A 54,256-nucleotide genomic window follows, 5' to 3' on the forward strand; every position below is an offset into this window, starting at 1 on the left:
CAATGCGCTGAAAGCCTGCGCTAATGCGCTCAACGCGGCGCACCGTCAGCTCGCGAAAGCGCAGGTCATTACGCACGCGCTGTGGGTAACGGGTAGATGCCATTTTTAGCCTCTTCTCTGGTGAATACGATATATCGGAATTGATTTTCAAATGATAATGATTACTAATCAGTAAAAAAGCAAGATTTTTTAGATTGCATCTGAATATATCTTAGATATAGTTTAGATATATCAAATTAAGAGACATAACATGCGACATGAACACGACGGCGGTGGACGCCGACCGCGCTTTTTCGGCCACGGCGACCTGCGACTGGTGATTCTGGATATCCTGACCCGCAGCGCCAGCCACGGCTATGAGCTGATCAAAGAGATCGAGAACCTGACCCAGGGGAACTACACGCCGAGCCCCGGTGTGATCTACCCGACGCTGGATTATCTGCAAGATCAAACCTTTATCACCATTACGGAAGAAGAGAGCGGTCGTAAGAAGATTGCGATTACCGCTGAAGGACAACGCTGGCTGGACGAAAACCGGGAACAGCTGGAACAGATCCAGGTGCGTATTAAGGCGCGCAGCGTCGGCTTTGAGCTGCGCAAAAACCCGCAGATGAAGCGGGCGCTGGATAACTTTAAAGCGGTGTTAGACCTGAAGGTAAATCAGGGAGAGTTCAGCGACGCGCAGCTCAAGCAGATTATCGGCATAATCGACCGCGCGGCGCTGGAGATCTCCCAGCTGGATTAAGCCGGCGCGTGCTCGCTCACTCGGAATACGCGAACCAGCTCTTTCAGGTGCATCGCCTGCTCGTTAAGGGATGCCGCCGCCGCGACGGACTCCTCCACCAGCGCAGAGTTCTGCTGGGTGGTGGCATCAATCAGGCCAATCGCGCTGTTGATCTGCGAGATCCCCTCCGTCTGCTCGTGGCTGGCCTGGCGGATCTCGCGCAGGATCGTGTCCATCTCCTCCACGTTGCCGACCATGCCGTTGATCAACGCGCTCGCTTTTTCCACCAGATTCATCCCGTCCTGGGTCTGGCTGGTGGAGCTCTCGATCAGCTCGCGAATTTCACTGGCAGACGACGCGCTCTTCTGGGCAAGCTGGCGCACTTCCCCCGCCACGACCGCGAAGCCGCGACCATGTTCACCGGCACGGGCGGCTTCCACCGCTGCGTTCAGCGCCAGAATGTTGGTCTGGAATGCAATGGCGTCGATCAGGTCGATAATGTCGGACATCCGGTTCGACGTCTCGTTAATCAGGCGCATTTTGCTGGTCACCTGCTTCATCATCTCCCCGTTGTTTTTGACCACCGTGGCGGCATCTGCCGAGAGATTAGTCGCTTCCCCGGTGTGCGAGGCGGTGTTTTTCACCGTCGCGGTGATCTGCTCCATCGAGGCGGCGGTCTGTTCAACGGAACTTGCCTGCTCCTCGGTGCGCGCGGCAAGATCCTGGTTACCAGCGACAATCTGCGCGGCTGCGCTGGAGATATTCTCCGAGCCCGTTTGCACCTGCTGCACAATATCCAGCAGGCGGTTTTTCATCTCCATCAGCGCGTGCAGCAATAGGCCCGTTTCGTCTTTGCCGTGCGGCGTGATGCTGCCCGTCAGGTCGCCCTCTGAAATGGCATTGGCAAAATTCACCGCCTCGCCGAGTGGGCGGGTAATAGCGCGCACGATAAACCAGCCAATCAGGCTGCCAGCGGCGACGCTAAAGAGGGTGATCAGGATCAGCAGCAGTCGGCTGGACCTGAAGTCTCCTTCCACCTGCGCCCCCGCACTCTGCATCTCATGGTTCTGAATCGCAATCAGCTCCTGCACTTTAGCTTTATAGGCCTGCTGCACGGTGAGGGTATGGGTCATCATCTCCTGGATAGCACCCGCACGGTCATTATTCTGCACCGCCTGCAAAATGCGATAGCGCGAGTCCAGATACTGCTGACGAACGTCGCGGATCTCGGCAAGGACCTGCTGCGATTTCGGGTCCTGCAACACCGTATTCAGCTCGCCCAAAATCACCGTGATATGCTCGCTGATCTCTTTAAGATGCTGCTGCGACTGTGCCGTGTACGTTCCCTGTTCATCCAGCAGCATGAGCTGCTGAGTGCTAATAAATTCCTGGAAGTTGTCGATTAACTGGTTCGCTTTTACCGTGGTGGGATAATCATGGGTAATGATGGATTGCATCCCGTTGTTAGCCCGGTTCAGGCTCAGTAAGGACATACTGGCGCTGATCACCATCAGGACAATAAAGAATCCAAACGCCAGAAATAATTTCGTGCCGATCTTTACGTCATGTAAGAACATATTTACTCCATCGATGTGATTATTTCTCAGACGATCGCTGTTATCGGTAACGAATCCGCTAACTTTATGACTTTGATCGTTTTTTTATTTCATAACCATCACAATGGATAGGTAGAGACTATTGATTCCGCCCCATCGATCGTTACCAGACCACCAGAACAGGGTTTTGCAAAATAGCATCGGGAAAAACTGACTTAGGCAGGGATAAATAACTGAGACATTTTCTTTAGTTATTTAATATCTCATTAACAATAAAAAACATTAATAGTCACAACCACAAATAAAAAAGCCGTTTATTCCTTACGGTACAAACGACTTTTCCGGAACATTACTGGCTCAATGGAGCACCGTCACCGCATCCTTAAGACGCCCGGCGCGGTGTTTCACCATGGCAGAGATATGCGCGCTCTCCTCGACCAGGTCGGCATTTTTTTGCGTAATGCTGTCCAGTTCCGCCACCGCGCGGGTTAGCTCTGACAGCCCGGTCGCCTGTTCGGACGTCGAGTGGCTGATCTGCGCGATGAGCTGCGTGACGTTTTTCACCTGCTCGACAATGTCATCCATCGTGCGGCCTGCGGCGTGCACCTGCTCCGAGCCGGACTGTACCCTGCTGGCGCTGGCATCAATCAGCTTGCGGATATCGTTAGCCGCATTCGCGCTGCGGCTGGCAAGGTGGCGCACTTCCCCCGCGACCACGGCAAAGCCTTTCCCCTGCTCGCCGGCTCTTGCCGCTTCAACGGCCGCATTTAGCGCCAGGATATTGGTCTGGAAAGCGATGTCGTTAATCAGGGAGGTAATCGAGCCGATGCGCTGCGTGCTATCGGCGATGTCATCCATCGTTTTAACCACGGTCTGCATCGCGTTGCCGCCTTTCGTCGCCGCGCTGCTCGCGGCGACGGAGAGTTTGTCCACTTCGGCGGCGGTTTCTGAGTTGCTCTGAACGGAAGCGGCCATCTGGTTCATCGTTGCGACGGTCTGCTGCACGTTCGCCACGGTCTGACGCGTACGATCGTTCAGCGCTTCGTTCCCCTGCGCCAGCCTGTCGCTGCCGTCACGGACGCTCATCACCTGGCTTGAGACGTCATTGATGAGCCAGCGGCACATCAGCCCCAGTTGTCCTACCGCGCGCAGGGTCAGCCCCAGCTCGTCGCTGCGGTTCAGATGCTGCACGCTGTTGCGCTCGCCGGTCGCCACCTTCAGCGCCTGATGCGCGACGTTTTCGATCGGGCGGACAATTTGCTGCTCAAACAGCAGCGTTCCCAGCAGCGTTATCACGGCGGCCGCTGCGAGCGGCACCCAGCCTGCGGAGGTGGTCACCAGGGTAGCAGCAAGCGCGGCAAAGAGCGCCGCCATCACGCTGCGTACGCGCCAGCGTAGCGGCATGGAAGGAAGTTTACCCAACCAGCCCTTGCGCACCACCAGTCCTTTATGGATGCGTTTTTTACAGCTCCCGTTATTCAGCGCCCGGTAGAGCGGCTCTACGGCAGCGATCTCTTTCTCCGTGGCTTTGGTGCGGATCGACATATACCCCGTCACCTGCCCATTCCGCACCATCGGTACCGCATTCGCGCGCACCCAGTAATGATCGCCATTTTTACGCCGGTTTTTGACAATGCCGCTCCACGGCTCACCCTGCTGCAGGGTGTACCACATATCGGCAAACGCCGCTTTTGGCATGTCGGGATGGCGCACCAGATTGTGCGGCTGGCCCATCAGCTCATCAAGCTGATAGCCGCTCACCTGCACAAAGGTGTCGTTTGCATGGGTCATATAGCTGTGGACGTCGGTGGTCGACATTAAGGTGGTGTCATCGTCCAGAGGATAATTATTCTGGGTGACACAGGAAGGAGAAGACATGACGGGCATTCCTTGCAGGTTATTCGAATGTTAATTTTGTGGTTTATTGTTTTTTCGGCGGTAAACAATTTATCTTTAGTTGTTAAACTTGATGGAGATCGCAGATTTCACTTAAACCGCACTTTTTGTGAGATTTTATAATTCATTGATTCCAAATACTTTCGCAAAGAAATTACCTATAAAGCATGACCTGTTAACGCCCACTTAAGCCGCAAGCCATGCACTCCTTTAGTGCAATTGCCTTTTTGTGCACCTGAGAATGCGGGTTGCCCTGTACCCCTAAATCCCGTTTCGATTGCTCCGGCATGATTAAATATTGCGCAACATAATTTTAACCTGGCGTTTATCCCGATTTTCGTTAAGTCATCTGAAGTGGCGTAATCCCTGCAATACTTAACTCAGTATCATGTGATACGCGATCCCCGGGAGCATATTTTGAACAGGTTACCTTCCAGCGCCTCGGCTCTTGCCTGTACCGCGCACGCACTGAATCTCATTGAGAAGCGAACGCTCGATCATGAGGAGATGAAACAACTTAACCGAGAGGTCATCGATTATTTTAAAGAGCATGTGAATCCTGGTTTTCTGGAGTATCGCAAATCTGTTACCGCCGGCGGGGATTACGGAGCCGTAGAGTGGCAAGCGGGAAGTCTCAACACGCTTGTCGACACCCAGGGACAGGAGTTTATAGATTGCCTGGGTGGTTTCGGTATCTTTAACGTGGGGCACCGTAATCCAGTAGTGGTTTCCGCCGTACAGAATCAACTTGCGAAACAACCTCTCCATAGTCAGGAACTGCTCGACCCGCTTCGCGCCATGCTCGCGAAAACGCTGGCGGCCTTAACGCCCGGCAAGCTGAAATACAGCTTCTTCAGCAACAGCGGCACCGAGTCGGTCGAGGCGGCGATCAAGCTCGCCAAGGCGTACCAGTCGCCACGCGGGAAATTCACCTTTATCGCCACCAGCGGCGCGTTCCACGGGAAATCCCTGGGGGCACTGTCTGCGACCGCCAAATCCACCTTCCGCAAACCGTTTATGCCGCTGCTGCCGGGCTTCCGCCACGTGCCGTTCGGCGACATTAACGCCATGCGCACCGTGCTGAGCGAATGCCGTAAAACCGGCGATGACGTGGCGGCGGTGATCCTCGAGCCGATTCAGGGTGAAGGCGGCGTGATTTTGCCTCCACAGGGCTACCTGCCCGCCGTGCGTCAGCTGTGCGATGAGTTTGGCGCGCTGCTGATCCTCGACGAAGTGCAGACCGGGATGGGGCGCACCGGCAGGATGTTTGCCTGCGAGCACGAGAACGTTCAGCCGGACATACTGTGTCTTGCGAAGGCGCTCGGCGGCGGCGTGATGCCGATTGGTGCAACGGTTGCCACCGAGGAGGTGTTCTCGGTGCTGTTCGACAATCCGTTCCTGCACACCACCACCTTTGGCGGTAACCCGCTGGCCTGTGCGGCGGCGCTGGCCACCATCAACGTGCTGCTGGAGCAAAACCTGCCAGCGCAGGCGGAGCAGAAAGGCGACATGCTGCTGGATGGCTTCCGCCAGCTGGGACGTGAGTACCCGGATCTGGTGCAGGAGGCGCGCGGCAAAGGGATGCTGATGGCAATCGAGTTTGTCGACAATGAAATCGGCTACAGCTTCGCCAGCGAGATGTTCCGCCAGCGGGTGCTGGTAGCTGGCACGCTCAATAACTCGAAAACCATCCGCATTGAGCCACCGCTGACGCTGACCATTGAGCAGTGTGAGCAGGTGCTGAAGGCGGCGCGCAAGGCGCTGGCAGCGCTGCGGGTAAGAGTAGAAGAAGTATGATTTAATCCCTCCTCTTATGGAGGAGGGCGTTATATCCACTCTAATTTTATTTCAATTTGTAATTAAACATGGCATATTGAAAATCACTCTTACATTGACCTAAAGAACAATTCCCGTTTTAAATTAATATTTAATTTTAATAAAAGGATAGCGTTCAATAACAATGCAGAAATATCACTCTCGGCGATTACACCTTACTGAATCAGGCTAAATAGCGCATCAAACATACCCTCCCATTCTAAAAACTAATAAATTTTTAATTAAAACCCATTTAAGAATTTCTAAGCAAAAATCAACCAGCAATAGATTGATATAATATGTCTCGCCTCATAAAATACGCTTTCGGAACATCACGAGAATGTGCAAAACACAGCGTACTGTATGATTCTGTATATTCATGATTTTTAATCTGAATAGTCTTGTATTAAGTCACCTTTAATTTTGTTTCAACTTGACAGAAAACTGTTTATTTAAAAGGATTTGTATGAAAAAGCATGTTTTAGCAATGGTTGTTGCTGCATCTATGGCAAGCGGCGTGATGATGAACGCACAGGCAGACACCACCACAGTAAGCGGCGGTACCGTTAATTTCGTCGGTCAGGTTGTTAACGCTGCCTGTTCAGTTGCTGCCGATTCTGTTGACCAGACCGTTATCCTGAGCCAGGTTCGTACCGTGAAGCTGACTCAAAGCGGAATGCTGGCGAATCAGAAAGAAGATTTCAACATTAAACTGGAAGATTGCGACACCACTGTCAGCCAGAACGCAGCGGTTATTTTCAACGCGCAGCAGGATGCTACTCAGCCGGGCGCTATGGCGAATACCGCGGGTGCAGGTTCCGCACAGAACGTGGCTCTGCAGCTGTTTGGACCGGACGGTAAAAACCTGGATCTGGGTACCACCTCTTCTGCAATCGGCCTGATCAACGGTGAAAACATTATCCCACTGAGCGTTGACTACATCGCTACAGGCGCAGCAACACCAGGTAACGTAGCATCCACCGCTACCTTCCAGATGGTTTATTCCTAATCGAATTAGGATGCTGTCATCCCTCCTTCGTACGCCTGTACGAAGGAGGGATTTTTAATATAACCGACCGTTTTATATAGATTAAATACATAGGCTTAAACGGCATGTTTTATTCTATGTATTTGATTATGTATTCAATGAAGTGATATATAAATGAAACGAATTAATACTGTATCTTTGATAACGAAGCTGATTACGCATTCTTTTTTATTCGCAGCTACGGTGCTGACTACGGCTCATGCTGGGGGGATAGGCCTGGGCGCAACGCGTATTATTTACCCTCAGGGTGATAAACAGATTTCGTTACCTATTACGAACTCGTCTCAAAGCAATGCTTTCCTGGTGCAATCGTGGGTTGCGAACGCCGATCAATCGAAGTCCACGGACTTTATTGTTACGCCTCCACTTTTTGTTATGCATCCTAAAAAAGAAAACACCATCAGGATTATGTACGCTGGCCCAGATTTGCCGAAAGACAGAGAAAGCGTTTTTTATTTCAACAGCAAAGCTATCCCGGCCGTGGATAAAAGTAAGTTGCAGGGAAATACATTGCAGATTGCGACGCAGAGCGTCATTAAGCTTTTTATTCGCCCCAAAAAATTGCCTACCCCGTCAATTGACGCGCCAAAGGCGCTGCGCTGCACGGTCAGTAACGGCAAGTTGACCATCAAAAACGCGTCGCCTTATTACGTGTCGCTGGTGCAATTCAAAGCGGGAAACGCAAAGTTAACCAATAACATGGTTCCGCCAATGAACAGCCTGGTCGTTGATCTACCTGCCGGTAGCGGGAGCCAGGTGACGTTCCAGACCGTTAACGATTTCGGTGCTACCACCCCTGTTCAGACATGCCCTGGAGCATAATTTCCCCGGAAAAATACCGAACATAGCGCGTTGAAGCAGGCAGAGAAAAATGAAGTTTCGCAAGTATCAGACAAGGATAGTCAATCATCGTTTGGCCCCTCTCACGCTGGCCATGCTCGGCGCATTCGCATCCGTTAATGCGGATGCGGGCTATTATTTCAACCCTGCCTTTCTTTCAAGCGATCCTGCGGCGGTTGCTGATTTATCACGTTTTAGTAATGCTGGTCAGGCGCCAGGGGTCTATCGCGTGGATGTATGGCTGAATGACAATTTTTTAGCCACGCGCGACGTCACGTTTAACGTGCGCAAAAATTCAACACCTACGGATGACGATACAGGGCTGACGCCCTGCCTCTCGCGTAAGTCACTTGATGCGATGGGGGTAAATGTCGATGTCTTACCCGGTCTTAAGGACGAAAAAGCGGGCAACTGTGTCAATTTGCCGGCAGCCATTCCCGCTGCCACTACATTTTTTGATTTTGAACACCAGCGCCTGAATATCAGTATTCCGCAAGCGGCGCTGCGTAATAACGCGCGCGGGTACATTCCCCCTGAGCAATGGGACGAAGGCATTAACGCCCTGATGCTGAATTATGACTTTTCGGGTTCGCATAGTCACAATAGCGGTGATTACGGTTCGACGACAGACAACTATTTCCTGGGACTTAACAGTGGATTAAACCTGGGGCCGTGGCGGCTCCGGGATTTCTCTACATGGAGCTACAACAGCAGCGGCTCAGAGACCTACACCAACTGGGAACACATTAAAACCTATGTTGAACGTGCCGTTATCCCGCTAAAAAGCAAGCTAACAATCGGCGAGAACTATACCACTTCGGATGTCTTCGACAGCCTGCCATTCCGCGGGGTGCAGATCAATTCTGATGACAACATGCTGCCTGATAGTATGAAAGGTTTTGCGCCAACCATTCATGGGATCGCTAAATCTAACGCCCAGGTCACCATCAAACAAAACGGTTACACCATTTATCAAAGCTATGTGCCGCCCGGGGCGTTTGCCATTAACGATCTGTACCCCACCTCCTCCAGCGGTGACCTGAATGTAGAGGTCAAAGAATCTGACGGAACGATCAGCAGCTACTCTGTGCCCTATTCCGCGGTTCCGGTTTTACAGCGTGAAGGCACCGTAAAATATGCCGCCACCGCGGCCCGCTATCGCAGTAACAGCGACCAGCAGGAGGACACAAACTTTGTCCAGGGAACGCTTATCTGGGGGTTACCAAAAGGATTTACCGTCTACGGTGGTACGCAGCTGACGGAAAAATACTCTGCCTTTGCGTTGGGTACCGGGGTGAACCTGGGGAATTTTGGCGCCGTATCGGCCGATCTCACCTCCGCACAAAGCGAACTGAGCGACGGTAGCTCACATAACGGGCAGTCAATACGTTTCTTATATGCAAAATCGTTGAACGGCATGGGCACCAATTTCCAGCTGTTAGGCTATCGCTATTCCACATCCGGTTTTTATACCCTGGATGAAACCACCTATAAGCAAATGAAAGGTTATGTCGGCCAGGACGATCCCAACGACCACACCGACGACAATCAGCCCGTGTGGACCGATTATTACAATCTGTACTACACCAAACGCGGCAAGCTGCAGGCCAATATTTCCCAACAGCTGGGCACTGCCGGGTCGATTTTCCTCAACGGCAGCCAGCAAACGTACTGGCATACCGACGAAAAAAATACGCTTATTCAGCTGGGTTATAGCGGAACGGTTGCGGGCGTAACCTATAACCTGACCTACAACTACAATAAATCCCCTGGCATGAGTGAAAGCGATCGTATTTATTCTTTAACGCTCTCCTTCCCGCTCAATCTGTGGCTTCATCCAGGTGGAGATGTGACCAAACGTTTAAACAGCATTTACGCCACATACGGCATGAGCACCGATAACGACGGCAGGGTCAATAATACTGCCGGCATCAACGGAACGCTGCTTGAAGACAATAACCTCAGCTACAGCGTTCAGCAGGGATACCAGAACCAACATACCGGTGCCAGTGGAAGCATCAGCACGGAATATGATAGCGCCTACGGTAATGCGAGCCTGGGGTACAACTACAGTAACAATGGCGATTATCAACAGATCAACTACGGCCTCAGCGGCGGTATCGTCGCGCATCGCAACGGCATCACCTTAAGCCAGCCATTAGGGGATACCAATGTCCTGATCGCCGCGCCGGGCGCAAGCAACGTCAAGGTCGAAGACGGTCCCGGGATCCACACCGACTGGCGAGGTTATGCAGTTGTGCCGTATGCCAGCGCATACCATCGTAACCGCATGGCGCTGAATACCAACTCGCTCAGCGACGATCTGGACATTGACGAGGCCGTTACCCACGTTGTTCCAACCCAGGGCGCCCTGGTTCGCGCCACCTTTAAGGCGCGCTCAGGAACGCGCGCGATGATTGCACTCATGCATAACGGGCGCCCTGTGCCCTTTGGCGCGGTTGTTACGCGCAGCGATGAAGGTGGGGACACCATCGTAGGCGATAACGGCGAAGCGTATCTGTCTGGGCTGGGCGAGACAGGGAGTCTGACAGCGCAATGGGGCGACACAGATGATAAAAAATGTGTTGCCGTTTACAAGCTAAGTGAAACAAAGCAGTCCCTCGTGCATTTAAAAGCGGAGTGCCGATAAGTGAAAGTACGCATTATTTTTTTATTACTCAGCCTTACGGCTTCTACGCAAAGTCTGGCAGCGGTCTGCCATAACTTTACACACAGCATTACTAATGTTAATTACGATCTGACGGCCTCGCTGACAAAAGAACAAAACCAGCTGGGGCAGGCAGTTGAACTGGTTAAATCACAGGATGTGGGCGTCAACGCCATATGTGACTATCATCCGGACGGCGATTCTCGTACCTATCGCTCATACAGGAATACCTACCCGGTGATTTTCACGGAAGACCAGTGGCAGTATATGAATCTTGACCCGATCTATATTGCAGGGGCGATGCGGATAACCGATTCCGAAATTGGTGAATATTTTCCGCCTGGAGACTATATCCATATGGGTAAAGATTACAGGGTGGATAAAGAGGATATGAACATACCTTTCCCGGTATATGACTCCAACCTGGTATTCCGGTTAAAAATTATCAAACCTTTTATCGGCACGGTCATTATCCCCAGTAAAGTGATGTTTAATGTTTATATCACCACCGAAAATACCGACCCGTTGAATGATATTGTTTATCAAATAACATACAGCGGCGCGGTCACGGTGCCGCAAAACTGCATCATTAATGCGGGGCAAATCATTACGGTTGACCTGGGAAAACTCAACAGTTCTTCATTCACGAAAGCGGGTGAGAAACCTTCTAATGCGCCGGTAAAAACCTTTAATGTTCCCATCGAGTGTAATGCGGACGTGATTTCGCCTGCGCATCTTACGCTTCGACTGGTCGCCAACGCAGACAGCAACGTCGGCCAGGCGATCGCTACGGATAATAAAGATGTCGGCGTGGTGGTAACCAACGAAAATGGCACCGTCATGATACCTAACGACGCCTCCAGCACCGCTGATTTTATTACTGATAGTTCGGGCCATGCTGATGTCACGTTAAAAACCTACCCCATCAGCACGACAGGGAAGGCCCCGGCAGAAGGTCTGTTTACTGCGTTGGCCTGTTTACGTATCGATTTTGCGTAAGGGTGAAAAATGAGAGTCTTGTATTTTGTCGCCCTGGCGACACTGTTCTCTGGCATAGCAACAACGTACGCCGATGAGGGTTTTACAGTTAACCTCCAGATATACGGCACAATTATCGGCGAATCGTGTGAAGTTGATGTGAACAGTAAAGAACAAACGGTTGATTTAGGCGCATTCGATATATCTGAATTTCCCGCAACCGGAACAACGACACCGGAAAAAGCGTTCACGATCGATCTTAAAAATTGTTCACGCGCCATTCAGGGGACAAAAATCTGGTTCAGCGGTATGCCGGATACCAATAACTCGGACCTGCTGGCGCTCAGCGACACGGGTAAAGGAACGGCTGGCGAAATGGCGACGGGCGTTGGCGTAGAGCTTCTCAATGCCGGAATGAATCCGATTAAAATAAATAATACGGAATCCGAAATTTATCCCTTAAAGCAGGGAGATAATAGCCTGACGTTTAATTTACGGTACAAATCGACCCTGCCCGAGGTTACGACAGGGAATGCTACGGCCATCATGTATTTTGATCTGCTCTATCAGTAGGATGCGGAAATGAAAAAGTTTTTCACAATAATATTCACCGCGCTTTTTCTGGTGCCATTTTTTTCAGCGCGTACACTGGCGCACGACGGTACAATTTATATCACTGGCGTGATCCATAAAAAGACGTGCAGTATCGCGCCTGATTCTCAGAACCTGACCGTCACAATGGACAGCGTGCAGAGTAAATATTTCACCCAGTCAGGTATGGGCGCTGATTATCATCCGTTTGCTATTAATGTGGAAAACTGTGCCGGAACAGAAGGCTCAGTAAGTATTACCTTTGACGGCACACCCGATACAGCAAACCCGGATTTACTGACGCTCATCGGCGGTGAAGGCTACGCAACCGGTATCGGCGTAGGAATTTACAACCAGGACAAGTCGCTCATCTCTATGGGAAGTAAAAGCCAGAAGACAATGATTATTCCTAATCAAAGCGACGCGACTCTCCAGTTTTACGCCCGCTATGTTGCCACCGCAAACAAGGTCACCACGGGAACGGCAAATGCGACGACAACCTTTATTCTCAATTATGCGTAAGTGTGTTTATCCGGCGAAGATCCTGCTTCTCTTTTTTCTCTCCACCATCATGCTTCAGGCGCAAGCTGGCGTGGTGATCGGCGGAACGCGGTTTGTCTATCCGGAACGTGAAAAATCGATCAGCTTTTCCGTGCGTAACCCTTCTGACGAATCGTATCTGATCTACACCAAAGTCGAGCCGGGTGGCCTGTGGACTGGGGCGGATGCCCCACACGGGGTTCAATCCGCATTTGTGGCCACGCCGCAGCTGTTCTCATTGCGTCCGCAACGCGAAAACACGATTCGGCTGATATTTACGGGAGGAAAGTTACCCGAGAACCGGGAAACGCTGTTCACGTTAAACGTTGCGGCGATCCCTTCCGCTAATCCGCACACCACGGGTGTGCAAACGGCGGTACGTTCACGCTTTAAACTTTTTTATCGGCCCACCGGGCTCACCGGCAATCCTGATGATGCTTATCAGGCCTTACGCTGGTCACGAAACAAAAATAACGTCGTTGTGAATAATCCGACGCCTTACTACATCACGCTTTATCAGCTTAGCCTCGGCGGTAAGCGCATCGCTGATGGCGGCCTTGTCGCCCCTTTTAGCGAGCGAGAGCTCGAGGGTTGTCCAGACCCAGGGGTATGCCAGGTGCGCTGGCAAGCGATTAATGACTATGGACGCATTATGCCTGTTCGTACACAGGCTCTGGCGTCCTAGTCCCGTCTCTCTCTTTTACGGAATAACATCAATGGAAGTTTCAACCTCCCTTCGTCGCCTTTCGCTTCTGCTGGCTGCGACCCTGACTTTCTCAGCCGCAGCGCTGGCAGAGCAAGCGACGCCACAGCAGATTGAACAAACAGGAAAAGCCGCCGAAGCGTATTTCGCCGCCCATCCTGAAAAAATGGGTGAAATTGTCTCTACCTATCTCGCTGAACATCCTGAATTTTTAGTTGCGGCAGGGGAAAGCCTTCGCCAGCGTCAGGAGATAGCGCAGCAACAGGCCATGGTGCAAAATGTCATCCTCCATCGCGAGCAGCTGCTTGCTGGCGGCGATCCTGTTGTCGGGCCCGCCAACGCAAAAGTCGCCGTGGTGTCTTTTGTGGATGAGCAATGCGTGAACTGCAACGTCACAGAAACGCTTATCCATGCCAACCCGGATATCCGTTTTATCTTTAAAAAATTGCCTTCGGCCGGGTCGGCAAACAAAGTGTTACAGGACAATGTGAAGCTCGTGAAGCAGATCGGTTTTGCCAACGCGCCGGCGTTTGTGGTTTTACCTCAGGAAAAAGATCCGGTCATTCAGCGCATTAGCGTGATGTCAGGAAACGTCTCTTCCGATGCATTAATCATGGCGATCCAGAAAGCCAAAGGATAAGCCAGGATGCCCGATGACGCGCATGAGTGCGTCATCGGGCATCGAATTACTCCGGCAACAGCCCCACAAAACTGCGTTTCTTACGCGGCTCCGACATCAGCTCCTCAAGCTTGTCCACGCACGCCAGATAGTGCGGGGTTTGCTTATGCGCCAGCACCGCCGCTTCGTCTTTGTAGGCCTCGTAGATAAAGAACCGGGTTTTCACCCTCGGGTCCTGCAACACGTCAAAGCGCAGGTTTCCCGGCTCCCTGATGGACCCCTCGTGGTTGGCGCGAAACACCTCCAGAAACTCGTCCACCCGCTCGGGCTTGATGTTAATCTCAACCAGCGTCACGTTCATTTTGCTTCTCCCTGTTTCTCTTCCTGCCAGAACTGGAACGCCTCCCGGGCGCTCACGTTCTCGTGAACCACTTTTTTCACCGCTTTCAGCATGGCGAGCGGCGCGCTGGACTGGAAGATATTGCGTCCCATGTCCACGCCGGACGCCCCCTGATCAATCGCCCGCCAGCACATCTCCAGCGCCTCGAGCTCCGGCAGCTTTTTGCCCCCGGCGATCACAATAGGCACCGGGCAGCTGGCGGTCACTTTTTCAAAGCCCTCGTCCACGTAGTAGGTTTTGACGAACTGCGCCCCCATTTCGGCGGCGATGCGGCTGGCGAGCGAGAAGTAGCGCGCGTCGCGGGCCATCTCCTTGCCGACGCCCGTTACCGCCAGCGTTGGCATGCCGTAGCGTGCCCCTGCATCGACAAGCTTGATGATGTTGTTGATAGACTGATGCTCAAACTCGCTTCCGATATACACCTGCGCCGCCACCGCGCAGACGTTCAGGCGCAGGGCATCCTCCATCGCCACCGCCACGCACTCGTTCGAGAGTTCCCCCAGAATGGAGTTACCGCCGGAGGCGCGCAGCACCACCGGTTTGTTTGTCGCGGCGGGCACCTGGCTCCTGAGAATGCCGCGGGTACACATCAGCACGTCGGTTTCACCGAACAGCGGCGCAATGGAGAGATCGATACGCTCAAGGCCGGTGGTCGGCCCCTGAAAGTAGCCGTGGTCAAAGGCCAGCATCACCGTGCGGTTGCTCTGCGGGTTAAAGATGCGCGCCAGGCGGGACTGCATGCCCCAGTCCAGCGAGCCGCAGCCCTTCAGCGTGAACGGCACATTCTGCTGCGGCGTGCCGATGCCAAAATCCTTGCCGTCTTTGATGTCGTCTAAATCAGCCATTTGCTCCCCCGTCAGAAATCGTATTTGCTGATGTTCTCTTTGGTGAACACCACCCGCTCCGGCAGCAGCACGATGCCGTTGCCCTTCGCCTCATACTGGTAGCCCTGCACGCTGTTCGGCTCCACCTTCAGCGCGCCGATACCTTTTACGTCCACGCTGTCGCCAGGATTAAGATCGCCTTTTTTCAGCAGACGATCGGCGACATTGACCGCAATTTTGCCCTGTTGTACGACATCCCACAGGCCGAAGGCTTTCACCGTCCCGCGCTCAACGTACGGACGCATGACGTTCGGCGTGCTGAAGCCGACAATCGCCACCCCTTCCCGCTTCAGGTTTTCCGCCGCCTGCGCCGCCGCCGGCAGGGCGTTGGCGTCCGGCGCGATGATCGCATCCAGATCCGGATACGCTTTTAAGATCCCCTCTGCGGTTTGCAGAGATTTGGTGGCGTCGTTATAGCCAAACTGGGTGGTGACGATCTGCCACTGGGGGTGATCTTTCTCGATTTTGGCCTTCGCCTCTTTCACCCACTGGTTCTGGTCGGTGACGGTTGGGCTGGAGTAGAAGAACGCCACTTTGGCATTCGGCTTGGTGACCTGTTTGCCCGCCATCTCCACCAGCAGGCCGCCGAGCTGTTCCGGCGTCCCCTGGTTGATATAAATGCTGCGGCACTCCGGTTTGGTGTCGGAATCCCAGGTCAGTACCTTCACGCCGCGCTGCATCGCACGCTTCAGCGCCGGGCAGAGGCCGTCCGGCGACACGGCGGAGACGATAATGGCGTTATAGCCCTGGTTGACGAAGTTATTGATGAGCTGCACCTGGCCGGAAACGCTCGGCTCCGTCGGGCCGTCGTAGGTCACGTCCACGCCAAGATCTTTCCCCGCCTCTTTCGCGCCGTTGCCGCCGCTGGTGAAGAAACCCACGCCCACCAGCTTGGGGATAAAGGCAATGCGGTCCGCCGCCTGCGCCGAAGCGAAGCTGAGGGCCATTGCCAGGACGAGCAGTTTTGTTTTCATCTTACGCTCCGGATAGTTTTCTGAAGAGAGATCGCACCCATTCGCGGTGCAGACTTAGCGAACGTCCCATCACCACCACAACCAGCAGTGCCCCAGACAGCGCGCTCGACACCTGGTTGGGGATGCCGACCATCTGTAATCCCTGCTGGAGATACCCCACCAGCAGCGCCGCCAGCGCCGTACCCAGCACCGACCCTGAACCCCCGTAAATATTTGCCCCGCCGAGTACGGCGGCGGTGAGCGCGGGCATCAGCAAATCGCGCCCCAGATCCGAACGCGCAGAGCCGAAATAGGAGACCATCACCAGCGCGGCCACCGCCGACGCCACGCCGACCAGACCGTACAGCGCGTAGGGCATGCCGTTCACCGACAGCGCCGCATAGCGCGCCGCGCGCGGATTCTGGCCGATTAAAAACAGATGGCGGCCAAAGCGCCCGCGATGGGTAATCAGCCAGAAAAAGGCTGTAATCACCGCGAACAGCACCAGCGGGATTGGCAGCCCCAGCACCGTGAGGTTAGCGAACGCGGTAAAGCTGTCCGGGAAGCCGCCGATGCCCTCGTAGCCCGTCGCCCCCGCCATGCCGGAGAGCAGCAGCGCGCCGCCGCCGTAGAGGTAGAGCGTGCCGAGGGTAATGACTAAAGGGCTAATGCCGGTGTAGTGGATCAGCGCCGCATTCACCAGCCCACACAGCAGGCCAAGCAGCAGCGTCAGCGGAACGGCGATCGTCATGGGCCACCCCGCCTGCATCATCACCCCCAGCGCGATGGCGCACAGGCCGATGGTAGAGCCCAGCGAAATGTCGATCCCGCCGCTGATAATCACCAGCGTCAGCGGCAGCGCCACGATGCCGATGCAGATGAAATCGCTGGTGCTGAACAGCAGCATGTTAACGTCGAGCATGCGCGGGTTAATGGCGCCGAAGAGCAGGATCTCCAGCACCAGCAATATCAGCAGCGCGCTTTCCCAGTTGAGCCTCATTTACGCCACCTCTTTGTTGCGTTTGGGAAAGGGGGTGACGTGCTTTCCCCCTCTGTTGCCAGGCTGGAACCGGCCGTACTTCAGCGCCCGCTGATGGCGTGACAGCGCCTGGCGCAGCCGCCCGTCGAGCACCAGCACGCCCAGCAGCATCAGCCCGGCGATAAAGTCGTTCCACCACGCCGGTAGCCTGAACAGCACCAGCACGGTGTCGATTTGGGTAAGGAAGAACGCGCCGAGGAACGCACCGACCAGCGTGCCGGTGCCGCCCAGCAGCGAAATGCCGCCGAGCACACAGGCGGCAATGGCCTTCATCTCCAGCCCGCTGCCGGTCTGGTTGGGCACAAAGCCGATCTGCGCGGCGAAGACGATCCCGGCGCAGGCCGCCAGCATACCGTTAAGGGTGAAGGCGATCATGCGCGTGCGGTTCACCGCCACGCCCAGCTGGCGCGCGGCGGCGAGGTTATCCCCCACCGCGTAAAAATCACGCCCGAACGCGGTGCGCGATAGCCCCCACGCGCCAACGACAACGAGAATCAACACTCCCACGCCGAGCGGCGAAATGCCGATGGCGGCAGGCTCGGAGAGAGATTTCAGCCCCGGCGGTAGCCCTTCAATCCACTTTCCGCCCGTCCAGAGCAGCATCGCGCCGCGGTACAGCCCCAGCGTGCCGAGGGTGGCGACAATCGCCGGAATGCGCAGCCCCACCACCAGAAAACCGTTGAACGCCCCCGCCAGCGCGCCAATCGACAGCGCAAAAAGTATCGATACCGGCAGGCTGTAGCCACCGTTGAGCGCCACGCCGACGGCAATCGCGGACAGCCCGACGGTCGAGCCCACGGAGACGTCGATATTGCGGGTCAGCATCACCAGCGCCGCACCGATGGCCAGCAGGATCAGGATCTGCGCGCTGGCGAAGATCATCCCCAGCGTTTGCAGGCTGAAGTAGGACGGATTCAGCGCCACCAGCACGGCGAACAGCGCCAGAATGGCAAGAAACGCGCTCAGCTCGCGGTTTTTGAGTAAGATCTTCATGATTGTCCTCCAAACGCCAGCGCCATCATCCGATCGAGACTGACGGCGTGGCGCGGCAGCTCGCCGCTGAGTACGCCCTGATGCATCACCAGCACGCGGTCCGCGAGGCCGGGAAATTCATCGAGATCGCTTGAGATCATCAGCACCGCAACATTCTGCGCCGCCACGCTTTTGATGAGCTGGTAGATATCGGCACGCGCCGACACGTCCACGCCGCGCGTCGGCTCATCGACGATCAGCAACAAAGGATTGGCCTCCAGACAGCGCGCCAGCAGCACCTTCTGCTGGTTGCCGCCGGAGAGCGTGCGCACGGTTTGATCCGCATGATTGAGCTTGATCCCCAGCGCCCGGTGATAGCGCTCCACCACCGCAGACTCCCGCTTTCGCTGCTGCCAGAGCGACGGCTCGTTCAGCGCCACCGTGTTCCAGCGGACAGGCGCGTCGAGAAACAGGCCGGACACCTGCCTGTCTTCCGGCAGATAAACCAGCCCTTTTTCCAGACGTAAACCCACCGGATCGGAGGTGATCTCCCGGCTCTCCAGCCACACCCGCCCGCCGCGTACGGGACGCAGGCCGTAGAGCGTTTCGGCAAACTCGGTGCGTCCGGATCCGACCAGTCCGGCAAGGCCGACGATCTCCCCGGCGTAAATCTCAAGGCTGAGATCGATAAAGCCCTCTCCGGTGAGATCTTCCACGCGCAGCACCGGAAAATCCTGCGGCTGGGTGCGGCGATTGCCCGGCCGCGCCAGCCACAGCTTTTGCGCATCGCTTAAGCCTTTCTCGCGGCTGACCGGCGTCATGGCGGCGATCAGGGCGCTGTCGTCAAACTGGGCTGTTTCGCCGCTGAGCACCACCGCGCCGTCGCGCATCACCGAAACGTGGCTCGACAGCGTGCGGATTTCCGGCAGCTTATGCGAGATAAAGACAATCCCGACGCCGAGCGCCTGTAAGGCGCGGATCTGGCGAAACAGCCGTTCGGTTTCGCCGGGCGTCAGCGAGGCCGTGGGCTCGTCGAGGATCAGAATTCTGGCGTTGCGCATCAGCCCGCGCAGGATCTCAACCATCTGCTGGTCCGCCACTTCCAGGGTGCTGGCCGTTGCATCAAGGTTAAGCTGACATTGCAGCTGCTGGAGTTTCTCCGCCAGCCGCTTTTCCCGATCGCGCTCGCGCGGCAGGCGGAACAGGATGTTTTCCCTCACGGTCAGATTGGGGAAAAGCAGAGGCTCCTGCGGCACCAGATAAATCCCTAACCGGTGCGCCTGCGCCGGGGTAAGCCGTGCAAAATACTCGCCCGCAACCGAAAGTTCACCGCTATCCGGCGTTTCCACCCCAGCGATGATCTTCATTAGCGTCGATTTTCCCGCGCCGTTACCGCCCATCAGCGCGTGCACCTGCCCCGCAAGCAGCGTGAAATCAATGCCTTTTAAGACCGGCACGCCTGAGAACTGCTTGCTGATATTTCGCGCGTTGAGAAGTGGTGTCATCATCGCTCCGCTATTGAACAAATGATTTTTAGATTTAATAATGTTCAAAAGCGTAGACGGTGAACTATATTTACAACCGTGCAGGGATCACAGTTTTATCGATTGAGATTCAGATTAACCAGAAACGATCTAAAAGATCCGTTTTGTCGCGTGGCTCACATTTTCACGCCGCGCCATTACGAACATATGATCTAAATTTTTATAAGAGTTCAATTATGAGCGATAAACGCACTGCGGAAGAAGGACGGTTTGCCGGGCTGGCACTGGCGGAAGAGGAGCTGGTGGCGCGCGTGGCCTGGTGCTACTACCACGACGGGCTGACCCAGAACGATATCGGCGAACGCCTCGGGCTGCCGCGCCTGAAGATCTCCCGCCTGCTGGAGAAAGGCCGCCAGTCGGGGGTGATCCGCGTGCAGATCAACTCCCGCTACGAGGGCTGCCTGTCGCTGGAAACCGAGCTTCAGCAGCGCTTTGGGCTGAAGCTCGTGCGCGTGATGCCTGCCCTAAATACCCCGCCGATGAACGTGCGGCTGGGCATTGGCGCGGCGCAGTCGCTGATGGGCGTGCTGGAGCCCGGCCAGCTGCTGGCGGTGGGGTTCGGTGAAACCACCATGAGCAGCCTGCAACACTTAAGCGGCTTTATCAGCTCGCAGCAGATCCGCCTGGTGACGCTTTCCGGCGGCGTGGGGCCGTATATGACCGGTATCGGCCAGCTGGATGCGGCCTGTAGCGTCAGCATGATCCCCGCCCCGCTTCGCGTCTCATCTGCGGAAGTCGCCGGGATCTTAAAGCGCGAAACCAGCGTGCGGGACGTGATCCTCGCCGCGACCGCCGCTGACGTGGCGGTGGTCGGCATTGGTTCCGTGAACCAGCGCCGTGACGCGACGATACTGCGCTCCGGCTATATCAGCGAAGGTGAACAGTTGATGTACGCCCGTAAAGGGGCGGTGGGCGATATCCTCGGCTATTTCCTTAACGCCGAAGGGGAATGCGTCGAGGAGCTGGAGATCCACAAAGAATTACTCGGCGTCTCGCTTGATGAGCTGGCGCAGCTGCCCACCATCGTCGGCGTGGCCGGAGGGGAAGAGAAAGCCGATGCGATTTATGCCGCACTGAAAGGTCGCCGTATTAATGGCCTGGTGACGGAAGAGACGACAGCCCGCGCGGTGCTGGCTCTGGCCGAATAAGAGTCGCCCTGCGCTAACAGCGAGGCAAGCTCATGAGTTACCTTTTAGCGTTAGATGCAGGGACAGGCAGCGTTCGCGCCGTGATTTTCGATTTACAGGGCAACCAGATTGCCGTCGGCCAGGCCGAGTGGAAGCACCTGAGCGTGGAGAACGTGCCGGGCTCAATGGAGTTTGACCTCGACACCAACTGGCAGCTGGCCTGCCGGTGCATTTATCAGGCGCTGGCGCGCGCGAATCTGACCGCGGCGGATATTCAGTCCGTCGCCTGCTGCTCGATGCGCGAAGGGATCGTGCTGTACGACCGCAGCGGCGAGGCCATCTGGGCCTGCGCCAACGTTGACGCCCGCGCCAGCCGCGAGGTGGCTGAACTCAAAGAGATCCACGACTACCGTTTTGAATCCGAAGTGTATGACGTTTCCGGCCAGACGCTTGCCCTTAGCGCCATGCCACGCCTGCTCTGGCTGGCGCATCACCGTCCGGACATCTACCGCAAGGCCGCGACCATCACCATGATCAGCGACTGGCTGGCGGCAAAGCTCTCCGGCGAGCTGGCGGTCGATCCGTCTAACGCGGGCACCACCGGCATGCTGGATCTCTTTTCACGCGACTGGCGTCCGGCGCTGCTCGACATGGCCGGGCTGCGCGCCGATATTCTCTCGCCGGTGAAAGAGACCGGCACCGTGCTGGGGGCCATCACGAAAGAAGCCGCACAGCAGAGCGGTTTACGCGAGGGCACGCCGGTAGTGATGGGCGGCGGCGACGTGCAGCTGGGCTGCCTGGGGCTGGGCGTTGTCCGCGCCGGACAAACGGCGGTGCTGGGCGGCACCTTCTGGCAGCAGGTGGTTAACCTGCCGCAGGTGCGCACCGACCCTGAGATGAACATCCGCGTAAACCCGCACGTTATCCCCGGCATGGCGCAGGCGGAGTCGATCAGCTTCTTTACCGGGCTGACCATGCGCTGGTTCCGCGACGCCTTCTGCGCCGAAGAGAAGCTGATTGCCGAGCGGATGGGGATGGACACCTATTCCCTGCTGGAAGAGATGGCGGGCCGCGTACCCGCTGGCTCCCACGGCGTAATGCCAATCTTCTCCGACGCGATGCATTTCAAGCAGTGGTACCACGCCGCGCCGTCGTTTATTAACCTCTCTATCGACCCGGAAAAGTGCAACAAAGCGACGCTGTTCCGCGCCCTGGAGGAGAACGCGGCAATCGTCTCGGCCTGTAACCTGACGCAGATTTCGCGCTTCTCCGGCGTGACGTTTGATAGCCTGGTGTTTGCGGGCGGCGGCGCAAAGGGCGCCCTGTGGAGCCAGATTTTAAGCGACGTCACCGGCCTGCCGGTGCGCGTGCCGGAAGTCAAAGAGGCAACGGCGCTCGGCTGCGCCATTGCCGCCGGAACGGGCGCGGGGCTGTTTGCGGATATGGCCTCGACGGGCGAGCGGCTGGTGAAGTGGAGCCGCGAGTTTACGCCAAACCCGCAGCACCGGGAGCTGTACGACGGCATGATGGAGAAGTGGCAGGCGGTGTACGCGGATCAGCTCGGGCTGGTGGACAGCGGGCTGACCACGTCGATGTGGCAGGCGCCGGGGTTAGCGCGGGCAGCGACGCCGTAAATAACGCCGGATGGCGCTGCGCTTATCCGTCCGGGGGTTTTGTAGCCCCGGTAAGCGTAGCGCCACCGGGGAAGTTCTTTGAGATCTATCACAATCATTCGATCCCGCTTTTACCTTTCTGCTGCCGCTGGCTAAATTAGTGACTCATCCGACCACATAACAATAATTTTACACTGGAAGAGACTATGAGCCGCTACCCGTCGCTATTCGCCCCCCTCGATCTGGGGTTTACCACCCTTAAAAACCGCGTGTTAATGGGCTCGATGCACACCGGGCTGGAAGAGCGTCCGGACGGGGCCGAGCGCCTGGCGGCCTTCTACGCCGAGCGCGCGCGCCACGGGGTGGCGCTGATTGTCACCGGCGGCGTAGCCCCTGCCCCTTCAGGCGTGACGATGGAGGGCGGCGCAGTCCTGAATGATGCGACACAGCTGCCGCATCACCGCATTGTCACGGACGCGGTGCATAACGAAGGCGGCAAAATCGCCCTGCAAATTCTGCATACCGGGCGCTACAGCTATCAGCCAAAGCTGGTTGCGCCATCGGCTATTCAGGCGCCGATTAACCGCTTTACCCCTCACGCCCTCAGCCACGACGAGATCCTGGCGCTGATCGACGATTTTGCCCGCTGCGCCGCGCTGGCGCGTGAGGCGGGCTACGACGGCGTGGAGGTGATGGGCTCTGAAGGCTATCTGATTAACGAATTCCTCGCCGCACGCACCAACCAGCGCGACGATGAATGGGGCGGTGACTATGCCCGCCGGATGCGCTTTGCCGTGGAGGTGGTGCGCGCGGTGCGCGAACGTGCGGGCGCGGACTTTATTATTATCTTCCGCCTGTCGATGCTCGACCTGGTGGAGGGCGGCGGCACGTTCGACGAAACCGTGCAGCTGGCGCAGGCGATTGAAGCCGCAGGTGCCACCATCATCAACACCGGGATTGGCTGGCACGAAGCGCGCATCCCGACCATCGCCACGCCGGTGCCGCGCGCGGCGTTCAGCTGGGTAACGCGCAAGCTGAAGGGCAAAGTCTCCGTTCCGCTGGTAACGACGAATCGCATTAACGACCCGCAGGTGGCGGACGATGTGATCTCACGCGGCGACGCCGATATGGTATCGATGGCGCGTCCGTTCCTCGCGGACTCCGAACTGCTCTCCAAAGCGCAAAGCGGCCGTGCGGATGAGATCAACACCTGCATCGGCTGTAACCAGGCCTGTCTGGATCAGATCTTCGCCGGCAAAGTCACCTCATGCCTGGTGAACCCCCGCGCCTGCCATGAAACGAAAATGCCGGTCGTCCCCGCGGTCAGTCAAAAACGCCTGGCCGTCGTGGGAGCCGGCCCCGCTGGGCTGGCGTTTGCGATGAATGCCGCCTCACGCGGGCACAGCGTGACGCTGTTTGATGCCGCCGGTGAAATTGGCGGGCAGTTTAATATCGCCAAACAGATCCCCGGCAAAGAGGAGTTCTATGAAACCCTGCGCTACTACCGCCGGATGATCGATCTGACGGGTGTTGATCTGCGGCTTAACCAGCTTGTCAGCGCGGCGGATCTGATCGGTTTCGACGAGGTGATCCTCGCGAGCGGGATCGCACCGCGCACGCCTGCAATCGAGGGTATCGATCATCCGAAGGTGTTGAGCTATCTGGACGTATTGCGTGACAAAGCGCCCGTTGGCGAGAAGGTGGCGATTATCGGCTGCGGCGGGATCGGCTTTGATACCGCGATGTATTTAAGCCAGCCGGGCGAGGCCACCAGCCAGAATATCGCCGAGTTTTGCGTAGAATGGGGCATTGATACCAGCCTGAGCCAGTCCGGCGGATTACGGCCGGAAGGGCCGCAGCTGCCGAAAAGCCCGCGCCAGATCGTGATGCTCCAGCGTAAGGCCAGCAAGCCGGGTGAAGGGCTGGGCAAAACCACGGGCTGGATCCACCGCGCCACCCTGCTCTCGCGCGGGGTGAAGATGATCCCGGCGGTGAGCTACCAGAAGATCGACGACGATGGGCTGCATGTGCTGATCGGTGGTGAACCGCAGCTGCTGCGCGTGGATCATGTGATTTTGTGCGCCGGACAGGAGCCAAAGCGCGATCTGGCCGATCCGCTGCGCGAAGCGGGTAAAACGGTGCATTTGATCGGCGGGTGCGACGTGGCGATGGAGCTGGATGCGCGGCGGGCGATTGCGCAGGGCACCCAGCTTGCACTGGTTATTTAGCGACGGCGACCCAGCTTCACCGCTTTCAGCACCACAAACTTGTTATTGGTCGCAATGGTGACGCAGTTGCCGAAAATCTTTTTCAGCTTGTGGAAGTAGTCCAGGTGGCGGTTCGCCACGATATACAGCTCGCCGTTGATTTTCAGGCAGCGGCGCGCGTGGTGGAACATCTCCCACGCGACGTTATCCGTCAGGGCGTGCTTCTGGTGGAACGGCGGGTTGCAGAACACGGCGTTGAAGCGGAAAGGCTCAACGCCGGAGAGCGCGTTGTTGATCATAAATTCGCAGCGATCCACCGCTTCCGGCATGTTGGTTTCTACGTTCAGACGGCTGGAGGCCACCGCCATCGGCGACTCGTCGCTGAACACCACGCTGGCTTCCGGATTCTTCGCCAGCAGCGTCAGGCCAATCACGCCGTTGCCGCAGCCCAGATCGACAATCTCCCCTTCCAGGTTTTCCGGCAGATGCTCCATAAAGAAACGCGCCCCAATATCCAGCCCGGTGCGGGAGAAAACGTTCGCATGGTTATGGATGGTCCAGTCGGTGCCTTCCAGTTTCCAGCTCAGCGTCTCCGGCGCGTCGGCCAGCTCCGGTGCGCTGAAGGTGCAGTTGATCAGGCGCGCTTTTTTCCAGGCAAGCGTGGTAGTGGTCGGGCCGAGGACCTTCTCGAACAGCTCCAGCGTCGACGTGTGAATATCGCGCGCTTTGGCACCCGCAATGATGCGGGTTTCCGGCGTGACGACTTTACGCAGCGCGCGCAGCTGCTGCTCCAGCAGCGCCATGGTTTTGGGCACTTTGATCAGCACCACGCCCGGCGCCTGCGGGTAGTCCGCGGTGCTGTCGAGGAACTTCACGCTGGACTCGTCGATGTCGTTATGGCGCAGGTTTTCACGCGTCGCCAGCTCGCTTAAGTAGGAATCGCCAATGCTGTACGGCGTGTGCTCTGCCAGGGCGCAGCCCAGGGCACCAAACGCGTCATTCAGGATCAGAACCGGGCCGCGGATTTCAGTCTCATCCAACTGCTGCAGCAGATATTCATCCGCCGCTTCCCACGCCTGAAGCGGGTTTACGTCGTCCGTTTCCGGGAAACGTTTAAGGTTGAGTGAACGGAAACCGTTGTCTAAGTGGCTCATCGGCCCTCCTGAATGGTAAAATTTGGCGTATCCCTGAAAAGGGTGCGTGAGTATACCCGTTTTCGCATTAATTTGGGCTTTTGATGAACCAACTTACTTATCTCCAGGGCTACCCGGAGCATTTACTGACTCAGGTTCGCAGCCTGATTGCCGAGCAGAAGCTCGGCGCGGTGCTGGAAAAACGCTATCCCGGCACGCACGATTTCGCGACCGATAAGGCGCTCTGGCAGTATACGCAGGATCTGAAAAGCCGATATCTGAAGAGCGCGCCGCCGATCAACAAGGTGATGTACGACAACAAGATCCACGTGCTGAAAAATGCGCTCGGCCTGCACACCGCCATCTCCCGCGTACAGGGCGGCAAGCTGAAGGCTAAGGCGGAGATCCGCGTGGCGACGGTTTTCCGTAACGCGCCGGAAGCCTTTCTGCGGATGATCGTGGTGCATGAGCTGGCGCACCTGAAAGAGAAAGAGCACGACAAAGCGTTCTATTCCCTGTGCTGCCACATGGAGCCGCAGTATCACCAGCTGGAGTTTGATACCCGCCTGTGGCTTACGCATTTATCGTTAAATGGTAATGCGGAATAGCGCACTGGTTTTGCAATAATCCCGTGCTACAGTGGCTAAAGGTTCCCCGCTACGGAGTACGTAAACGTTTATGATACGTTTCGCAGTCATTGGAACGAACTGGATCACGCGCCAGTTCGTCGACGCCGCCCACGAAACCGGCAAACTTAAACTCACCGCAGTCTATTCCCGCAGCCTTGAGCAGGCGCAGAGCTTTGCTAACGATTACCTCGTCGAGCATCTCTTCACCTCCCTGGATGAAATGGCGCAAAGCGACGCCATTGACGCGGTTTATATCGCCAGCCCGAACTCCCTGCACTTCCCGCAAACGGCGCTGTTTCTCGGCCACAAAAAGCACGTAATTTGCGAGAAGCCGCTGGCCTCGAATATTGAGGAAGTGGAAGCGGCCATTGCGCTTGCCCGCGAAAACCAGGTGGTGCTGTTCGAAGCGTTCAAAACCGCCAGCCTGCCGAATTTCCTTCTGCTGCAGCAGTCCCTGCCGAAAATTGGCAAAGTGCGCAAAGCCTTTATCAACTACTGCCAGTATTCGTCGCGCTATCAGCGCTATCTGGACGGCGAGAATCCGAATACCTTTAATCCGGCCTTCTCAAACGGCTCGATTATGGATATCGGTTTTTACTGCCTGGCCTCTGCCGTAGCGCTGTGGGGCGAGCCGCACGGCGTTACGGCCACCGCCAGCCTGCTGGAGAGCGGCGTGGATGCACACGGTTTGGTGGTGCTGGACTACGGTGATTTTAGCGTCACGCTGCAGCACTCCAAGGTGAGCGATTCCGTGTTGCCGAGCGAAATTCAGGGCGAAGCCGGGTCGCTGGTCATCGAGAAGATCTCCGAATGCCAGAAGGTGAGCTTCGTGCCGCGCGGCGGCAAAGCGCAAGAACTGACGCAGCCTCAGCATATTAACACTATGCTCTATGAGGCAGAGGTCTTCGCCCGTCTGGTGGAAGACAACGAAGTGAATCACCCAGGCCTTGCGGTAAGCCGCACCACGGCGAAGCTGCAAACCGAGATCCGCCGCCAGACCGGCGTGGTGTTCCCGGCAGACGGCGTCGGCGCGGAAGCGATCGCGTAAAGCTGTGTAATGAAACGGCGCAGACCATTGACGAAACCGATGGTCTGACATATTTTGTTACCTGCAAAGGGGAGTAACTTCTTCGTCGGTGGATCGTCATTACGATGCGTAAAATATGCATCCGGTCGCCGGGCAACCTTCGTGGTTGTAAGTGAGACCTTGCCGGAAGGCGAGGTCTATGCATAAAAAGCTAACGGCTATCGTCTTCTGACCATGGCCGTTTTTGTTTTTTATGTGTAAGGAAAATAGTATGCATTCTGTCGGCACTCCAATGCTGTGGGGCGGATTCGCGGTTGTCGTGCTCATCATGCTGGCGATCGACCTCTTTTTGCAGGGTCGTCGCGGCGAGCACGGCATGAGCGTTAAGCAGGCCGCCGTCTGGTCGCTGGTCTGGGTTACCCTCTCGCTCCTCTTTTGCGCCGCCTTCTGGTGGTATCTGGCCTCGACTGAAGGCCGTGCGGTGGCCGATCCTCAGGCGCTCGCCTTCCTCACCGGTTATCTGATTGAAAAAGCCCTGGCGGTTGATAACGTCTTCGTCTGGCTGATGCTGTTCAGCTACTTTGCTGTGCCTGCAGCATTGCAGCGCCGCGTGCTGGTCTACGGCGTGCTGGGTGCCATTGTCCTGCGTACCATCATGATCTTCGCCGGCAGTTGGCTAATTACCCAGTTCGAATGGCTGCTGTACGTGTTCGGCGCGTTCCTGCTGTTTACCGGGGTCAAAATGGCGCTGGCGAAAGAAGACGATACCGGTATCGGTGATAAGCCGCTGGTGAAGTGGATCCGCGGCCATCTGCGCATGACGGATAAGATCGAGAGCGAACACTTCTTCGTGCGTAAGAACGGCCTGCTGTTTGCTACCCCGCTGCTGCTGGTGCTAATTCTGGTCGAGCTGAGCGACGTGATTTTCGCGGTAGACAGCATCCCGGCAATCTTCGCGGTGACAACTGATCCGTTCATCGTGCTGACCTCTAACCTGTTTGCGATCCTCGGCCTGCGCGCCATGTATTTCCTGCTGGCAGGTGCGGCAGAGCGCTTCTCGATGCTGAAGTACGGTCTGTCGGTGATCCTGGTCTTCATTGGTATCAAGATGCTGATCGTGGATTTCTACCACATCCCGATCGCCATTTCGCTTGGCGTGGTGTTCGGCATTCTGCTGGTGACGCTGGTTATCAATACCTGGGTTAACCGCCAGCACGATAAAAAGCAGCAGGCGGAGTAATCCCCTCACCCTAACCCTCTCCTCAAAGGGGAGAGGGTTAACACACTTTTGTGACTCAATAGTTAAAAAATATGATGTGACACGTAAAATCCAGCATTTTACTCTTCCGCCTTTCCCCGCTTTCCTTGATACTCAACCAGGCAAACAAATATTTACATCCTGAAATAAATGTGACTTAGAGCACATCCAGGATGGAACACAATTTCACTTAGGAATTTAGTATGAGCACACAATCTAAGGGCCTGCTTGCGCGTCTGACGCAGGGTAGCCTGGTTAAACAAATCCTGGTAGGTCTGGTTCTGGGTATTCTGCTGGCGATGGTGTCAAAACCTGCCGCGGAAGCGACGGGGCTTCTCGGAACGCTTTTCGTGGGCGCGCTGAAGGCCGTTGCGCCGGTGCTGGTACTGATGCTGGTCATGGCTTCTATCGCCAATCACCAACACGGACAAAAAACCAACATTCGCCCGATTCTCTTTTTATATCTGCTGGGCACGTTTTCTGCTGCGCTGACCGCAGTGGTCTTTAGCTTCCTCTTCCCCTCCACGCTACATCTGACCTCTGCGGCGGGCGACGTCACGCCGCCTTCAGGCATTGTGGAAGTGCTGCGCGGCCTGCTGATGAGCATGGTTACGAACCCCATTGATGCTCTGCTGAATGCCAACTACATTGGCATCCTGGTGTGGGCGATCGGCCTGGGCTTCGCCCTGCGTCACGGCAACGAAACGACGAAAAACCTGGTCAACGACATGTCCAACGCCGTGACCTTTATCGTTAAGGTCGTGATTCGCTTTGCGCCCATCGGTATCTTCGGTCTGGTGTCGTCTACCCTGGCCACAACCGGCTTTGACGCGCTGTGGGGCTACGCGCAGCTGCTGATGGTGCTGGTCGGCTGTATGCTGCTGGTGGCGCTGGTGATCAACCCGCTGCTGGTGTTCTGGCAGATCCGCCGTAACCCGTATCCGCTGGTGCTCACCTGCCTGCGCGAGAGCGGCGTATACGCCTTCTTCACCCGCAGCTCGGCGGCAAACATTCCGGTTAACATGGCGCTGGCGGAGAAGCTGAACCTGGACCGCGATACCTATTCCGTGTCGATCCCGCTGGGTGCGACCGTGAACATGGCAGGTGCGGCGATCACCATCACCGTGCTGACCCTGGCGGCAGTGCAAACGCTGGGTATTCCTGTGGATCTGCCAACGGCGCTGCTGCTGAGCGTGGTGGCGTCGCTGTGTGCCTGTGGCGCATCCGGCGTGGCGGGCGGTTCGCTGCTGCTGATCCCGCTGGCGTGCAATATGTTCGGCATCCCGAACGAGATCGCCATGCAGGTTGTGGCCGTCGGCTTCATCATCGGCGTGCTGCAGGACTCCTGCGAAACCGCGCTGAACTCCTCTACCGACGTGCTGTTCACCGCAGCGGCCTGTCAGGCGGAAGACGCGCGTTTAGCGAAGAACGCGCTGCGAGGTTAACAGCAAAACGGCAACCCTGAGGTTGCCGTTTTTAGTGTTTGTACCCTCTCCCCGTAGGAGAGGGTCAGGGTGAGGGCATCAGGCCGCACCGATTAAAGTTCAGTAGGTCGGGTAAGCGCTAGCGCCACCCGACAAAACACTTAAAGCGTCACACCACTCTTAAAGATCGCCAGCTCGCGGAAGTCGTTCTTCTCGTTACAGGTCTGCCTGCCGTTAGCAAACTCCACGATAGTGTCCACGAACTCCGTCAGCAGTTGCGGCATCGCTTTGCCGTGGATCAGCTGGCCTGCGTCGAAATCGATCCAGTGCTTTTTCTTCGCCGCCAGCTCGCTGTTGGTGGCGATTTTGACCGTCGGCACAAAACCGCCGTACGGCGTACCGCGACCGGTGCTGAACAACACCATATGACAGCCCGCCCCCGCCAGCGCGCTGGTGGCGACCGCATCGTTACCCGGTGCGCTCAGCAGGTTCAGGCCGTGGGTTTTCAGGCGTTCACCGTAGCGCAGAACGTCCACCACCTGGCTGGCCCCCGCTTTCTGGGTGCATCCGAGGGATTTCTCCTCCAGCGTGGTGATTCCGCCCGCCTTGTTCCCCGGGGACGGGTTCTCGTAAATCGGCTGATTGTGGGCGATGAAGTACTGTTTGAAGTCGTTCACCATGGTGACGGTCTTCTCAAACGTCTCTTCGTCGCGGCAGTGGCTCATCAGAATGCGCTCCGCGCCAAACATTTCCGGCACTTCGGTCAGCACCGTGGTGCCGCCGTTGGCAATCACGTAATCCGAGAAGCGGCCCAGCATTGGGTTAGCGGTAATGCCGGAAAGACCGTCAGACCCGCCGCACTCCAGGCCAAACTTCAGTTCGCTCAGCCTGCCCGGCTCGCGCCTGTCGTGGCGCATCACCTCATACAGCTGATGCAGCTGCTCAACGCCCGCTTCCACTTCGTCGTCCTGATGCTGGCACACCATGAAGTGCACGCGCTCAGGGTCGAATTCGCCCAGCGTCTCGCGGAAGGCGTCGACCTGGTTGTTCTCGCAGCCGAGGCCGATCACCAGCACCGCGCCCGCATTCGGGTGGCGCACCATGTTTTGCAGCATGGTGCGGGTGTTGATGTGGTCGTCACCCAGCTGGGAGCAGCCGTAGGTGTGGCTGAACAGATGTACCCCGTCGATGCCCTCGGCATCGTGGGTCTCCTTCAGAAAGCGGGTCTGGATCTGACGCGCAATGCCGTTCACGCAGCCGACGGTCGGCAGGATCCACAGCTCGTTGCGGATCCCCACATCACCGTTTGCGCGACGGTAGATTTGCACCTCACGATCCCCCGCCTGCACGCCTGCCTTCGGTAGTTCAGGCTGATAGCTGTACTCGTCCAGATCGCTGAGATTGGTACGGGTATTGTGGGAATGAATATATTCACCCGGCGCAATATCCGCCAGCGCATGGCCGATGGGCAAACCGTACTTCACCACGTTCTCCCCTTTTGCAATGGGGATCAGGGCAAACTTGTGTCCACGGCCAATGGCCTGGCGCAACGTGACCGACTGGTTATCGAAGGCCACTTCCGTGCCTTCGGTTAAATCTGCCAGCGCGACGGCCACGTTATCCAGCGAATGGATTTTGATGTATTGCATATCAACCTCAGACGGCCTTAGTTCAGTTCAATGGCGAAGTAGTCACGCGCATTGTTAAAGCAGATGTTTTTCACCATGTCGCCCAGCAGCTGGAGATCCGCTGGCGCTTCACCCGCGTGCACCCAGCGGCCAATCATCTGGCACAGGATGCGGCGGAAATATTCATGACGGGTATAGGACAGGAAGCTGCGGCTGTCGGTCAGCATACCCACGAAGCGGCTTAACAGACCGAGCTGCGCCAGCTGCGTCATCTGACGCTCCATGCCGTCTTTCTGATCGTTGAACCACCAGCCGGATCCGAACTGCATCTTGCCCGGCATACCTTCGCCCTGGAAGTTGCCGACCATGGTGCCCAGCACTTCGTTATCGCGCGGGTTCAGGCAGTAGAGAATGGTTTTCGGCAGCAGGTTTTGCTCGTTCTGTTTGCTCAGCAGTTTTGACAGCTCTTCCGCCAGCGGGCGGTCGTTGATGGAGTCAAAGCCCACGTCCGCGCCCAGCAGTTTGAACTGGCGCTGGTTGTTATTGCGCAGCGCGCCGATGTGGTACTGCTGTACCCAGCCGCGACGGGCGTATTCCGCACCGAGGAATACCAGTACCGCCGTTTTGAACTGCGCCACTTCGTGCTCGCTAAGCGATTCACCGGAAAGGCGACGCGCCAGGATGCTGTCCAGTTCGGCTTCGTTGGATTCCGCGAACAGCACCACGTCCAGCGCGTGGTCAGAGACTTTACAGCCGTGCGCCGCGAAGTGGTCCAGGCGTTTGGTCAGCGCGGTTTGCAGGTCAGCGAAACGACGGATGTCGGTATCGGACACTTCCGCCAGCTTCGCCATGTAGTCGTTGAACGTGGCCTGCTCAATGTTGAAGGCTTTGTCCGGGCGCCAGCTTGGCAGCACTTTAATGTCAAAAGAGGCGTCTTTGGCGACAACGGCATGATGCTCCAGGGAGTCAATAGGATCGTCGGTGGTGCCCACCATCTTCACGTTCATCTGCTTCATGATGCCGCGCGCGGAGAAGTTATCCTGCGCCAGCAGCGCATTGCACTGGTCCCAGATCTCATCCGCCGTAGCGGGAGAAAGCAGCTTGCCGGTGATGCCAAACGGACGGCGTAGTTCGAGGTGCGTCCAGTGGTAAAGCGGGTTGCCGATAGTGTGCGGAACGGTCGCCGCCCAGGCGTCGAACTTCTCGCGATCGGTCGCGTCGCCGGTACACAGGCGCTCGGCCACGCCGTTGGTGCGCATTGCGCGCCATTTATAGTGGTCACCCTTCAGCCAGATATCATACAGGTTTTTGAAACGGTAATTTTCGGCAACCTGCTGCGGCGGTAAGTGGCAGTGGTAGTCGAAAATCGGCTGGTCTTTAGCGTAGTCGTGGTACAGGCGGCGGGCAAATTCGGTATCTAACAGAAAATCGTCGGTCATAAACGGCGTCATTATCGTCTTCCTCATTACGGGAGCGTTAGAAAGCGTATGTTCATATGCTGCAAAGTTATCACACCAATTTCCACCCACCGAAGCTTTTTTCGTGAGTGAGATCAATAAACGCTAACAAATAAATTACCCTCAATGGAGTAAACCCTTCTACAGGCCGCGCCGTTTCTGGCTTTGCGCGCAGAGATTAATGTCCCTACAAAGAATCATACATTTGTGATGTCACTCACCTTTTAAAGTTGTATGACAAGTTATCGTTTCGCCGTCGCAAACACTAAGCCGACGGAATGCGTTACCGGTGTGAGACACATCGGATTTAACGGTACGGATACCGACTTATGCACGCTTACTTATGGCAAGGTTCGGGCCGTTCCGGGACATTCTCCCGGCTACGCCCCTCCCGTTACACAACTGCTCCCGGCAACGGTTGAGAGGTTGCCGTGCTCTGGCGCGGAAATAACATAACGATGAGGTTTTAGATGCGTAAAATTAAAGGGTTACGTTGGTATATGATCGCACTGGTGACGCTGGGCACCGTGCTGGGCTACCTGACACGTAACACCGTGGCAGCCGCGGCGCCAACGTTGATGGAAGAGCTGCATATCTCCACGCAGCAATACTCTTACATCATCGCGGCCTATTCTGCCGCTTACACCGTCATGCAGCCTGTTGCTGGGTATGTTCTCGATATTCTGGGTACCAAAATCGGCTATGCCTTCTTCGCCATCGCCTGGGCGGTATTCTGCGGTGCAACCGCACTGGCAGGCAGCTGGGGCGGCCTGGCGCTGGCCCGTGGCGCGGTCGGTGCGGCAGAAGCCGCAATGATCCCGGCGGGGCTGAAAGCCAGCTCTGAGTGGTTCCCGGCAAAAGAGCGTTCCATCGCGGTGGGTTACTTCAACGTGGGCTCGTCCATCGGCGCAATGATTGCGCCGCCGCTGGTGGTGTGGGCCATCGTGATGCACAGCTGGCAGATGGCATTCATTATCTCTGGCGTGCTGAGCTTTGCCTGGGCAATGGCGTGGCTGGTTTTCTATAAACACCCGCGCGATCAGAAAAAACTCTCCGAGGAAGAACGCGAATACATTATTGGTGGTCAGGAAGCGCAGCATCAGACCAACAATGGCAAGAAGATGTCCGTCTGGCAGATCCTGGGCACCCGTCAGTTCTGGGGTATCGCCCTGCCGCGCTTCCTGGCTGAACCGGCCTGGGGTACCTTCAACGCGTGGATCCCACTGTTTATGTTTAAAGTCTACGGCTTTAACCTGAAAGAGATCGCGATGTTCGCCTGGATGCCGATGCTGTTCGCTGACCTGGGCTGTATCGTAGGCGGCTACCTGCCACCGCTGTTCCAGCGCTGGTTTGGGGTGAACCTGATTGTTTCCCGTAAGATGGTGGTGACCATGGGCGCCCTGCTGATGATTGGCCCGGGCATGATCGGCCTGTTCACCAGTCCGTATGTGGCTATCGCGCTGCTGTGCATCGGTGGATTTGCGCACCAGTCGCTCTCCGGCGCGCTGATTACGCTCTCGTCTGACGTCTTCGGTCGCAACGAAGTGGCCACCGCCAACGGCCTGACCGGGATGGCCGCGTGGACCGCGAGTACGATGTTTGCGCTGGTTGTCGGCGCGCTGGCGGATACCATCGGCTTCAGCCCACTGTTCGCGGTACTGGCAATCTTCGACCTGATGGGCGCGGTGGTTATCTGGACGGTGCTGAAAAGCAAATCCGCAGAGGAGCTGGCGAAAGAGTCTCTCGGGCGACCGGCTACGCAGAGTTAGCGAAAATGCGTTTCACCGAAGCCGCCCCCGGGCGGCTTTTTTAATGGCAAATTCTGGAGAGTATTCCGTGAAAGTGGTATAACAAATCATCTGCCGTACCCAGCCTGGAGCGCATATGGAAATCACCGAACCACGTCGTTTATATCAACAACTTGCTGCCGAGCTGAAAGATCGCATCGAGCAAGGGGTCTATCTTGTCGGTGATAAACTTCCCGCCGAGCGCTTTATCGCGGATGAAAAAAGCGTAAGCCGAACCGTGGTGCGTGAAGCGATTATCATGCTGGAAGTGGAAGGCTACGTTGAGGTACGCAAAGGTTCCGGCATTCACGTTATTTCTAATCAGCCTAAACACTCTCCGGTGGCGGATGAAAGTCTTGAATTCGCCAGCTACGGTCCGTTTGAGCTGCTCCAGGCTCGCCAGCTGATCGAAAGCAATATTGCCGAATTTGCCGCCACGCAGGTGACCAAGCAGGACATCATGAAGCTGATGGAGATCCAGGAGAACGCTCGCAAGGAAAAATGTTTCCGTGATTCCGAGTGGGACCTGCAGTTTCACGTTCAGGTCGCCCTGGCAACCCAGAATACGGCGCTGGCGGCAATCGTTGAGAAAATGTGGACTCAGCGCGTTCACAACCCGTACTGGAAAAAACTGCACGATCATATTGATTCCCGTACCGTGGACAACTGGTGTGACGACCACGATCAAATTCTTAAGGCGCTGATTCGTAAAGATCCCCACGCCGCGAAGCTCGCCATGTGGCAGCACCTGGAAAACACCAAGCAGATGCTCTTCAATGAAACCAGCGACGACTTCGAATTTAACGCTGACCGTTATCTTTTTGCCGATAATCCTGTCGTTCATCTCGATACGGCCCCGAGCGGCGCAAAATAGGCGACCTTTCTACCGGCAGGCGCTTCGCTGCGCCTCCCCGCCTGAATGGGTAAGCAAAACATATATAGTGTCAGCCTTTGTAAAATCCCTCGCTCACTTTCAGGGCTTACGCCAAAATCACCTCACCCTGCAAATTCTGTGACGCAGAACGTTGGGCTTTGTTACAATTGGATTCACTTCGTTATTTTGAAAGTTAGTGCTTGCTAACCAGCCAATTAACAGGGAACAGTGTTGGCCACACCGCAATGTGTCCGCGAGCGACCATAATGAAATCACAACAATGTCGCCGTGCTGTTTGTCCCGGATAACAGGCGAGACGTTAACCGATTTCCAGGAACACTGAATGGAACTTTTGACCCAACTGCTGCATGCCCTTTGGGCGCAGGATTTTGAAACGCTGGCCAACCCTTCCATGATTGGCATGCTCTATTTTGTCTTGTTTATGATTCTGTTCCTTGAGAATGGTTTGCTGCCTGCAGCCTTCTTGCCGGGTGACAGTTTACTGGTGCTTGTCGGCGTGCTGTGTGCCAAAGGCGCAATGGCGTTCCCGCAAACCATTTTATTACTGACCGTCGCGGCCAGCCTTGGCTGCTGGGTGAGCTATATCCAGGGAAGATGGCTGGGCAATACCCGAATAGTACAGAACTGGCTTTCCCATCTGCCTGCGCACTATCACCAGCGGGCACACCACCTGTTCCATAAGCATGGGCTTTCCGCGCTGCTGATTGGCCGCTTTATCGCCTTTGTGCGCACCCTGCTGCCCACCATTGCCGGGCTGTCCGGGTTGAGCAGCGCACGCTTCCAGTTCTTCAACTGGATGAGCGGCCTGTTATGGGTTCTGATCCTGACGACGCTGGGCTATGCGCTGGGTAAGACGCCGGTCTTCATGAAATATGAAGATCAGCTGATGTCCTGCCTGATGCTGCTGCCTGTTGTTCTGCTGGTCTTCGGCCTGATCGGCTCGCTGGTTGTCCTGTGGAAGAAAAAATACGGAGCGCGAGGTTAACGATGGTTATCTCACCGCTCGCCATGCGCCGCTTTGCCTGTGCCTTTATTGCACTGGTGATGCTTAGCGCCGTACTGCTGGCCTGGAACACGCTTTCACATCAGGAGGCTACGCTGGCCATTCGCCCGGTAAACCAGGGGGGCGGTGTGCCTGACGGTTTTTCTGTCTGGCATCATCTGGATGCAAACGGCATCCGCTTTAAAAGCATCACCCCTCAGGACGATGTTTTACTGATTAAGTTTGATTCCCGTGCGCAGAGCGCTGCCGCGAAAGCGGTTCTTGACCGTACGCTGCCGCACGGCTATATCATTGCCCAGCAGGAAGATGACAACCCGCCAGCCGCGTGGTTATCATTGATTCGCGATACGTCGCATCGGTTTGGATAACTTCCTAGATTCCGAATCTTTTCACTCACTTTGGTGAATCCCCCGTTTACTTACTATGCTTAAGTACGCGGAGCACCCCTCGAATGTACTCCGCATCATTTTGGATAGCGGCTAACCCCGCAGCACAATGGAAGGTTTCGATAATGAAATTCCGCATGACCCTGGCTCTGGCCCTTTTTTCTTTAAGCACAACGACCTTCGCAAACTCTCTCTGTCAGGAGAAAGAACAGGATATTCAGCGTGAGATCGGTTATGCCGAAAAGCATAACAATCAGCACCGTGTTGATGGTCTCAAAAAAGCGCTGAGCGAAGTGAAAGCGAACTGTTCAGACAGCAAGCTGCGTGCCGATCACCAAAAGAAAATCGCTGAACAGAAGGACGAGATAGCCGAGCGCCGTCAAGACCTGCAGGAAGCGAAAGAGAAAGGGGATGCGGAAAAAATTGCTAAGCGCGAGAAGAAGTTGAAAGAGGCGCAGGACGACCTGAAAGCGCTGGAAGCTCGCGATTATTGAGTTAACGGAAATCTCAACAGGAGAGAATCATGTCAAAAGATACGACGTCTGAACATCTGCGCGCTGAACTGAAATCCCTGGCCGATACCCTTGAAGAGGTGCTGAACTCCTCTGCCGATAAGTCGAAAGAAGAAGTAAGCAAGCTGCGCAGCAAAGCGGAGCAGGCGCTGAAAGAGAGCCGCTACCGCCTGGGTGAAACCGGTGATGCACTGGCGAAACAGACCCGTGAAGCGGCTGCGCGTGCAGATGAATATGTGCGCGACAATCCATGGACGGGAGTTGGTATTGGTGCCGCAGTGGGTGTGGTACTGGGTGTCCTGCTGACGCGTCGTTGATATGGAAGATCCTCGTCACGCACAAGGGCCTGCTAATAACGTCCTCGGCATCGGCCAGCGTATTTTAACGACGCTGGTTGGGATTGCCGAAACGCGCGTCCGGCTGGCAGTGGTCGAACTGGAAGAGGAGAAAGCGAACCTCTTCCAGATGCTGCTGATGCTCGGGCTGACCATGCTCTTCGCCGCGTTTGGTCTGATGAGCCTGATGGTGTTAATCATCTGGGCCATTGACCCGCAGTATCGACTTAACGCGATGATTGCCACGACCGTCGTTCTGCTGGTCGCGGCGCTGATTGGCGGCATATGGACGATGCGTAAAGCGCGCAGGTCCACTTTCCTGCGCCACACGCGCCAGGAACTGGCTAACGATCGCGCCCTGCTGGAGGATGACAAGCCGTGAGCGATAAAGCGGAACGTCAGAAGCGAAAAGCGTACCTGTTGAGTCAGATCCAGCAGCAGCGGCTGGATCTGTCTGCCAGCCGCCGTGACTGGATCGACGCGACGCGACGGTTTGACCGTGGCTGGAATACCTTCCTGAGCCTGCGTTCGTGGGCGCTGGTCGGCAGCAGCGTGATGGCTATCTGGACGGTTCGTCATCCGAATATGCTCATCCGCTGGGCCCGACGCGGTTTTGGTGCCTGGAGCGCCTGGCGTCTGGTCAAAGCAACGTTGCGGCAACAACAGCTGCGGTGATAAACGCAAAACGGTAACTCAGGTTACCGTTTTTTGTTTTTGCCCTTCTCCCCGTGGGCTGAGGGCACCAGCGCGCACCTGCCCTTACTCAATATCTTTGAAGAAGATTGACAGTTTTCCTTGCTAACAATTGCTACCCGCCCCGTTTACACTCCTCTCCATCGACAGCAGAGCCGCGGTATCTACCCGGAATTGCAGACAAATAATGTTTAGCCGCTTATGTGGTTTCCTGGAGAGTAAAATGAAAAAATTAGAAGATGTTGGTGTACTGGTCGCGCGTATTCTGATGCCAATTCTGTTTATCGTGGCAGGCTGGGGCAAAATCACCGGATATGCGGGTACCCAGCAGTATATGGAAGCCATGGGCGTTCCGGGGTTCCTGCTGCCGCTGACCATTCTGCTTGAGTTTGGCGGCGGCCTGGCGGTTCTGTTCGGCTTCCTGACCCGCACCACCGCGCTGTTTACCGCAGGCTTCACCCTGCTGACCGCGTTCATCTTCCACAGCAACTTTGCGGAAGGCGTGAACTCACTGATGTTTATGAAAAACCTGACCATCGCGGGTGGCTTCCTGCTGCTGGCGATCACCGGCCCAGGCGCATACAGCATCGACCGCGTTCTGAATAAGAAATGGTAAGCACGCTATACTGAATAAACACAAAGCGAGGAGACATCTCCTCGCTTTTGCTATCTGACGGAGGAGTAAAAAATGGGACAACTCGTAGACGGCGTCTGGCAGGATGTCTGGTATGACACCAAATCCACCGGTGGACGCTTTAAGCGCTCTGTTTCGGCCTTCCGTAACTGGCTGACCGCCGACGGCGCACCCGGCCCGAGCGGCGAAGGCGGCTTCTCGGCGGAGAAAGATCGTTATCATCTTTATGTTTCCCTCGCCTGCCCGTGGGCCCACCGCACGCTGATCGTGCGCAAGCTAAAAGGCCTCGAATCTTTGATTCCGGTTTCGGTGGTGAACCCATTGATGCTGGAAAACGGCTGGACGTTCGACAGTGATTTCCCCGCCGCGACCGGTGATGACCTGTATCACCACGATTTCCTGTACCAGCTCTACCTGCGCGCCGATCCGCACTACACCGGGCGCGTGACCGTGCCGGTGCTGTGGGATAAGAAAAACCAGACGATAGTCAGCAATGAGTCCGCGGAAATCATCCGCATGTTCAATACCGCGTTTGATGCGCACGGCGCCCGCGCCGGGGATTACTACCCGGTCGAGCTACGCGAGAAAATTGACGAGCTGAACAGCTGGATTTACGACAACGTCAACAACGGCGTCTATAAGGCCGGTTTCGCCACCAGCCAGGAAGCGTATGACGAAGCGGTCGGAAAGGTGTTTGAATCGCTGGAGCGCCTGGAGCAGATCCTGGGCCAGCATCGCTACCTGACGGGCGATCGCCTGACGGAAGCGGACATTCGCCTGTGGACCACGCTGGTTCGCTTTGACCCGGTCTATGTCACCCACTTTAAGTGCGATAAACACCGCATCAGCGACTACCTGAACCTGTATGGTTTCCTGCGAGACATCTATCAGATGCCGGGGATCGCGGAGACGGTCGATTTTGACCATATTCGCACTCACTATTTCCGCAGCCACAAGACCATCAACCCGACGGGCATCATCTCCATTGGCCCGTGGCAGGATCTGGATGAACCGCACGGGCGCGACGTGCGTTTCGGATAATTATTTAGGGAATCAAGTGATTCCCTTTTTTAATTCACAGCATACATCTATCCTTACCTCGATCGCTTAGAAAACAAGTGATTGACTGATTAAGAGGCAAGGAAAATGGACTGGTATTTAAAAGTACTGCGCAACTACGTTGGATTTGGTGGCCGCGCCCGCCGCAAAGAGTACTGGATGTTCGTTCTGGTGAACTTCGTCCTGATTATGGTGCTGGGCATCGTGGATAAAATCCTCGGCTGGGAGCGCGCCGGCGGTGAAGGCGTACTCACTACGATTTATGGCTTGCTGGTTTTGCTGCCTTCATGGGCCGTGCTGTTTCGTCGTCTCCACGACACCGATCGTTCGGCGTGGTGGCTGCTGTTGCTGTTGATCCCGCTTGTCGGCTGGATCGTGATTTTAATTTTCAACTGTCAGAGCGGGACGCCGGGCGAAAACCGCTTTGGTCCGGATCCTAAGATCGGCGCGTAAATTACTGCCCGGTGGCGCTTACGCTTACCGGGCCTGCTCGCTTATTTGTTGTGATGCGCAAAGAGCTTTGGAATTTCGCGCAGGCACCACGATTTGGCTTCGCCCATGCTGTCGCGGCGCCACGCCATAATAATGTCCACTTCGCTGGTGTACTCCGGGCTCACCACCCTTAGTCGCCCTTCCGCAATATCTTTTTCCACAAACGGGTAAGGCATCGTCGCCACGCCCAAACCGGCCAGCAGCGCCTGCCGCTTGTCTTCCAGTGACGTGACCGTCAGACGCGGCTGTTTATCCAGCAGCTGGACCGTCAGCACCGGACGCTCGCGCGCGGTATCCGCCACCGCCACGCCGCGGTACTTCACGCGCGTCACTTCAGAGAGCGGCTCCGGCTCCTGGTGAATCGGGTGATCCGGCGCGGCGACGTAGACGTTCATGACGCTGTAGAGCTTGCGCGAGTTGATTTCTGACGATGAGCGGAAATGCATGTCAGGCGCAATGACGATATCCGCCCTGCCCGTCTCCAGACGCTCCCACGCCCCGGCCAGCACCTCGGTGATGATCGACAGCTGCGTATTGGCCTTCGCCGCCAGGCGGTCTACCAGCGGGAACAGCGCTTCGGTCGGCACCAGCGCTTCGGTGACTAACGTCAGGTGGGTTTCCCAGCCTCGCGCCAGCGCTTCGGCGTCCGTGGTGAGCTTGTCCGCCGCTTCCAGCAGCACGCGACCTCGCTCCAGCAGCATCCGCCCCACGTTGGTGAATTTTGTTCGATGACCGGAGCGATCGAAGAGCACGACGTCCAGCTCTTCCTCCAGTTTTTGCATGGTGTAGCTTAGCGCAGACGGAACGCGCCCCAGTTCATCTGCCGCCGCGGCAAAGCTGCCGCGCCGGTCAATCGCGTCCATGACGCGAAGCGCCTCAAGCGTCAATGCTCTCTCTTTAGCCATCTCGTTCTCATTCAGGAAATTTGAACATACCAGGCAGAATATCTGGCTAACAATGCAGCGTCCATACCTTTACCATTGTTTTAGTGTAAAGAGAGGTCAAGTTTATGATTACGACAAGAACAGCGAAACAGTGCGGACAAGCCGATTTCGGTTGGCTGCAGGCCCGCTACACCTTTTCCTTTGGACACTACTTTGACCCTAAACTCCTCGGTTACGCTTCACTGCGCGTGTTGAACCAGGAAGTGCTCGCCCCGGGCGCCTCCTTCCAGCCGCGTACGTATCCGAAAGTCGATATCCTGAACCTGATCCTGGAAGGCGAGGCAGAATACCGCGATAGCGAGGGCAATCATGTCCAGGCAAAGGCTGGCGAAGCGTTGTTAATTTCCACGCAGCCGGGCATCAGCTACAGCGAGCATAACCTCAGCAAAGACAAAACGCTGACGCGCATGCAGCTGTGGCTCGACGCCTGCCCTGAGCGAGAAAACCCGCTGGTGCAGAAAATAGATCTGAAGAGCGATAAACAGCAGCTGATTGCCTCGCCTGACGGCAGCAAGGAAAGCCTGCAGCTGCGACAGCAGGTATGGCTGCACCATATCGAACTGAAAAAAGGTGAACAGGCAAGCTTCCAGCTGCACGGCCCGCGCGCCTATTTGCAGTCCATTCACGGTACGGTGCATGCGGTAACGCACGCGGAAGAGAAAGAAGCGCTCACCTGCGGCGACGGGGCGTTTATTCGTGACGAAGCGAATATCACCCTGGTAGCGGATACGCCGCTGCGCGCGCTGCTGATTGATTTGCCGGTGTAAGAGTTGCTCGATCGGTCCCTCTCCCCTTTGGGAAGAGGGACGAATGCCAATCGCTACACCTTACTCGCCATAATCTCAATAATCTGCCGGTCCGTTGCCTGCATTGAGCGGCACGCCAGGGCGCACAGGTTAGAGATAGACTGTTCCACGTCGTGGGCCACAATTCCTTCGTTACCCGTCACGGCTGTATCATCCAGCGCCATCATCACGGCTTTCCAGGCGCTGGTGACGCTGGTCGAGACTTTCATGGCGCAGCTGTTAGACGCCCCGTCGCAGATCATCCCGCTGACGTCACCGATCATACTGCCGATGGCCATTGCTATCGTCTGATAGCTTCCGCCCATCAGCCACGCCATCCCTGAGGCGGCCCCCATACCGGCCGTTGTCGCCGCACACAGCGCGGACAAACGCGGAAGCTGGTAATGGATGTAGATAGCCGACAGATGCGAGAGCATCAGCGCCCGCGCCAGCCGTTCGTCATCGGCCTGAACATGTTCAGCGACCACGACAACCGGCATGGTGGCTGTAATTCCCTGATTCCCGGAGCCCGAGTTGCTCATCGCCGGCAGCGTCGCGCCGCCCATGCGGGCATCCGAGGCCGCGCTGGTGCGGATAACGATGTCTGAACCCAGATCCTGCGCCATCCATCCGCGTGCGCGCTGCTTATTGAGGGTGGTGCCAATGTGTAGCCCCCACTTCCCGCTAAGCCCTTCACGAGAGAGCGCGTCGTTCAGTTGCCCTGCTTCCAGGATAAAGCGGATCGCCTCGAACGGTACCTGTTCGACAAACTCCAGGATCTGCGAGAGCGTGGTGTTTGACAGTACAGCCAGCGGATCGTTACTTACCTCGGCCTGCCGCTCGTCAAGACTGAAGCGCGTTTCGCCGTGACAAACCACCTCCACCACGCGGGTATGTCCGCCCGCAATGGTCACCATGGCCGAGGCCTCACCGGCGTAGACGCAGGCACGTGAATAGAGGATCTCATCGCACGGCTCCTGCAATTTCACCTGCACCAGACCGGCGTTAAGCATTGCTTTGGCCCGCGCCAGCGCATCGGCGGTGACATCTTTCAGCACTTCCAGCCCCGCCTGCGCATTGCCACCGATGGCACCCAGCGCCGCCGCAATGGGCAGCCCGACCATGCCGGTGCCCGGCACCGTTACGCCAAGCCCGTTCTTCATCAGATTCGGCGATACCCACGCCTCAATCTTCGTGACGTCGCCGGGCAGTTGCTCTGCGGCAATCGCACAGGCAAGGGCCAGAGAAACGGGCTCGGTGCACCCCAGCGCAGGCTTAACTTCTTCCTGCACTACGCGAATAAAATGATTCCATAAAGGATGAGTTTGCTCAGACATCGTTACGACCTTATTTGCCCTCAGGAAAATGCGAGGAAAGGAGAAACACAAAGCAGCAGCCCAGTGATGACAATAATCACCAGCGATACGCCCTTATATTTATGCAGCGCCGGTACCTTGTAGACCAGCCATGCAGGGATCAGGCAGCCCACCATGCCGAAGATGGGGCTACAGATAGAGGTGAAGCTCAGTACCGGCGCGTTTAACACGATCGCGCTCCAGGCCAGCAGGATAGCGAACAGCATGATCCCGCGCTGGACGATGCTTTCATTAATACGTTCAGCCGGCATTTTACGGCGCAGGATATTCATCACGATCCCCTGCGTGGCTTCGCGGAAGCCGAGATAGACGCCGAAAAAGGCGGTCATCACGGCAAAAATATTGAGGATCACGCTGACGATTTTGACCCAGCCCGCGCCGTCGCCGCTGATAAACTGCGCCGCAATCGCCAGGGCTGAAATGTTCTGCTCGTAGGCTTTCACCGCTTCGTCGTGTCCCATCGCCAGGGTGAAAGAGACGGCGTAGAAGAAGACCGTGACAAAGAGTATGCCAAAGGCGATATTCATCGCCCGCAGCGCCTTATGACGCGCCACCTCAACGGATTTTTCCCGTGAACGATAGGAAATCACCATCGGGCTTAAGGTCTGGATAAACAGAATGGAGGTTAAGGTAAAGGGCAGTGTAATAATGGCATTTTTTATCAGCAACCCCATCGGCGGCAGCATACCCACGTTGGCTAAATGCCAGAGGCCGATCATCGAAAGCCCCAGCGCCGCCACCACAAATAATTTGGTCAGCACCATTAGGCTGGACACTTTAAACAGCAGCTTTTCACCGCGCGAAGAGATGGCGACCAGAATACAGATCAGGAATAAGCCGTAGAAGGGATTTTCCGACAGCAACCCCTCGGTGACACCGAAGGTGTGCAAATAGGATGCGCTGTCGTTGGTGATAGCCGTGGAATAGACAAACATCCAGATGACCAGCATCACGAAATAGAGCGCACCTAATAAGATGCCCCAGTTTTTACCTAAATAACCGCTAATCACGCTCGGGTAGTCTTTACATTCCGGGGATTCCGCCAGCGTATTAATAAATAAACGCTGGAAGAGGTACATGGCCGGATAGCCAATAATCGAGGAGAGCAAAAAGACCCACAGCCCCATTAGTCCAACCTGCACCGGAAGAAAAACGATACCCGCGCCGATAGCCATCCCGATACTCATGATGACCCAGCCCGTGTCGGTGCTGTCGAATTTGATCGCCTCTCGCCATTCGCTTTCGCTCATTCCCGCCCGCCTTGCCGCAGGGGAATCACTCACAATCACACTGCTGTTTGTTGCCATATTCATTGGGCACTCGCTTATTTTGTAGGGTAAACAATTGTTTTTATTAGGTTCCGATCGCCAGCGATTGCGAGTCAGAGAGTGCAGGTGTGTGTTGTTGGTATGGGAAGATCATATCCGTAGCGCGGGAGAAAAAAGTCACAATCTTTATGCGGACTTCCTAAATTTAGAGAAAAAAACGCCTCATTTTTAATGATGTTTGGTAAAAAATTCTAAAAGTGACGAATTTCACAGAATCAATATATTTAAGAAATGGATCTTTTTTAAGAATTTATAAAGAGGATTGTTCTACTTTATGCCTTCAAATTTTTATACGATAGCATCACTGAAACCACTCTATTATTATGGCTATGATATGGATACCGTTGAAGAGCTCAATGGAACATACTTCTATAAAGGTGTATGTAATATCTCGGCGTCTGAGTTATTTTTTTGGATTTTCCTTGATACTACCGATGAACAGTTCGGTGGATTAAAAGATGCAGTAATGATGGCTACTATGATCCTTGGTTTACCTATACTTGAGACCAGAACAAAGCCAGAAACGGCTACTATAGGTACTTCCGTGGCTTCTAAGTATCTTCGTGATCTTCTGAATGTACAGCTACCACACCGATTACCTACGATTACCCTCGCAAGCTTTAAATACCGAAAACCAATGTATACCAAAAACTTAGGTGCATTCATTGGTCGATGGATCCCTGCATTGGGGATAACCATACTTGCTGCTGATCTTGCAACGATAAGTTACAAAACACTCTCACGATATAATACGATTGCTCACCCTAAAGATCGGATTTGGTGAATATGAATAGTGAAAATGATGTTTTGAAGTTCTTCAGGGAAAATTTACCAGAACAGGGAACATTTACGGGCAAGAGGATCCCGCTCGAGTTAGACGATGTTTTACAGGATTACACCGATCTGGATGATATCGTTTATGTCATTGAGAAGTTTGAGAAAAAGTATCTTATCAATGTGCCCACGCAAAACTATTTCCCCTGGACTCAAACTTGGTTTTTCAGAAAATGGTTTACGCAAGAACCCGTTAAACAAATATCGAAGCCATTAACCGTAAGAATGTTTGCTGAGGCGGTAAAAGCAGGCACATGGATCCACCACTGATTTTCGAAAGGAGCATGATTTATGGCTGTACCGGTTCATATTTGGTTTTTTGACGATGGCGGCTCACTTATTAAGGGTTCAAGTGATGTACAGGATCGGGAAGGGAGTGTTGAAATTAGAGGGTTAACCCATAATTTAAGTATTCCAACAGATCCTCTTTCCGGGAGATTAACCGGAACGCGCAAACATGCCCCTTTCTTGTTCGAGAAGGAGATAGATAGTTCATCTCCGTATCTTTATAAGGCTGTGGCTACAGGGCAAAACCTAAAAAAAGTTGAGATAAGATATTATCGAATTAACGATGCGGGAAGGGAAGTTGAATACTTCAGAACTGAACTGGAAGGTGTAAAGGTCGTATCAATCTCCCCTATTGTTAACGATACACGTAACTGTCCCGGTACGGGCCATCTTGAATCCATTCAGTTGAGATACGAAAAAGCAATCTGGACTTACTGCGATGGCAATATTCAATTTTCTGATGCATGGAATGAACGAACATCTGCATGATTTTTAGCAGACAAAAAAGCCCCCTTATCTGAAGGGGGCGGATTATTTGGCCTGCGTCACATCGCCTGCGTAAACGTCCTCGAAATCACGTCCTGCTGCTGCTCGCGCGTCAGAGCGTTAAACCGTACCGCATAGCCGGATACGCGAATTGTCAGGTTCGGGTAGTTCTCCGGATGGGCAATGGCATCCAGCAGCATCTCCCGGTTCATGACGTTGACGTTCAGGTGCTGCCCGCCCTCAATAGACGCTTCGTGATGGAAGTACCCATCCAGCAGCCCCACCAGGTTGGTTTTGCGCACCAGTTCATCCTTGCCCAGCGCCTGCGGCACAATGGAGAAGGTATAGGAGATCCCGTCTTTCGCGTAGGTAAACGGCAGCTTGGCGACCGACGTTAGCGAAGCCACCGCCCCTTTCCTGTCGCGACCGTGCATCGGGTTGGCGCCAGGCGCAAACGGCGTGCCGCCGCGGCGTCCGTCCGGCGTGTTGCCCGTTTTCTGGCCGTAGACCACGTTGGAGGTGATAGTCAGGATCGACTGAGTCGGCACCGCGTTGCGATACGTCGGCAGCGCCTGGATCTTCTTCATAAATCGCTCCACCAGGTCGCAGGCGATGCTGTCCACGCGATCGTCATTATTGCCGTACTGCGGATAGTCCCCTTCGATGACGAAGTCCACCGCCAGGCCGCTGTGGTCGCGCACTGGTTTCACCGTGGCGTACTTAATCGCCGACAGGGAATCCGCCGCCACCGACAGCCCGGCAATGCCGCAGGCCATGGTGCGATAGACGTCACGATCGTGCAACGCCATCAGCGAGGCTTCGTAACTGTACTTATCATGCATGTAGTGAATGAGATTCAGCGCGCTGATGTACTGCACCGCCAGCCAGTCCATAAAGTGGTCGAGGCTCGCCATCACGGTGTCGTAATCCAGCACGTCGTCCAGCAGCGGCTCGGTTTTCGGGCCGACCTGGATCTTCAGCTTCTCGTCCACCCCGCCGTTGATCGCGTACAGCAGCGTTTTGGCGAGGTTGGCGCGAGCGCCGAAGAACTGCATCTGCTTGCCGATCACCATTGGGCTGACGCAGCAGGCAATGGCGTAGTCGTCGCTGTTGAAGTCGGCGCGCATAAGATCGTCGTTCTCATACTGCAGCGACGAGGTGACGATCGACACCTGCGCGGCGTATTTCTTAAACGCGATCGGCAGCTGTTCAGACCAGAGGATCGTCAGGTTCGGCTCCGGCGCGGGCCCCATGGTATGCAGGGTATGCAGGTAGCGGAAGCTATTTTTGGTCACCAGCGTACGGCCATCCAGCCCCATGCCGCCGATCACTTCCGTGGCCCAGATCGGATCGCCGGAGAAGAGCGTGTCGAACTCCGGCGTGCGCAGGAAGCGCACCATGCGGATCTTCATGATGAAGTGGTCGATCAGCTCCTGGGCCTGCACCTCGTTCAGCCGCCCCGCCTGCATGTCTCGCTCAATGTAGATATCAAGGAACGAGGCCGTACGCCCCAGCGACATCGCCCCGCCGTTCTGGGATTTCACTGCGGCAAGGTAGGCAAAATAGACCCACTGCACCGCTTCCTGCGCGTTCATCGCAGGACGTGAAATATCAAAGCCATAGTTCGCCGCCATCTGCTGGATCTGCAGCAGCGCGCGCCTGTGCTCCGCCAGCTCCTCGCGCAGGCGGATCGTTGCCTCCAGATCTTCGCCGCGCTCTAGCCTCCCCTGAAGATCGGCGAACTGAAGTTCACGCTCGCGCACCAGATAGCTGATGCCGTACAGCGCCACACGGCGGTAATCGCCGATAATGCGCCCGCGCCCGTAGCCGTCCGGCAGACCGGTCAGCACGCCAGATTTACGGCAGCGCATCATCTCCGGGGAGTAAACGTCAAACACGCCCTGGTTGTGGGTTTTACGCAGGTCGGTAAACAGGTATTCGAACTGCGGATCCATTTCCCGCCCGTAGGCTTCGAACGAGCTGCGGATCATATTGATCCCGCCGTACGGATGCAGGGCGCGCTTGAGCGGCTTGTCGGTTTGCAGGCCGACGATCGTCTCAAGATCCTGGTCGATATAGCCCGGTCCGTGGGCGGTAATGGTGGTGGCAATGTTGGTGTCGAAATCCACCGGAGCGTGGGTGGCATTCTCCTGGCGAATGCCGACCATCACCTTCTGCCACAGCGCCGTCGTTGCTGGCGTCGCCTGCGCGAGGAAAGCTTCATCGCCTTCATAAGGGGTGTAGTTATGCTGAATAAAATCGCGGACGTTAACGGCGTTTTTCCATTCTTCACCGCGAAACCCGGCCCATGCGTCGCTGTAGGGCGCGACGCCCGTATCGATTGTTACTTTCATGTGATTCTCGCTTTATCAGGCGTAAGCCGCGGCCGGGATGACCTTCCCAAGACGGAGGGCGTCCAGCGCGATCATTTTTTCTTCGTTGGTAGGGATAACCGCGCAGGTCACGCGGGACGACTCGGTGGAGATGACGCGCTCACCCGCGCTGCCCGGCAGAGCGTTTTTCGCCTCGTCGAGCGCGATGCCAAACACCTTCAGATGTTCCGCCACCAGCGCGCGGATCAGCGTGGAGTTTTCACCGATGCCGCCAGTGAAGATCACGCCATCCAGACGGTGCAGAGACGCGACGTGACCGGCGATATGCCGCGCTATGCGGTGGACAAAGGTCTTTATCGCCAGCTGTGCCCGGTCATTGCCGTCATGCCAGGCTTTCTCCAGCGCACGTAAATCGGAGGAGATACCGGAGATGCCAAGCAACCCGGACTCTTTGTTGACCACGCGCTCCAGATCCTCGAACGACTGGCCGGTCTGCTGGGCAATCCACGCCATTGCGCCGAAGTCCACGTCGCCGCAGCGCGTGCCCATCACCAGCCCCTCCAGCGGCGTCATCCCCATTGAGGTATCGACGCTTTTACCGTTGCGCACCGCGCAGATGGACGCCCCGTTGCCGAGATGGGCAATCACCAGGCCGCTGTCATCGTATGACAGCCCGAGGAGCGCGTGTGCCTGCGCGGACACGTAGCGGTGAGAGGTGCCGTGGAAGCCGTAGCGGCGCACGCCCAGCTCTTCAAAATAGCGGTACGGCAGACCGTACAGATACGCCTGCGGCGCCATGGTCTGGTGGAAGCTGGTGTCAAATACCGCCACCTGCTGCACGCCGGGGAACAGGCGCTCTGCGGCTTCCACGCCGCTCAGATTGGCGTAGTTATGCAGCGGCGCCAGCGGGGAAACCAGGCGGATCTGCTCAATGACCTCTTCCGTGATGAGGGTCGACTCGCTGAAGAGATCGCCGCCGTGAGCGATGCGGTGGCCAATCAGGGCCACGCTGCTCATCAAGTCGCGTTTCTCCAGCTCGAGGGCGATGGCGGCCAGCGCCCCTTCGTAGTCCTGGTGAGCCAGTCTGACCGGCTCACCCCCGTTCACGGAAATACAGGCTTTTTCAGTGTTGATGCCGTCCGCAATGCCCGTCAGCAGGGCATCGCAGCCTGCTGCGTCCAGCACCGAAAACTTAACGGAGGACGATCCGCAGTTAATAACCAGTACTACCGGAAATTCAGTCATGTATTACTCCGCTCTTCCTGAGCTTTGGCTTAAAACAGTTTGTAAACGATATTCAGAATGGTCAGCAGGCCGACCACGGTCACGAAGATGTTCTCGGTCCGGCCTTTGTATTTCGCCAGCGCGGGCGCTTTACGAATGGCGTACATCGGCAGCAGACACAGCAGAGAGGCGATAATTGGCGCCCCCATGGCTTCAATAAGGTCGAGAATGTTCGGGTTGGCGTAGGCCACAATCCAGGTGGAGCCCATGATGAAAATCATGCTGATGGTGTTCAGCTTGCCGACGGAGACGTTCTTCTTATCGCCCTTGTAGCCGAACTTGAGGATCAGGCCGTTCAGCCCCTCCAGCGTGCCCAGGTAGTGGCCGAAGAAGGATTTAAAGATAGCGACCAGCGCGATGATGGAGGCGCCGTATTCCAGCACCGTGGCGAACGTGGATTTACTGCCCGACATCGAGGCAAAGTGGTTCGCAAGGTAAGAGAGCACCGGAATGTTCTGCGCTTTGGCATCCGCCATGTTCTGCGGAGAGAGCGTAAACAGGCAGCTAAAGGCGAAGAACATCACCACCGCCACCATCAGCAGGCTGGCGCGACCGATGATTTTGGAACATTTCTGCTCGGTGAATTCTTTCCCGAACTCCGGCTCGTACTCTTCGCGCTTGGAGACCACAAACGAGGAGACGATGGGCGAGAAGTTAAAGGAGAAGACCATGATGGAGATCCCCAGCCACACCGTGACCAGAATGCCGTCATGACCGGTAAAGGCGATATCGCTCAGGTTGACCTGGTCGATCACCGCCGAGTTCCAGTACGGGATCAGCGACAGGGAAATCAGCACCAGGCTGGCAATGAACGGGAACACCAGGTAGCTCATCACCTTCACCATCAGGTCTTTCCCGAACCAGATCACAAAGGCCATCAGCAGCAGCAGGAACAGCGCCACCACGCCGCGGTTCAGCGCAGGCATCTGGAGCTGGTTTTCCCAGAAGGTCATAAAGGTGTTAGTAATGGTGACGCCGTAAATCCACAGCAGCGGGCAAATGGCGAAGAAGTAGAGGAAGGTGATCACCACCCCACCGGTTTTCCCGAAGTGCTCTTCCACCGTCTCGGTGATGTTGCCGGAGACGTTGCTGCCGGACAAACAGAGGCGCGCCAGCGCGCGGTGGCAGTAAAACGCAATCGGGAAGGCGAGTACCAGCATCAGCAGGATGGGGATCAGTCCGCCAAAGCCTGCGCGAATGGGGAAGAACAGCACGCCTGCGCCAATGGCGGTACCAAACAGGCCGAGCGTCCATGTGGTGTCAGACTTACGCCAGGAGGATGTTTTTGTCTGGCCAACGATAATGCTTTCTGTGTTGCTCATAGGTCACCTTTATGCGTCAACGAAGCCGGTAATTTGGGAAACACGGGAGAGATCGATATTGCCGCCGGAAATAATGCAGACGGTTTTACGGCCCTGAATATAGTGGTCAAGCTTGCCGCTTAATAACGCCGCGCAGGCCAGCGCGCCCGCACCTTCCGTCACCACTTTATTTCGCTGAATAAGGGCAATCATGCTGTTGCGAATATCGTCTTCACTCACCAGCACAATGTCATCGACCAGTTCACGAACAATTTCGAAGGTTAATTTACCCGGACGAGACACGTCGCAGCCGTCGGCTAATGTGCCGGTAACGCGATGGTTGGTTATTTCTCCGGCCTGCCAGGAAGCCGCCATTCCGTGAACGTTTTCAGACTGTACGCCGATAATATTGATTGTCGGGTTGATGGATTTAATTGCTGTCGCAATACCGGCAATTAAGCCGCCGCCGCCGATAGGGACAATCACGTTATCCACGTCGTAAAGATCTTCGAGAATTTCGAGGCCGATGGTGCCCTGCCCGGCAATGACTTTCGCATCGTCATAAGGCGGAATAAATATGCGCCCCTCCATCTCGACGATTTCGCTCACCTTAGCGATGGTGTCGTTAAAGTTCTCGCCGTGCAGCACCACTTCCGCCGAATAGTCGCGGGTAGCGGCGACCTTGGATTTTGGCGCGCCCATCGGCATCACCACTTTGCCGTCGATACCGAGCATGGCGCAGGAGAGCGACACCCCCTGAGCGTGGTTTCCTGCGGAGCAGGCCACTACCCCTTTGCGTTTTTCTGCGTCCGTCAACGAACTTAACTTATTAAACGCCCCGCGTATTTTAAACGAACCGGTACGCTGCATATTTTCAAACTTAAGAAATATCTCACCCTTACAGCGTTCGCTGAGATAATTTGAGCGCGGCATGCCGGTTTTATAAATTTTTCCCGCCAGGCGTTTTCTGGCGTCCTGAATATCTTCAATGGTCACCGGGAGATCGTAGGTAATGTGCATAATATCCTCGTTATAATAATTCATTGTTTTCAGGCAAAGTCAGGGTATCAGAGCGTTAAAAAGCGTCGCTCCGGGTGTTTTAAAACTTAATTATTTTTATCGTCGTTTATCGATATCCATCGACGAATATTGTTTTGCCAGTTCAACTAATACTGACGCCGATTTTTTAATACTGTAATTTTTCGACCACACGGCGGCATAGCGCGCCACGGGTAATTCATCTTCCACCGGCAGGACGATAAACTGGTCCGAACCGAACGGCGCAATCATGTCACGGGGGATCACCGTCAGGTAATCGGCATTAAGGACAAGGTTATAGATAGTGACGACGGAATCGGTCTGGACGATGTTTTCAATGCTGATGCGGTTGTCTTGCAGGGTGGTCAGGAGTTCGTTGTAGTAGCCCATATCGGTTTGCGGCATCACCCACTGCTCATGCGTAAGTGATGCCAATCTGGTCGGGCCGGTGCACGTTCGTGATTTACTCGCCACCAGCACAAACTCGGATTCAAACAGTGGCTCAACGTGAAGATCCTGAAGCAACATTCCGTCGCTCAGCGTGCCGATGGCAAAATCCAGCCGACCGTCGCGAATGGCGGGCAGGAATGAAGAGAGCTGCGCTTCATACATGGAGACGCGCGCTTTCGGGAACACTTCCCTGAATTTTTTGATCATCTCAGACAGGAAGGTGAAGCCAATCAGCGACGGATAGCCAAAGGAGACGTCCATGACGGTACTGAAACTGAGGCTGTTGATTTCGCTCACCATGTTTTTCATTTCGCGGGTGATCGACTCAGCGTATGACAGCAGCACCTGACCAGCAGCAGTGAGTTTTACGCCGGTGTTTTTACGCACCATCACTTCCACCCCGAAGTAGGATTCGATGTCGCTGATGATTTTGCTGACGGCGGGTTGCGTCAGGCCTAGTTGTCTTGCGGCAGAACCTATGGAGCCACTTTTAATGACTTCCTGAAATACCACGAGGTGCTGAGTTTTCGGTAGAATAATAGTATTCATAATATTCTGCGCTTATTTCCCTATGACGCAGCGGATTCTACCCAATAATGTTTCAGGGGGTATGTGCTGTTACTCACAATTTGCTTCCCCGCGCATTTTACGGGCACAACAAGAACCTAAAAAATACTTTATAATCAATACCATATAAAATCAAAAGCACACCATTACGCTGATATCGATCAATAAAATCA

General features: G+C 55.7%; 52 protein-coding genes (1 of these 52 only partly in view). 32 read left to right on the forward strand and 20 right to left on the reverse strand.

From position 1 onward, the window contains the following. On the reverse strand, positions 1-103 hold the 5' end (the start) of the coding sequence (locus tag IM271_RS10625; RefSeq protein ID WP_193052572.1) for a siderophore-interacting protein. Its footprint begins 662 nt before the window's first position; the window shows 103 of its 765 coding nt (coding positions 1-103); it begins with the start codon at positions 101-103; its stop codon lies beyond the left edge, outside the window. 147 nt (positions 104-250) lie between these two features. On the opposite strand from IM271_RS10625, the gene IM271_RS10630 reads away from it, so the two are divergent. Continuing rightward, on the forward strand, positions 251-745 hold the full coding sequence (locus IM271_RS10630; protein WP_059358387.1) for a PadR family transcriptional regulator: 495 nt from the start codon (positions 251-253) through the stop codon (positions 743-745). Here the strand turns inward: IM271_RS10630 and IM271_RS10635 are convergent. Further along, positions 742-2,301: a methyl-accepting chemotaxis protein gene (locus IM271_RS10635; protein WP_028014479.1), complete on the reverse strand. Its 1,560-nt coding sequence runs from the start codon at positions 2,299-2,301 to the stop codon at positions 742-744. The two genes, IM271_RS10630 and IM271_RS10635, sit on opposite strands and share 4 nt — an antisense overlap. Positions 2,302-2,637: 336 nt before the next feature. Then, positions 2,638-4,158 (reverse strand): PAS domain-containing methyl-accepting chemotaxis protein, encoded by a 1,521-nt coding sequence (locus tag IM271_RS10640; protein ID WP_193052573.1) that lies wholly within the window; start codon positions 4,156-4,158, stop codon positions 2,638-2,640. Between the two features lie 435 nt (positions 4,159-4,593). Here IM271_RS10640 and ygjG point away from each other — a divergent pair, with 435 nt between their 5' ends. From ygjG to IM271_RS10685, 9 genes are all read left to right on the forward strand, one after another. Continuing rightward, positions 4,594-5,973, forward strand: coding sequence for a putrescine aminotransferase (gene ygjG / locus IM271_RS10645; protein ID WP_185860329.1), 1,380 nt, complete (start codon positions 4,594-4,596; stop codon positions 5,971-5,973). A 484-nt stretch (positions 5,974-6,457) separates the two neighbouring features. Beyond that, positions 6,458-7,000, forward strand: coding sequence for a fimbrial protein BcfA (locus tag IM271_RS10650; protein ID WP_028014482.1), 543 nt, complete (start codon positions 6,458-6,460; stop codon positions 6,998-7,000). A 153-nt stretch (positions 7,001-7,153) separates the two neighbouring features. Further along, on the forward strand, positions 7,154-7,861 hold the full coding sequence (locus IM271_RS10655) for a fimbria/pilus periplasmic chaperone (RefSeq protein ID WP_028014483.1): 708 nt from the start codon (positions 7,154-7,156) through the stop codon (positions 7,859-7,861). 49 nt (positions 7,862-7,910) lie between these two features. After that, a complete protein-coding gene (locus IM271_RS10660; protein WP_193052574.1) occupies positions 7,911-10,529 on the forward strand; it encodes a fimbrial biogenesis usher protein in 2,619 nt (872 codons plus the stop codon). Next, a complete protein-coding gene (locus IM271_RS10665) occupies positions 10,530-11,546 on the forward strand; it encodes a fimbrial protein (RefSeq protein ID WP_193052575.1) in 1,017 nt (338 codons plus the stop codon). A gap of 9 nt (positions 11,547-11,555) precedes the next feature. Then, complete coding sequence (locus tag IM271_RS10670) at positions 11,556-12,098, forward strand: fimbrial protein (RefSeq protein WP_048960488.1); 543 nt, start codon at positions 11,556-11,558, stop codon at positions 12,096-12,098. Positions 12,099-12,107: 9 nt separating this feature from the next. Continuing rightward, positions 12,108-12,638: a fimbrial protein gene (locus IM271_RS10675; RefSeq protein ID WP_028014487.1), complete on the forward strand. Its 531-nt coding sequence runs from the start codon at positions 12,108-12,110 to the stop codon at positions 12,636-12,638. Further along, positions 12,604-13,341: a molecular chaperone gene (locus tag IM271_RS10680; protein ID WP_028014488.1), complete on the forward strand. Its 738-nt coding sequence runs from the start codon at positions 12,604-12,606 to the stop codon at positions 13,339-13,341. Before IM271_RS10675 ends, IM271_RS10680 begins: the two co-directional genes overlap by 35 nt. 31 nt (positions 13,342-13,372) lie before the next feature. Further along, entirely contained in the window at positions 13,373-13,999 is a 627-nt protein-coding gene (locus IM271_RS10685) for a hypothetical protein (RefSeq protein WP_028014489.1), read from the forward strand. Between the two features lie 46 nt (positions 14,000-14,045). On the opposite strand, the gene lsrG is transcribed toward IM271_RS10685, so the two are convergent. The 6 genes from lsrG to lsrA are packed head-to-tail and all read right to left on the reverse strand — an operon-like array spanning position 14,046 to position 19,731. Beyond that, positions 14,046-14,339, reverse strand: coding sequence for a (4S)-4-hydroxy-5-phosphonooxypentane-2,3-dione isomerase (gene lsrG / locus IM271_RS10690; RefSeq protein ID WP_045260122.1), 294 nt, complete (start codon positions 14,337-14,339; stop codon positions 14,046-14,048). Further along, positions 14,336-15,223, reverse strand: a complete 888-nt coding sequence (gene lsrF / locus IM271_RS10695) for a 3-hydroxy-5-phosphonooxypentane-2,4-dione thiolase (RefSeq protein WP_028014491.1) — start codon at positions 15,221-15,223, stop codon at positions 14,336-14,338. Before lsrF ends, lsrG begins: the two co-directional genes overlap by 4 nt. A gap of 11 nt (positions 15,224-15,234) precedes the next feature. Beyond that, positions 15,235-16,236 (reverse strand): autoinducer 2 ABC transporter substrate-binding protein LsrB, encoded by a 1,002-nt coding sequence (gene lsrB / locus IM271_RS10700; RefSeq protein ID WP_047367089.1) that lies wholly within the window; start codon positions 16,234-16,236, stop codon positions 15,235-15,237. A gap of 1 nt (position 16,237) precedes the next feature. After that, entirely contained in the window at positions 16,238-17,215 is a 978-nt protein-coding gene (lsrD, locus tag IM271_RS10705) for an autoinducer 2 ABC transporter permease LsrD (RefSeq protein WP_126327101.1), read from the reverse strand. Further along, positions 17,216-18,247: an autoinducer 2 ABC transporter permease LsrC gene (gene lsrC / locus IM271_RS10710; protein ID WP_193052576.1), complete on the reverse strand. Its 1,032-nt coding sequence runs from the start codon at positions 18,245-18,247 to the stop codon at positions 17,216-17,218. Next, positions 18,244-19,731 carry an autoinducer 2 ABC transporter ATP-binding protein LsrA gene (gene lsrA / locus IM271_RS10715; protein ID WP_193052583.1) on the reverse strand — a complete coding sequence of 496 codons (1,488 nt, stop codon included), beginning with the start codon at positions 19,729-19,731 and terminating at the stop codon, positions 18,244-18,246. The genes lsrC and lsrA overlap by 4 nt, the downstream gene beginning before the upstream one ends. 215 nt (positions 19,732-19,946) lie before the next feature. Here lsrA and lsrR point away from each other — a divergent pair, with 215 nt between their 5' ends. From lsrR to IM271_RS10730, 3 genes are all read left to right on the forward strand, one after another. Beyond that, the gene (gene lsrR, locus IM271_RS10720) at positions 19,947-20,918 is read left to right on the forward strand and encodes a transcriptional regulator LsrR (RefSeq protein WP_028014496.1); all 972 of its coding nucleotides are present in this window, start codon (positions 19,947-19,949) and stop codon (positions 20,916-20,918) included. Positions 20,919-20,950: 32 nt separating this feature from the next. Then, entirely contained in the window at positions 20,951-22,531 is a 1,581-nt protein-coding gene (gene lsrK, locus IM271_RS10725; RefSeq protein WP_193052577.1) for an autoinducer-2 kinase, read from the forward strand. A 185-nt stretch (positions 22,532-22,716) separates the two neighbouring features. Further along, positions 22,717-24,738, forward strand: a complete 2,022-nt coding sequence (locus tag IM271_RS10730; protein WP_193052578.1) for an NADPH-dependent 2,4-dienoyl-CoA reductase — start codon at positions 22,717-22,719, stop codon at positions 24,736-24,738. Here IM271_RS10730 and rlmG read toward each other — a convergent pair. Continuing rightward, positions 24,735-25,871 (reverse strand): 23S rRNA (guanine(1835)-N(2))-methyltransferase RlmG, encoded by a 1,137-nt coding sequence (gene rlmG / locus IM271_RS10735; RefSeq protein ID WP_028014499.1) that lies wholly within the window; start codon positions 25,869-25,871, stop codon positions 24,735-24,737. The genes IM271_RS10730 and rlmG overlap by 4 nt on opposite strands. An 83-nt stretch (positions 25,872-25,954) precedes the next feature. Here rlmG and IM271_RS10740 point away from each other — a divergent pair, with 83 nt between their 5' ends. The 4 genes from IM271_RS10740 to sstT all read left to right on the forward strand — a co-directional run bounded on the left by IM271_RS10740 (position 25,955) and on the right by sstT (position 30,209). Beyond that, positions 25,955-26,458 carry a YgjP-like metallopeptidase domain-containing protein gene (locus tag IM271_RS10740; protein WP_023333531.1) on the forward strand — a complete coding sequence of 168 codons (504 nt, stop codon included), beginning with the start codon at positions 25,955-25,957 and terminating at the stop codon, positions 26,456-26,458. Positions 26,459-26,528: 70 nt separating this feature from the next. Further along, on the forward strand, positions 26,529-27,527 hold the full coding sequence (locus IM271_RS10745; protein WP_049000041.1) for a Gfo/Idh/MocA family protein: 999 nt from the start codon (positions 26,529-26,531) through the stop codon (positions 27,525-27,527). A 250-nt stretch (positions 27,528-27,777) separates the two neighbouring features. Further along, a complete protein-coding gene (locus IM271_RS10750) occupies positions 27,778-28,746 on the forward strand; it encodes a TerC family protein (protein WP_047367080.1) in 969 nt (322 codons plus the stop codon). Between the two features lie 221 nt (positions 28,747-28,967). Then, on the forward strand, positions 28,968-30,209 hold the full coding sequence (gene sstT, locus IM271_RS10755; protein WP_063438526.1) for a serine/threonine transporter SstT: 1,242 nt from the start codon (positions 28,968-28,970) through the stop codon (positions 30,207-30,209). 140 nt (positions 30,210-30,349) lie between these two features. On the opposite strand, the gene IM271_RS10760 is transcribed toward sstT, so the two are convergent. Then, positions 30,350-31,837: a UxaA family hydrolase gene (locus IM271_RS10760; RefSeq protein WP_088204363.1), complete on the reverse strand. Its 1,488-nt coding sequence runs from the start codon at positions 31,835-31,837 to the stop codon at positions 30,350-30,352. Between the two features lie 17 nt (positions 31,838-31,854). Next, on the reverse strand, positions 31,855-33,267 hold the full coding sequence (gene uxaC / locus IM271_RS10765) for a glucuronate isomerase (protein ID WP_193052579.1): 1,413 nt from the start codon (positions 33,265-33,267) through the stop codon (positions 31,855-31,857). A gap of 476 nt (positions 33,268-33,743) precedes the next feature. Between uxaC and IM271_RS10770 the strand changes: the two genes are divergently transcribed. The 11 genes from IM271_RS10770 to IM271_RS10820 all read left to right on the forward strand — a co-directional run bounded on the left by IM271_RS10770 (position 33,744) and on the right by IM271_RS10820 (position 41,030). After that, positions 33,744-35,042, forward strand: coding sequence for an MFS transporter (locus IM271_RS10770; RefSeq protein WP_028014505.1), 1,299 nt, complete (start codon positions 33,744-33,746; stop codon positions 35,040-35,042). 115 nt (positions 35,043-35,157) lie between these two features. Then, positions 35,158-35,934: a transcriptional regulator ExuR gene (exuR, locus tag IM271_RS10775; RefSeq protein WP_028014506.1), complete on the forward strand. Its 777-nt coding sequence runs from the start codon at positions 35,158-35,160 to the stop codon at positions 35,932-35,934. A 343-nt stretch (positions 35,935-36,277) separates the two neighbouring features. Beyond that, a complete protein-coding gene (gene yqjA, locus IM271_RS10780) occupies positions 36,278-36,940 on the forward strand; it encodes a DedA family general envelope maintenance protein YqjA (RefSeq protein WP_008503144.1) in 663 nt (220 codons plus the stop codon). A gap of 2 nt (positions 36,941-36,942) precedes the next feature. Then, positions 36,943-37,326 (forward strand): EnvZ/OmpR regulon moderator MzrA, encoded by a 384-nt coding sequence (gene mzrA, locus IM271_RS10785; RefSeq protein ID WP_045260108.1) that lies wholly within the window; start codon positions 36,943-36,945, stop codon positions 37,324-37,326. A 143-nt stretch (positions 37,327-37,469) separates the two neighbouring features. Beyond that, complete coding sequence (locus tag IM271_RS10790; RefSeq protein ID WP_028014508.1) at positions 37,470-37,838, forward strand: DUF1090 domain-containing protein; 369 nt, start codon at positions 37,470-37,472, stop codon at positions 37,836-37,838. Between the two features lie 29 nt (positions 37,839-37,867). Beyond that, on the forward strand, positions 37,868-38,173 hold the full coding sequence (locus IM271_RS10795) for a YqjD family protein (RefSeq protein ID WP_008503141.1): 306 nt from the start codon (positions 37,868-37,870) through the stop codon (positions 38,171-38,173). Position 38,174: 1 nt separating this feature from the next. Then, the gene (locus tag IM271_RS10800; protein ID WP_041907961.1) at positions 38,175-38,573 is read left to right on the forward strand and encodes a phage holin family protein; all 399 of its coding nucleotides are present in this window, start codon (positions 38,175-38,177) and stop codon (positions 38,571-38,573) included. Beyond that, on the forward strand, positions 38,570-38,866 hold the full coding sequence (locus IM271_RS10805) for a YqjK-like family protein (RefSeq protein WP_014885330.1): 297 nt from the start codon (positions 38,570-38,572) through the stop codon (positions 38,864-38,866). Before IM271_RS10800 ends, IM271_RS10805 begins: the two co-directional genes overlap by 4 nt. A 241-nt stretch (positions 38,867-39,107) precedes the next feature. Further along, a complete protein-coding gene (locus IM271_RS10810) occupies positions 39,108-39,500 on the forward strand; it encodes a DoxX family protein (protein ID WP_014833394.1) in 393 nt (130 codons plus the stop codon). A 72-nt stretch (positions 39,501-39,572) separates the two neighbouring features. Then, positions 39,573-40,559 carry a glutathione S-transferase family protein gene (locus IM271_RS10815; RefSeq protein WP_045260107.1) on the forward strand — a complete coding sequence of 329 codons (987 nt, stop codon included), beginning with the start codon at positions 39,573-39,575 and terminating at the stop codon, positions 40,557-40,559. A gap of 105 nt (positions 40,560-40,664) precedes the next feature. Then, a complete protein-coding gene (locus IM271_RS10820) occupies positions 40,665-41,030 on the forward strand; it encodes a DUF805 domain-containing protein (protein ID WP_028014511.1) in 366 nt (121 codons plus the stop codon). Between the two features lie 41 nt (positions 41,031-41,071). On the opposite strand, the gene yhaJ is transcribed toward IM271_RS10820, so the two are convergent. Further along, on the reverse strand, positions 41,072-41,974 hold the full coding sequence (gene yhaJ / locus IM271_RS10825; RefSeq protein ID WP_003862655.1) for a DNA-binding transcriptional regulator YhaJ: 903 nt from the start codon (positions 41,972-41,974) through the stop codon (positions 41,072-41,074). Between the two features lie 104 nt (positions 41,975-42,078). Between yhaJ and IM271_RS10830 the strand changes: the two genes are divergently transcribed. Further along, positions 42,079-42,780 (forward strand): pirin family protein, encoded by a 702-nt coding sequence (locus tag IM271_RS10830; protein WP_193052580.1) that lies wholly within the window; start codon positions 42,079-42,081, stop codon positions 42,778-42,780. A gap of 53 nt (positions 42,781-42,833) precedes the next feature. On the opposite strand, the gene IM271_RS10835 is transcribed toward IM271_RS10830, so the two are convergent. Both IM271_RS10835 and IM271_RS10840 read right to left on the reverse strand, forming a co-directional pair. Further along, a complete protein-coding gene (locus IM271_RS10835; protein ID WP_193052581.1) occupies positions 42,834-44,135 on the reverse strand; it encodes a serine dehydratase subunit alpha family protein in 1,302 nt (433 codons plus the stop codon). 20 nt (positions 44,136-44,155) lie between these two features. Then, the gene (locus IM271_RS10840) at positions 44,156-45,487 is read right to left on the reverse strand and encodes an amino acid permease (protein ID WP_041907950.1); all 1,332 of its coding nucleotides are present in this window, start codon (positions 45,485-45,487) and stop codon (positions 44,156-44,158) included. 349 nt (positions 45,488-45,836) lie between these two features. On the opposite strand from IM271_RS10840, the gene IM271_RS10845 reads away from it, so the two are divergent. From IM271_RS10845 to IM271_RS10855, 3 genes are read left to right on the forward strand one after another with little or no spacing between them, the layout of a single operon-like run. Then, positions 45,837-46,286 (forward strand): STM2901 family protein, encoded by a 450-nt coding sequence (locus IM271_RS10845; RefSeq protein ID WP_045260104.1) that lies wholly within the window; start codon positions 45,837-45,839, stop codon positions 46,284-46,286. Positions 46,287-46,288: 2 nt separating this feature from the next. Beyond that, positions 46,289-46,606 (forward strand): DUF1493 family protein, encoded by a 318-nt coding sequence (locus IM271_RS10850; RefSeq protein WP_045260103.1) that lies wholly within the window; start codon positions 46,289-46,291, stop codon positions 46,604-46,606. Between the two features lie 21 nt (positions 46,607-46,627). After that, the gene (locus IM271_RS10855; protein WP_048338835.1) at positions 46,628-47,113 is read left to right on the forward strand and encodes a type VI secretion system tube protein TssD; all 486 of its coding nucleotides are present in this window, start codon (positions 46,628-46,630) and stop codon (positions 47,111-47,113) included. 56 nt (positions 47,114-47,169) lie between these two features. On the opposite strand, the gene pflB is transcribed toward IM271_RS10855, so the two are convergent. The 5 genes from pflB to tdcA all read right to left on the reverse strand — a co-directional run bounded on the left by pflB (position 47,170) and on the right by tdcA (position 54,065). Continuing rightward, on the reverse strand, positions 47,170-49,464 hold the full coding sequence (pflB, locus tag IM271_RS10860; RefSeq protein WP_192971920.1) for a formate C-acetyltransferase: 2,295 nt from the start codon (positions 49,462-49,464) through the stop codon (positions 47,170-47,172). A 15-nt stretch (positions 49,465-49,479) separates the two neighbouring features. Continuing rightward, the gene (gene tdcD, locus IM271_RS10865) at positions 49,480-50,688 is read right to left on the reverse strand and encodes a propionate kinase (protein ID WP_192971921.1); all 1,209 of its coding nucleotides are present in this window, start codon (positions 50,686-50,688) and stop codon (positions 49,480-49,482) included. Positions 50,689-50,717: 29 nt separating this feature from the next. Continuing rightward, entirely contained in the window at positions 50,718-52,049 is a 1,332-nt protein-coding gene (gene tdcC / locus IM271_RS10870) for a threonine/serine transporter TdcC (RefSeq protein WP_028014517.1), read from the reverse strand. A 9-nt stretch (positions 52,050-52,058) separates the two neighbouring features. After that, positions 52,059-53,048, reverse strand: a complete 990-nt coding sequence (gene tdcB, locus IM271_RS10875; RefSeq protein WP_023326154.1) for a bifunctional threonine ammonia-lyase/L-serine ammonia-lyase TdcB — start codon at positions 53,046-53,048, stop codon at positions 52,059-52,061. Positions 53,049-53,144: 96 nt separating this feature from the next. Then, entirely contained in the window at positions 53,145-54,065 is a 921-nt protein-coding gene (tdcA, locus tag IM271_RS10880; protein ID WP_045260099.1) for a transcriptional regulator TdcA, read from the reverse strand. Positions 54,066-54,256 lie beyond the last annotated feature (191 nt).

Origin of the sequence: Enterobacter cloacae complex sp. I3 (assembly GCF_014896175.1) — a bacterium.
GTDB classification, from domain to species: Bacteria; Pseudomonadota; Gammaproteobacteria; order Enterobacterales; family Enterobacteriaceae; genus Enterobacter; species Enterobacter bugandensis.

Excerpts from the sequence above, each read along its gene's own strand:
- IM271_RS10810 (WP_014833394.1), top strand. The coding sequence starts at position 39,108 with ATGAAAAAATTAGAAGATGTTGGTGTACTGGTCGCGCGTATTCTGATG.
- lsrG (WP_045260122.1), bottom strand. The coding sequence starts at position 14,339 with ATGAACGTGACGCTGGTTGAGATTAACATCAAGCCCGAGCGGGTGGAC.
- IM271_RS10750 (WP_047367080.1), top strand. The coding sequence starts at position 27,778 with ATGCATTCTGTCGGCACTCCAATGCTGTGGGGCGGATTCGCGGTTGTC.
- IM271_RS10820 (WP_028014511.1), top strand. The coding sequence starts at position 40,665 with ATGGACTGGTATTTAAAAGTACTGCGCAACTACGTTGGATTTGGTGGC.
- IM271_RS10745 (WP_049000041.1), top strand. The coding sequence starts at position 26,529 with ATGATACGTTTCGCAGTCATTGGAACGAACTGGATCACGCGCCAGTTC.
- IM271_RS10635 (WP_028014479.1), bottom strand. The coding sequence starts at position 2,301 with ATGTTCTTACATGACGTAAAGATCGGCACGAAATTATTTCTGGCGTTT.
- tdcC (WP_028014517.1), bottom strand. The coding sequence starts at position 52,049 with ATGAGCAACACAGAAAGCATTATCGTTGGCCAGACAAAAACATCCTCC.
- IM271_RS10790 (WP_028014508.1), top strand. The coding sequence starts at position 37,470 with ATGAAATTCCGCATGACCCTGGCTCTGGCCCTTTTTTCTTTAAGCACA.
- lsrR (WP_028014496.1), top strand. The coding sequence starts at position 19,947 with ATGAGCGATAAACGCACTGCGGAAGAAGGACGGTTTGCCGGGCTGGCA.
- IM271_RS10850 (WP_045260103.1), top strand. The coding sequence starts at position 46,289 with ATGAATAGTGAAAATGATGTTTTGAAGTTCTTCAGGGAAAATTTACCA.
- IM271_RS10680 (WP_028014488.1), top strand. The coding sequence starts at position 12,604 with ATGCGACGACAACCTTTATTCTCAATTATGCGTAAGTGTGTTTATCCG.
- IM271_RS10815 (WP_045260107.1), top strand. The coding sequence starts at position 39,573 with ATGGGACAACTCGTAGACGGCGTCTGGCAGGATGTCTGGTATGACACC.
- IM271_RS10845 (WP_045260104.1), top strand. The coding sequence starts at position 45,837 with ATGGATACCGTTGAAGAGCTCAATGGAACATACTTCTATAAAGGTGTA.
- lsrD (WP_126327101.1), bottom strand. The coding sequence starts at position 17,215 with ATGAGGCTCAACTGGGAAAGCGCGCTGCTGATATTGCTGGTGCTGGAG.
- IM271_RS10740 (WP_023333531.1), top strand. The coding sequence starts at position 25,955 with ATGAACCAACTTACTTATCTCCAGGGCTACCCGGAGCATTTACTGACT.
- tdcA (WP_045260099.1), bottom strand. The coding sequence starts at position 54,065 with ATGAATACTATTATTCTACCGAAAACTCAGCACCTCGTGGTATTTCAG.
- exuR (WP_028014506.1), top strand. The coding sequence starts at position 35,158 with ATGGAAATCACCGAACCACGTCGTTTATATCAACAACTTGCTGCCGAG.
- pflB (WP_192971920.1), bottom strand. The coding sequence starts at position 49,464 with ATGAAAGTAACAATCGATACGGGCGTCGCGCCCTACAGCGACGCATGG.
- sstT (WP_063438526.1), top strand. The coding sequence starts at position 28,968 with ATGAGCACACAATCTAAGGGCCTGCTTGCGCGTCTGACGCAGGGTAGC.
- tdcB (WP_023326154.1), bottom strand. The coding sequence starts at position 53,048 with ATGCACATTACCTACGATCTCCCGGTGACCATTGAAGATATTCAGGAC.
- yqjA (WP_008503144.1), top strand. The coding sequence starts at position 36,278 with ATGGAACTTTTGACCCAACTGCTGCATGCCCTTTGGGCGCAGGATTTT.
- IM271_RS10655 (WP_028014483.1), top strand. The coding sequence starts at position 7,154 with ATGAAACGAATTAATACTGTATCTTTGATAACGAAGCTGATTACGCAT.
- IM271_RS10855 (WP_048338835.1), top strand. The coding sequence starts at position 46,628 with ATGGCTGTACCGGTTCATATTTGGTTTTTTGACGATGGCGGCTCACTT.
- IM271_RS10675 (WP_028014487.1), top strand. The coding sequence starts at position 12,108 with ATGAAAAAGTTTTTCACAATAATATTCACCGCGCTTTTTCTGGTGCCA.
- IM271_RS10640 (WP_193052573.1), bottom strand. The coding sequence starts at position 4,158 with ATGTCTTCTCCTTCCTGTGTCACCCAGAATAATTATCCTCTGGACGAT.
- rlmG (WP_028014499.1), bottom strand. The coding sequence starts at position 25,871 with ATGAGCCACTTAGACAACGGTTTCCGTTCACTCAACCTTAAACGTTTC.
- lsrC (WP_193052576.1), bottom strand. The coding sequence starts at position 18,247 with ATGAAGATCTTACTCAAAAACCGCGAGCTGAGCGCGTTTCTTGCCATT.
- IM271_RS10650 (WP_028014482.1), top strand. The coding sequence starts at position 6,458 with ATGAAAAAGCATGTTTTAGCAATGGTTGTTGCTGCATCTATGGCAAGC.
- IM271_RS10795 (WP_008503141.1), top strand. The coding sequence starts at position 37,868 with ATGTCAAAAGATACGACGTCTGAACATCTGCGCGCTGAACTGAAATCC.
- tdcD (WP_192971921.1), bottom strand. The coding sequence starts at position 50,688 with ATGACTGAATTTCCGGTAGTACTGGTTATTAACTGCGGATCGTCCTCC.
- IM271_RS10630 (WP_059358387.1), top strand. The coding sequence starts at position 251 with ATGCGACATGAACACGACGGCGGTGGACGCCGACCGCGCTTTTTCGGC.
- lsrF (WP_028014491.1), bottom strand. The coding sequence starts at position 15,223 with ATGGCTGATTTAGACGACATCAAAGACGGCAAGGATTTTGGCATCGGC.
- IM271_RS10670 (WP_048960488.1), top strand. The coding sequence starts at position 11,556 with ATGAGAGTCTTGTATTTTGTCGCCCTGGCGACACTGTTCTCTGGCATA.
- lsrK (WP_193052577.1), top strand. The coding sequence starts at position 20,951 with ATGAGTTACCTTTTAGCGTTAGATGCAGGGACAGGCAGCGTTCGCGCC.
- IM271_RS10660 (WP_193052574.1), top strand. The coding sequence starts at position 7,911 with ATGAAGTTTCGCAAGTATCAGACAAGGATAGTCAATCATCGTTTGGCC.
- IM271_RS10835 (WP_193052581.1), bottom strand. The coding sequence starts at position 44,135 with ATGTCTGAGCAAACTCATCCTTTATGGAATCATTTTATTCGCGTAGTG.
- IM271_RS10685 (WP_028014489.1), top strand. The coding sequence starts at position 13,373 with ATGGAAGTTTCAACCTCCCTTCGTCGCCTTTCGCTTCTGCTGGCTGCG.
- uxaC (WP_193052579.1), bottom strand. The coding sequence starts at position 33,267 with ATGACGCCGTTTATGACCGACGATTTTCTGTTAGATACCGAATTTGCC.
- IM271_RS10760 (WP_088204363.1), bottom strand. The coding sequence starts at position 31,837 with ATGCAATACATCAAAATCCATTCGCTGGATAACGTGGCCGTCGCGCTG.
- IM271_RS10730 (WP_193052578.1), top strand. The coding sequence starts at position 22,717 with ATGAGCCGCTACCCGTCGCTATTCGCCCCCCTCGATCTGGGGTTTACC.
- lsrB (WP_047367089.1), bottom strand. The coding sequence starts at position 16,236 with ATGAAAACAAAACTGCTCGTCCTGGCAATGGCCCTCAGCTTCGCTTCG.
- IM271_RS10840 (WP_041907950.1), bottom strand. The coding sequence starts at position 45,487 with ATGAATATGGCAACAAACAGCAGTGTGATTGTGAGTGATTCCCCTGCG.
- IM271_RS10800 (WP_041907961.1), top strand. The coding sequence starts at position 38,175 with ATGGAAGATCCTCGTCACGCACAAGGGCCTGCTAATAACGTCCTCGGC.
- lsrA (WP_193052583.1), bottom strand. The coding sequence starts at position 19,731 with ATGACACCACTTCTCAACGCGCGAAATATCAGCAAGCAGTTCTCAGGC.
- IM271_RS10770 (WP_028014505.1), top strand. The coding sequence starts at position 33,744 with ATGCGTAAAATTAAAGGGTTACGTTGGTATATGATCGCACTGGTGACG.
- mzrA (WP_045260108.1), top strand. The coding sequence starts at position 36,943 with ATGGTTATCTCACCGCTCGCCATGCGCCGCTTTGCCTGTGCCTTTATT.
- IM271_RS10830 (WP_193052580.1), top strand. The coding sequence starts at position 42,079 with ATGATTACGACAAGAACAGCGAAACAGTGCGGACAAGCCGATTTCGGT.
- yhaJ (WP_003862655.1), bottom strand. The coding sequence starts at position 41,974 with ATGGCTAAAGAGAGAGCATTGACGCTTGAGGCGCTTCGCGTCATGGAC.